General features: G+C 62.5%; 53 protein-coding genes (2 of these 53 running past the window's edge). 32 read left to right on the top strand and 21 right to left on the bottom strand.

The annotated features are described in order from the left end of the window. Positions 1-253 carry the end of an OmpA family protein gene (locus tag C2L66_RS16365; protein ID WP_224101631.1) on the top strand. Its footprint begins 317 nt before the window's first position, so only the last 253 of its 570 coding nucleotides appear in the window; its start codon lies beyond the left edge, outside the window; it ends in the stop codon at positions 251-253. Between the two features lie 52 nt (positions 254-305). Here the strand turns inward: C2L66_RS16365 and C2L66_RS16360 are convergent, their stop codons facing one another. Both C2L66_RS16360 and C2L66_RS16355 read right to left on the bottom strand, forming a co-directional pair. Beyond that, positions 306-1,916: a DHA2 family efflux MFS transporter permease subunit gene (locus C2L66_RS16360; protein ID WP_060599473.1), complete on the bottom strand. Its 1,611-nt coding sequence runs from the start codon at positions 1,914-1,916 to the stop codon at positions 306-308. 139 nt (positions 1,917-2,055) lie between these two features. After that, complete coding sequence (locus C2L66_RS16355; RefSeq protein ID WP_060599474.1) at positions 2,056-2,592, bottom strand: MarR family winged helix-turn-helix transcriptional regulator; 537 nt, start codon at positions 2,590-2,592, stop codon at positions 2,056-2,058. A 273-nt stretch (positions 2,593-2,865) separates the two neighbouring features. Between C2L66_RS16355 and C2L66_RS16350 the strand changes: the two genes are divergently transcribed. Together C2L66_RS16350 and C2L66_RS16345 are read left to right on the top strand one after the other, a co-directional pair. Then, positions 2,866-3,231, top strand: coding sequence for a hypothetical protein (locus C2L66_RS16350; RefSeq protein ID WP_054929361.1), 366 nt, complete (start codon positions 2,866-2,868; stop codon positions 3,229-3,231). Positions 3,232-3,520: 289 nt separating this feature from the next. Then, positions 3,521-5,113 carry an efflux transporter outer membrane subunit gene (locus C2L66_RS16345; protein WP_054929360.1) on the top strand — a complete coding sequence of 531 codons (1,593 nt, stop codon included), beginning with the start codon at positions 3,521-3,523 and terminating at the stop codon, positions 5,111-5,113. An 88-nt stretch (positions 5,114-5,201) separates the two neighbouring features. On the opposite strand, the gene C2L66_RS16340 is transcribed toward C2L66_RS16345, so the two are convergent. From C2L66_RS16340 to gspG, 8 genes are all read right to left on the bottom strand, one after another. Next, a complete protein-coding gene (locus C2L66_RS16340; protein ID WP_060599475.1) occupies positions 5,202-5,981 on the bottom strand; it encodes a type II secretion system protein N in 780 nt (259 codons plus the stop codon). A 22-nt stretch (positions 5,982-6,003) separates the two neighbouring features. Then, positions 6,004-6,507, bottom strand: a complete 504-nt coding sequence (gspM, locus tag C2L66_RS16335) for a type II secretion system protein GspM (protein WP_035987703.1) — start codon at positions 6,505-6,507, stop codon at positions 6,004-6,006. After that, a complete protein-coding gene (gene gspL / locus C2L66_RS16330) occupies positions 6,504-7,874 on the bottom strand; it encodes a type II secretion system protein GspL (RefSeq protein ID WP_060599476.1) in 1,371 nt (456 codons plus the stop codon). Before gspL ends, gspM begins: the two co-directional genes overlap by 4 nt. 28 nt (positions 7,875-7,902) lie before the next feature. After that, positions 7,903-9,000 (bottom strand): type II secretion system minor pseudopilin GspK, encoded by a 1,098-nt coding sequence (gene gspK / locus C2L66_RS16325; RefSeq protein ID WP_054929347.1) that lies wholly within the window; start codon positions 8,998-9,000, stop codon positions 7,903-7,905. 3 nt (positions 9,001-9,003) lie between these two features. Then, entirely contained in the window at positions 9,004-9,708 is a 705-nt protein-coding gene (locus C2L66_RS16320) for a PulJ/GspJ family protein (protein WP_060599477.1), read from the bottom strand. Beyond that, positions 9,686-10,117, bottom strand: a complete 432-nt coding sequence (gene gspI / locus C2L66_RS16315; RefSeq protein ID WP_176052141.1) for a type II secretion system minor pseudopilin GspI — start codon at positions 10,115-10,117, stop codon at positions 9,686-9,688. Before gspI ends, C2L66_RS16320 begins: the two co-directional genes overlap by 23 nt. Continuing rightward, positions 10,117-10,602, bottom strand: coding sequence for a GspH/FimT family pseudopilin (locus tag C2L66_RS16310; protein ID WP_082670361.1), 486 nt, complete (start codon positions 10,600-10,602; stop codon positions 10,117-10,119). The genes gspI and C2L66_RS16310 overlap by 1 nt, the downstream gene beginning before the upstream one ends. 106 nt (positions 10,603-10,708) lie before the next feature. Further along, positions 10,709-11,185 carry a type II secretion system major pseudopilin GspG gene (gene gspG, locus C2L66_RS16305; protein WP_054929345.1) on the bottom strand — a complete coding sequence of 159 codons (477 nt, stop codon included), beginning with the start codon at positions 11,183-11,185 and terminating at the stop codon, positions 10,709-10,711. 170 nt (positions 11,186-11,355) lie between these two features. Between gspG and C2L66_RS16300 the strand changes: the two genes are divergently transcribed. Continuing rightward, the gene (locus C2L66_RS16300) at positions 11,356-11,769 is read left to right on the top strand and encodes a type II secretion system protein N (RefSeq protein ID WP_035987328.1); all 414 of its coding nucleotides are present in this window, start codon (positions 11,356-11,358) and stop codon (positions 11,767-11,769) included. Between the two features lie 75 nt (positions 11,770-11,844). Here the strand turns inward: C2L66_RS16300 and gspF are convergent, their stop codons facing one another. From gspF to gspD, 3 genes are read right to left on the bottom strand one after another with little or no spacing between them, the layout of a single operon-like run. Beyond that, a complete protein-coding gene (gene gspF / locus C2L66_RS16295; RefSeq protein ID WP_054929344.1) occupies positions 11,845-13,062 on the bottom strand; it encodes a type II secretion system inner membrane protein GspF in 1,218 nt (405 codons plus the stop codon). Positions 13,063-13,067: 5 nt separating this feature from the next. After that, a complete protein-coding gene (gene gspE / locus C2L66_RS16290; RefSeq protein WP_054929343.1) occupies positions 13,068-14,585 on the bottom strand; it encodes a type II secretion system ATPase GspE in 1,518 nt (505 codons plus the stop codon). Next, positions 14,582-16,918: a type II secretion system secretin GspD gene (gspD, locus tag C2L66_RS16285; RefSeq protein ID WP_060599478.1), complete on the bottom strand. Its 2,337-nt coding sequence runs from the start codon at positions 16,916-16,918 to the stop codon at positions 14,582-14,584. The genes gspE and gspD overlap by 4 nt, the downstream gene beginning before the upstream one ends. Positions 16,919-17,432: 514 nt before the next feature. Between gspD and C2L66_RS16280 the strand changes: the two genes are divergently transcribed. Together C2L66_RS16280 and C2L66_RS16275 are read left to right on the top strand one after the other, a co-directional pair. Next, complete coding sequence (locus tag C2L66_RS16280) at positions 17,433-17,876, top strand: lytic transglycosylase domain-containing protein (RefSeq protein WP_054929341.1); 444 nt, start codon at positions 17,433-17,435, stop codon at positions 17,874-17,876. Between the two features lie 163 nt (positions 17,877-18,039). Continuing rightward, positions 18,040-19,320: a GTP-binding protein gene (locus tag C2L66_RS16275; RefSeq protein ID WP_060599479.1), complete on the top strand. Its 1,281-nt coding sequence runs from the start codon at positions 18,040-18,042 to the stop codon at positions 19,318-19,320. Positions 19,321-19,409: 89 nt separating this feature from the next. Here the strand turns inward: C2L66_RS16275 and C2L66_RS16270 are convergent, their stop codons facing one another. Then, a complete protein-coding gene (locus C2L66_RS16270; protein WP_007581741.1) occupies positions 19,410-19,688 on the bottom strand; it encodes an HU family DNA-binding protein in 279 nt (92 codons plus the stop codon). A 468-nt stretch (positions 19,689-20,156) separates the two neighbouring features. Here C2L66_RS16270 and mnmC point away from each other — a divergent pair, with 468 nt between their 5' ends. Continuing rightward, positions 20,157-22,121, top strand: coding sequence for a bifunctional tRNA (5-methylaminomethyl-2-thiouridine)(34)-methyltransferase MnmD/FAD-dependent 5-carboxymethylaminomethyl-2-thiouridine(34) oxidoreductase MnmC (gene mnmC / locus C2L66_RS16265; RefSeq protein ID WP_060599480.1), 1,965 nt, complete (start codon positions 20,157-20,159; stop codon positions 22,119-22,121). A 250-nt stretch (positions 22,122-22,371) separates the two neighbouring features. Here mnmC and C2L66_RS16260 read toward each other — a convergent pair whose 3' ends face one another. Further along, positions 22,372-22,557, bottom strand: a complete 186-nt coding sequence (locus C2L66_RS16260; RefSeq protein WP_148654547.1) for a hypothetical protein — start codon at positions 22,555-22,557, stop codon at positions 22,372-22,374. Between the two features lie 468 nt (positions 22,558-23,025). On the opposite strand from C2L66_RS16260, the gene C2L66_RS16255 reads away from it, so the two are divergent. From C2L66_RS16255 to C2L66_RS16225, 7 genes are all read left to right on the top strand, one after another. Continuing rightward, entirely contained in the window at positions 23,026-24,228 is a 1,203-nt protein-coding gene (locus C2L66_RS16255) for a cation:proton antiporter (RefSeq protein WP_060599482.1), read from the top strand. Positions 24,229-24,349: 121 nt separating this feature from the next. After that, positions 24,350-25,465, top strand: a complete 1,116-nt coding sequence (locus C2L66_RS16250) for a YbdK family carboxylate-amine ligase (RefSeq protein WP_060599483.1) — start codon at positions 24,350-24,352, stop codon at positions 25,463-25,465. Positions 25,466-26,135: 670 nt separating this feature from the next. Next, positions 26,136-26,780, top strand: coding sequence for a MarR family winged helix-turn-helix transcriptional regulator (locus tag C2L66_RS16245; protein ID WP_035987348.1), 645 nt, complete (start codon positions 26,136-26,138; stop codon positions 26,778-26,780). 145 nt (positions 26,781-26,925) lie between these two features. Further along, positions 26,926-27,639, top strand: coding sequence for a glutamine amidotransferase (locus C2L66_RS16240; RefSeq protein ID WP_060599484.1), 714 nt, complete (start codon positions 26,926-26,928; stop codon positions 27,637-27,639). Positions 27,640-27,648: 9 nt separating this feature from the next. Further along, positions 27,649-28,380, top strand: coding sequence for an MOSC domain-containing protein (locus C2L66_RS16235; protein WP_060599485.1), 732 nt, complete (start codon positions 27,649-27,651; stop codon positions 28,378-28,380). Positions 28,381-28,475: 95 nt separating this feature from the next. After that, on the top strand, positions 28,476-29,588 hold the full coding sequence (locus C2L66_RS16230) for an NADH:flavin oxidoreductase/NADH oxidase (protein WP_054929334.1): 1,113 nt from the start codon (positions 28,476-28,478) through the stop codon (positions 29,586-29,588). 265 nt (positions 29,589-29,853) lie between these two features. Next, on the top strand, positions 29,854-30,336 hold the full coding sequence (locus tag C2L66_RS16225; RefSeq protein ID WP_035987710.1) for an SET domain-containing protein: 483 nt from the start codon (positions 29,854-29,856) through the stop codon (positions 30,334-30,336). 52 nt (positions 30,337-30,388) lie between these two features. Here the strand turns inward: C2L66_RS16225 and C2L66_RS16220 are convergent, their stop codons facing one another. Together C2L66_RS16220 and C2L66_RS16215 are read right to left on the bottom strand one after the other, a co-directional pair. Next, positions 30,389-31,891: a sensor histidine kinase gene (locus C2L66_RS16220; RefSeq protein WP_054929333.1), complete on the bottom strand. Its 1,503-nt coding sequence runs from the start codon at positions 31,889-31,891 to the stop codon at positions 30,389-30,391. A gap of 209 nt (positions 31,892-32,100) precedes the next feature. Continuing rightward, entirely contained in the window at positions 32,101-32,787 is a 687-nt protein-coding gene (locus C2L66_RS16215; RefSeq protein ID WP_007581727.1) for a response regulator transcription factor, read from the bottom strand. Positions 32,788-32,902: 115 nt separating this feature from the next. Between C2L66_RS16215 and C2L66_RS16210 the strand changes: the two genes are divergently transcribed. Further along, positions 32,903-33,133, top strand: coding sequence for a DUF3717 domain-containing protein (locus C2L66_RS16210; RefSeq protein ID WP_035987359.1), 231 nt, complete (start codon positions 32,903-32,905; stop codon positions 33,131-33,133). 108 nt (positions 33,134-33,241) lie between these two features. Here the strand turns inward: C2L66_RS16210 and C2L66_RS16205 are convergent, their stop codons facing one another. Beyond that, entirely contained in the window at positions 33,242-33,538 is a 297-nt protein-coding gene (locus C2L66_RS16205) for a 4a-hydroxytetrahydrobiopterin dehydratase (protein ID WP_060599486.1), read from the bottom strand. 107 nt (positions 33,539-33,645) lie between these two features. Then, positions 33,646-34,536 carry a phenylalanine 4-monooxygenase gene (gene phhA / locus C2L66_RS16200; RefSeq protein WP_060599487.1) on the bottom strand — a complete coding sequence of 297 codons (891 nt, stop codon included), beginning with the start codon at positions 34,534-34,536 and terminating at the stop codon, positions 33,646-33,648. A gap of 151 nt (positions 34,537-34,687) precedes the next feature. Between phhA and C2L66_RS16195 the strand changes: the two genes are divergently transcribed. After that, positions 34,688-35,179 carry an Lrp/AsnC family transcriptional regulator gene (locus C2L66_RS16195; protein ID WP_035987364.1) on the top strand — a complete coding sequence of 164 codons (492 nt, stop codon included), beginning with the start codon at positions 34,688-34,690 and terminating at the stop codon, positions 35,177-35,179. 19 nt (positions 35,180-35,198) lie between these two features. Here the strand turns inward: C2L66_RS16195 and C2L66_RS16190 are convergent, their stop codons facing one another. Further along, complete coding sequence (locus C2L66_RS16190; RefSeq protein ID WP_007581718.1) at positions 35,199-35,729, bottom strand: class IV adenylate cyclase; 531 nt, start codon at positions 35,727-35,729, stop codon at positions 35,199-35,201. 272 nt (positions 35,730-36,001) lie between these two features. Continuing rightward, entirely contained in the window at positions 36,002-36,901 is a 900-nt protein-coding gene (locus C2L66_RS16185; RefSeq protein WP_054929331.1) for a LysR family transcriptional regulator, read from the bottom strand. A 149-nt stretch (positions 36,902-37,050) separates the two neighbouring features. On the opposite strand from C2L66_RS16185, the gene C2L66_RS16180 reads away from it, so the two are divergent. The 16 genes from C2L66_RS16180 to C2L66_RS16105 form a co-directional block, all read left to right on the top strand. After that, the gene (locus tag C2L66_RS16180; protein ID WP_054929330.1) at positions 37,051-38,568 is read left to right on the top strand and encodes a CoA-acylating methylmalonate-semialdehyde dehydrogenase; all 1,518 of its coding nucleotides are present in this window, start codon (positions 37,051-37,053) and stop codon (positions 38,566-38,568) included. A gap of 129 nt (positions 38,569-38,697) precedes the next feature. Beyond that, positions 38,698-40,422 carry a GMC family oxidoreductase gene (locus C2L66_RS16175; protein ID WP_060599488.1) on the top strand — a complete coding sequence of 575 codons (1,725 nt, stop codon included), beginning with the start codon at positions 38,698-38,700 and terminating at the stop codon, positions 40,420-40,422. Positions 40,423-40,666: 244 nt separating this feature from the next. Further along, complete coding sequence (locus C2L66_RS16170) at positions 40,667-41,446, top strand: ABC transporter ATP-binding protein (protein ID WP_035987717.1); 780 nt, start codon at positions 40,667-40,669, stop codon at positions 41,444-41,446. Beyond that, positions 41,443-42,198: an ABC transporter ATP-binding protein gene (locus C2L66_RS16165; RefSeq protein ID WP_035987372.1), complete on the top strand. Its 756-nt coding sequence runs from the start codon at positions 41,443-41,445 to the stop codon at positions 42,196-42,198. Before C2L66_RS16170 ends, C2L66_RS16165 begins: the two co-directional genes overlap by 4 nt. Before the next feature lie 107 nt (positions 42,199-42,305). Further along, the gene (locus C2L66_RS16160; RefSeq protein WP_035987374.1) at positions 42,306-43,523 is read left to right on the top strand and encodes an ABC transporter substrate-binding protein; all 1,218 of its coding nucleotides are present in this window, start codon (positions 42,306-42,308) and stop codon (positions 43,521-43,523) included. A gap of 93 nt (positions 43,524-43,616) precedes the next feature. Beyond that, positions 43,617-44,501, top strand: coding sequence for a branched-chain amino acid ABC transporter permease (locus C2L66_RS16155; RefSeq protein WP_060599489.1), 885 nt, complete (start codon positions 43,617-43,619; stop codon positions 44,499-44,501). Further along, entirely contained in the window at positions 44,501-45,472 is a 972-nt protein-coding gene (locus tag C2L66_RS16150) for a branched-chain amino acid ABC transporter permease (RefSeq protein WP_060602417.1), read from the top strand. The genes C2L66_RS16155 and C2L66_RS16150 overlap by 1 nt, the downstream gene beginning before the upstream one ends. Positions 45,473-45,965: 493 nt before the next feature. Further along, positions 45,966-47,132 carry an ABC transporter substrate-binding protein gene (locus C2L66_RS16145; RefSeq protein ID WP_035987378.1) on the top strand — a complete coding sequence of 389 codons (1,167 nt, stop codon included), beginning with the start codon at positions 45,966-45,968 and terminating at the stop codon, positions 47,130-47,132. Positions 47,133-47,396: 264 nt separating this feature from the next. Continuing rightward, on the top strand, positions 47,397-48,557 hold the full coding sequence (locus tag C2L66_RS16140; protein WP_060599490.1) for an ABC transporter substrate-binding protein: 1,161 nt from the start codon (positions 47,397-47,399) through the stop codon (positions 48,555-48,557). A gap of 221 nt (positions 48,558-48,778) precedes the next feature. Next, positions 48,779-49,834, top strand: coding sequence for a branched-chain amino acid ABC transporter permease (locus tag C2L66_RS16135; protein ID WP_054929326.1), 1,056 nt, complete (start codon positions 48,779-48,781; stop codon positions 49,832-49,834). A gap of 4 nt (positions 49,835-49,838) precedes the next feature. Continuing rightward, entirely contained in the window at positions 49,839-51,623 is a 1,785-nt protein-coding gene (locus C2L66_RS16130) for a branched-chain amino acid ABC transporter ATP-binding protein/permease (RefSeq protein WP_054929325.1), read from the top strand. Further along, positions 51,623-52,384, top strand: coding sequence for an ABC transporter ATP-binding protein (locus C2L66_RS16125; protein WP_060599491.1), 762 nt, complete (start codon positions 51,623-51,625; stop codon positions 52,382-52,384). Before C2L66_RS16130 ends, C2L66_RS16125 begins: the two co-directional genes overlap by 1 nt. Before the next feature lie 170 nt (positions 52,385-52,554). Then, positions 52,555-54,513, top strand: a complete 1,959-nt coding sequence (gene mnmG / locus C2L66_RS16120; RefSeq protein ID WP_060599492.1) for a tRNA uridine-5-carboxymethylaminomethyl(34) synthesis enzyme MnmG — start codon at positions 52,555-52,557, stop codon at positions 54,511-54,513. Beyond that, positions 54,510-55,187, top strand: coding sequence for a 16S rRNA (guanine(527)-N(7))-methyltransferase RsmG (rsmG, locus tag C2L66_RS16115; protein ID WP_060599493.1), 678 nt, complete (start codon positions 54,510-54,512; stop codon positions 55,185-55,187). Before mnmG ends, rsmG begins: the two co-directional genes overlap by 4 nt. A 49-nt stretch (positions 55,188-55,236) precedes the next feature. Continuing rightward, positions 55,237-56,007: a ParA family protein gene (locus C2L66_RS16110; RefSeq protein ID WP_035987394.1), complete on the top strand. Its 771-nt coding sequence runs from the start codon at positions 55,237-55,239 to the stop codon at positions 56,005-56,007. 38 nt (positions 56,008-56,045) lie between these two features. After that, positions 56,046-56,178: the 5' end (the start) of a ParB/RepB/Spo0J family partition protein gene (locus C2L66_RS16105; RefSeq protein WP_054929321.1), read on the top strand. It continues 758 nt past the right edge of the window; 133 of the gene's 891 nt are visible here — the first part of the coding sequence; it begins with the start codon at positions 56,046-56,048; its stop codon lies off the right edge, out of view.

Below are 56,178 nucleotides of genomic sequence, written 5' to 3'. Positions count from 1 at the left end.
GGCCAACCAGGGTGTCGATATCGAGGGTATGACGATTGCCGGCTATACCGATTCGACGGGTTCGGCCGAACTGAACAACCGTCTGTCGGCAGCACGCGCGCGTTCGGTGCAGAACTATCTGGCAACGGCCGGACTGCGTGCTTCGAAGTGGGACGTGCAAGGCTACGGCAGCGCATCGCCCGTCGCGCCCAACACGACGCCTATCGGCCGCGCGAAGAACCGCCGCGTCGAAATCCAGGTCGACGGCAAGTAATCTCTCTCCTCGTAGCATCGGGAGCCGCAGCGCTCCCCATCCCGCGGCGGCGTCAATGTCCCATTGACGCCGCCGCGCCCTTTTTGGGCTTCGTCACCCACACCAGACACGCCAGCACCACGAAGCCCGCACACGAGATGCGGAAGAAATCGTTGGTCGCCATCATGTAGCCCTGTTGCGTGACGATCTCGTTCAGTTGCGCCGTCACCGCCTGTCCTTTGAAGCCGAGCGTCGTCAGTAGATCGCTATAGGACGTCGTGTTCGCCGAGTAGGCGCTCACCGATTCCGACAACACGGCGTGGTGATAGATCGCGTCGTTTTCCCAATACGTCGTGCTGATCGCCGTGCCGATTGCGCCAGACAGCGTGCGCAGAAAGTTCGATAACCCCGATGCGCTAGCCAGCCGTTCATCCGAAATGCTGGACAGCGTGATCGTCGTCATCGGCACGAAGAAGCAGGCCACGCCGATGCCCTGTACGAGACGCGGCAGAATCACCTGATTGAACGGCGCATCGAGCGTGAAAGTCGAGTTCCACAACGACACGAATGCGAACACGACGAACGCGAAGCTCGCGACGATCCGCAAATTGAGCCGGTGCATGTTGCGCCCGATCATCGGCGACAGCACGAGTGCGAGCAGACCGACGGGCGCGGTCGCGAGTCCCGCTTTGCCTGCCGTGTAGCCCATCACCGTCTGCAGCCAGAGCGGAAAAATCACGACGGAGCCGAAGAACGCCATAAAGCCGAACGAGATGATCAACGCGCCCAGTGCGAAGTTGCGGTCCTTGAAGAGCGACAGGTCGACGACGGGCTCTTTCTCCGTCATCTCCCACACGATCATGAACGCCAGCGACGTCACGGCGATGATCGCCAGCGCGACGATGAAGGTCGAGCTGAACCAGTCGCGGTCCTTGCCGAGGTCGAGCATCATCTGCAGGCACGACACGCCGATCACCAGCAGTCCGAGGCCGATGCCGTCGATGCGCTGTTTCGTCGTCTGCGTTTCGCGTCCGCGCAGCAGGAAGTACGCGCACGCCGCCGAGAACAGGCCGATCGGCAGATTGATGTAGAAGATCCACGGCCAGGTATAGTTGTCGGTGATCCAGCCGCCCATCACGGGACCGAAGATCGGCGCGACGATCACCGTCATTGCCCATAGGCCGAGCGCGAGACCGCGTTTCTCGAGCGGGTAGGAGCGCATCAGAATGGTCTGCGACAGCGGCACCATCGGGCCGGACACGAGCCCCTGAAGCAGACGGAACGCGATCAGCGACTCGAAGTTGTGCGCGAAACCGCAAGCCGCGGACGCGATCGTAAATAACAGCACCGACAGCGTGAACAGCCGGACTTCGCCGACCCGCCGCGCGAGCCAGCCCGTCAAAGGCACCGCAATCGCCGATGCCACGGAATACGACGAGATCACCCACGTGCCTTCGCTGGTCGCCACGCCGAGGCTGCCCGAGATGGTCGGCACAGCCACATTCGCGATCGACGTATCGAGCACTTCCATGAACGTCCCGAGCGCGAGTCCGACCGTTAGCAGTGCGAGCCTTCCGCCCGTGAGCGGAGCAGGGGCGGCAGGCTGGGTGGAGGTCGCGCCGCCGTGCGGCGGCCCGTCATCCGTTGAGCCGGTAGAAGTGGAAGCCGCTGGCAATGCGCTCATTTGGCGTGTTCTCCTTGTTGCATGAGAAAACTTGCCGCGACATGAAAAAGCCCGTTGCTCGATGGCTGGCATTCATGTCCCGACACTCTCTGCCCAGACAGGTAAATCAGTAAAACAAACCGCGCCGAAGCGCGGCTGCCTAAACGTCGTCGGTTGGAACGGACGGCCCGATTTCTTCTTCAGCAGACTTGTCGGCCATCTGACATCCGACAGCGCCGTTTCCACCATCGATGCCGTTCGCAATGAAACGGCTCAACAGATCGATCAGTGTCGCGAGATCCGCGCCTGAAAAGCCCCGCAGCTGTTCATTGAGCACGTCCGCGCCAATCTCCGGCAATTGCGACGCCGCGTGCTGACCTTGCGGCGTCAGGCCGAGCTTCACGATGCGCCGGTCCTTGTCGCTACGCGAGCGCGCGATCAGCCCCTTCTTTTCAAGGCGATCGAGCATCCGCGTCATCGATCCGCTGTCGTAAGACATGGCCCGCGACAGTTCGAACGGTGTCGTTGCGCGGCCGCATGAAAGCAGCAGGATCACGCCGATCTGCTGAGTCGTCAGCCCGAGATGCGCGACCGCGCGATCGGTGCGTTCGACCAGCACGTTCCTCGCTTTGGTCAGGTAATAGCCAAGGCTCGATTCGAGATGAATCGACTCCGGCTGGTAAGGACCGTCGGTCATGAATGCTCTTCTGGAAGCCGCCCGCTGGCGAGACAAACGTGAATATTCCGGATTGTATCTGCCCAGGCAGTGACGTCAATCGTCTGGATTGATCGCGCAAGCACCGAGCCAAAAAACAACGAAAGACCTTGTTGCAATGCACAGTATCTTGAAAATTGATTGCATGGTCAATATTATTACAGGCAACGAGTTACGCAACCCGCGTCATCGGAGACCATGTTCTGACCGCACTTGCGTGCGCCTTCTTTTACCGGCGCACAGAGGATTCCCGCGATGCTGTACCTGAAAAACACCCTCGGCGGCTTGAGCCGCTCGCTGACCGATTCTGCGCTGCAAACATTTCAAGGAGCCAACCGTTGGTGGAAAGTGGCTCTGTATGCGGTGATCTTCGTCCTTCCGGGCGGGTCGATCGGGGTGCTGCTCTTCGCGTGGTTCGAACACCGGCGCACTCGAAGCGCCAAAGGGCAGGCCGTGCGGCCGACCGCATTGCTCGCTTCTCCGCTCAAGTCCCGCTCGACGGGCAACCATCAGCCGATCGCTCCCGCAGCCACGGTTTGTCAGGCGCGCCCCGATGCGCCGCCGTGCCGCGCCGCCGCCGGCAAGCAGGCGCGGCAGACCACCGCCGATCCGCGCCTCTAGGCGTCTGTCGCGCGTCGCTTCGGAATAAAGGCCGCCGCAAGGCGGCCTTTGCTTTTTCCGACCCGCAACATCCACTCGCACAAATAGCGCCGTAACAGCGCGTAACCGTCGCCTCACCGTCGGTAACACACACGGGGCGCGCGCGGCATTACTCTTTCGATTTCATTGCCGGGCAATGCGTGCGCTACCATTCGAGCCATCGCGAGTACGCGCCGCCAATCGCGCGAGCACCCGCTCCGCAATTCGCCCCGGTACATGGCGCTCTCCGCATCGACAGGAATTCACTTGCATGCAGTTTGATCGAACTTCGCGCGCACGCGCCTCGGTCGCGAACGTCGCGGGGCAACGCGTCCTGAACATCGCCGTTTGCGCCACGCTGGCCTTCGCGCTTGCCGGCTGCGCGGTCGGTCCCGATTACAAGCGGCCGTCCGTCGACATTCCGGCCTCGTACAAGGAAGCCGCCGACGGCTGGAAAGTCGCGCAACCCGCCGACCAGCAGGATCGCGGCGCGTGGTGGACCATCTACAACGATCCGCAGCTGAGCGCGCTCGAAGACAAGCTCAACGCGTCGAACCAGACCGTCGCGCAGTTCGCCGCCGCCTACCGGCAGGCGCGCGCGCTGGTCGGCGAGGCGCGCGCGGCGTACTTCCCGGTGATCAGCGCAGGGGCGAGCGCGTCGCGCTCGCGTACGCCGAGCCGCAGCTTCAGCGGCTCGGTGACGGGCGGAGGCGGCGGCACGACGTCGTCGCTCAGCAGCTCGGGCACGATCAGCAACAGCTACAGCCTGTCGCTCGACGCGACGTGGGAACCGGATCTCTGGGGCAAGGTGAGCCGCACCGTCGCAAGCCAGCAGGCGGGGCAGCAGGCGGCCGCCGCCGATCTGGCGAACGCGCGCCTGTCCGCGCAGGCAACGCTCGCGCAAACCTACTTCAACATCCGCTCGCTCGACGCGCAGCAAAAGCTGCTCGACGATACCGTCGCCGCCTACCAGCGTTCGCTCACGCTCACGCAGAACCGCTACGCGCAGGGCGTCGCCGCCCGCTCGGACGTGATTCAGGCGCAAACGCAGCTGCAATCGGCGCAAGCTGCCGCCATCGACAACGGCGTCGCGCGCGCTCAAAACGAGCACGCGATCGCCGTGCTGGTCGGCGAACCGGCGTCCGCGTTCTCGCTGCCCCCCGCGCCGCTCGATGCCGTGCCGCCCGCCACACCTGCGCAACTGCCGTCGGCACTGCTCGAACGGCGCCCGGATATCGCGTCGGCCGAACGCAAGGCCGCGGCGGCGAACGAGCAGATCGGCGTCGCGATTTCGGCTTTCTTCCCGACGCTGACGCTGTCGGCCAGCGGCGGCTTCGAAAGCTCAGTGTTCTCGCAGCTGCTGCAAATGCCGTCGCGCTTCTGGACGCTCGGGCCCTCGCTCGCCCAGACCATCTTCGACGCCGGCCTGCGCAAGGCGCAGACGGACGCCGCGCGCGCCGCCTACGACCAGGACGTCGCCACCTACCGGCAGACAGTGCTGACGGCGTTCCAGGACGTCGAAGACAACCTCGCGTCGCTGCGCATTCTCGAGCAGGAAGTCACCGTGCAGCAGCAGGCGGTGCAGTCGGCCCAGCAGGCGCTGGATATCGTCACGAACCAGTACAAATCGGGCACCGTCGACTATCTCAACGTGCTGACGGCGCAGACCACCGCGTTCACCGCCGAGCAGAAGCTGGCGAGCATCGCGGGACAGCGGATGGTGTCGTCGGTCGGTCTCGTCAAGGCGCTCGGCGGCGGCTGGGAAGCCGAGCAGATGAATCGCGAGACGGGTGAAGTTGCAGCGCCTGCGCCCGCATCGTCGCCTGCCGCGCCCGTTGCGAAAATTTCCACCTCAGCGGGCTAGGCAACAAAAGGCACACGCACCAACGCAAACGGCCGCCATGTGCAAACATGGCGGCCGTTGTGTTTTCCACCGGCAAGCTGCGAAACGATCAGTGGACGAAGGTCAGCGCGACCTGTCCAGGCCCAGTGGGGCGCCCGAGCAGATTCAGCAGCCCGGCGAGATTGTCGACGGAGTCGGGCGTGGTGCTCGCGGTACCCATGAATGACGTCGAGGACTCGCTGAGCGTGCCGTGACCGTTCAGCAGCAGCGGCCCCTTCGTCGTCGACAGATCGAGCGTGCCGGACCCGCCCTGGGCCTGAAACACCACGCGATACGACCCGAGCGGCTTCACGCGCGACACGCGCGAACTCATGTCGTTCAGCGTCACGATCAACTGACCGAATGCCTGGCGATTGAAGCTGCGCCAGTCGGTCCACGTCAGCCGCACGTCGCCTTGCAGATCGAGCGTGTTGAACGGCGCACCCAGGCCCGCGAGCAACGACGCTGGCACGGCGATGCTGCCGCCCGACAGCGTCGCGCTGCGCAGGGTGGCATCGACCGTGACGGGATCGGGCATCGCCTGGCTTTGCAACATCTGCATCCGCACACGGCCCGTGAACAACGGCCAGAACGACGTGCGCCATTCGATGCGCCCCGGCAACAGCGTCGCGCTTTCCGCGCCGGGCCCGGCGGCGAGCATCAGCGAAGCCGAGCCATGCCACAGCGAACCCGATGGCTCGACGAGATTGACATGCCCTTGCGTGGCCTTCGAGAACTGCGGCGTGACCCAGGCTGCGGGCGCCATCACCAGCAACACCACGACGTTCGCGATCAGCGCGACGGCGATCCAGGGCAGCGCGGCGCGTAGTCGCCGCATCCAGAAACTCATGCGTGATCCCGTGGCTGCGCCGTCATTTGATCGTTGCCGGTTGCAGCGATGCCGTCAGATCGACCTGGCCGTCCTGCTTCAACCCCGTGACGTGCGCCTCGGACACCTGCACCTTGAACTGCTTGCGCGCATCGTCGAGCCATTCGGTCCAAGCGGGAAACGATGCGTTCTTCAACTGGATCTGCACCGCGTTGCCGAGCACCTGCACCTGCGTCGGCGCGAGCCCGTGGTCGTTCAGCGACGCCGTCAGCGCGTCCTTCAGCGCGCCGCCCGTCGGCGCCACGCCCTGTGCCGCCGCCGACAGCGCGCGCGCCTCGTTCGCCTGCGCGGTCATTTGCGAAAGCTGGCGCTGCAGGCCCGGGATCGATTCGCGCAGCCGCGCGCGTCCTTCCTGCGCGGGCGCCCACAACACCGACCAGACGATGACGACAGCCAGCACCGCGCCGCCCCACGTCAAAAGCGCTTTCTCGCGCGGCGTGCGGGCATCCCAGAAGCCGGCCCACGTGTTCAACAGTTCTGCTTTCATTGTCCGTTCCTGATCGTCCACTTGCCGGTGTTGCTGTCGATCGCGCCCGTCAGGCCATTGCGCGTCAGGCGCTGCTGGAAATCGGGATCGACCTTGATCTCGGGTTTGAACGTCACATCGACACGACGGTCGTGATAGTCGAGCGCAGCAAGACCGTTGACGGGAATCGGCCCCAGCGAGCGCGCCAGCCCGTCCGCGAGAGAAAGGAAATCGTCCGGCGACAGCTCGCCCGCCGCGACGCGCAATTGCTGCAACTGACGCGCCATCTGATCGGGCGCGTCGAGCACGACCGTGGTCTTCGGAAAGGTGTTGAGCAGCAGCTCGGTCATCTGCGCGCTGATCGCATCGCGCTGACGCGACAACATCAGCCACTGCACATTCGCGCCGATGATTGCGACGAGCACCGTGCCCACCAGCAGCCACAACGGCAAGCGCAGGCGGCGCAGCGACGCGCGATCGAGGCGCCACGGCTGCACGGCAAACTCGAACTGCGCGAGATCGAAGCGGCACTGGATCGCGTTACGCGCGAGCGTTTCGAACGAGACGGGCAGCGAACCAGCGATAGAAGGGCGCCCGGTCTGCGCCACCGACGCCAGGCGCGGCTCGCTGCCCGGCAAATCGACGAGCGTGTAAAGCGTGACGGGCGCATCGCCCGCGAGCGCCGCCACCGTCGCGCCAACCGCCGATTCCGGCACGGCCAGCCCTTCACCGAGCGGACCGCGCGCGAGCGCAAGCTCGACGCGCGGCGGTGCGGCGTCGACGGCGCCTTCGCCGAGCACGGCGGCCGTCGACGGCACGACATGCCCCAGCACGGCCGCAACGACGGGCGTGAGGCCTGCAACGACGGGCTCGGCGCGCGGCGGTGGGGCATCGGCGCCAGCGGCAACGGCTTCCTCCACAGGCACGTCGGCCGCCATCGCGGCGACGGGCTGCGGCAGACAACGGGTGACGGGCACCACCTTCACATTGCGATGACCCGCCGCCGCAAACGTCTCGACGATATAGCGGAACCAGCCGCGATCGACGATCGCGAGCACATGGCGGTTGCCGTCGAGCGGCTGCGGATCGAGCGCGATGTGCGTGGTCTGCGGGTCCTGGATCAGTTGATCTTCGACGACGTTCGGCAGCGCCTGACGCAAGCGCGGGCCTTTCAGCGGCGGTACGGCCGTGGCCAGCATCAGACAGTCGCGCGCGGCGAGCATCAGCACGGTCGCGCTCGCACGCGGCAGCAGGCCGGGCGCCGAGCGGCCGGCGCGCTGGACGCGCCCCGATTTGTCGAGCAGCAGAAACGGCAACTCCGGCAGTTGCCATTCCTGCGACGGCACCGCCGGATCACGCGGCGGCAGAAGAACGATCAGCGTGCTCAAAGGCCACTCTCTCGGGAAATTGCGTTGTTCATAGTTGATCTCGTCCCCATACGATACGCGTGGTATGCGTCAGCGCGTCGCGATAGACGAGGGTGGTGCGATCGACTTCGGCGCGCTCATGCTCGACGCGTCCGTGGATCAGGAAGTAGCTGGTGTTCACGTCGAGCTGATTCGGATCGAACACCAGCTGCTGGACGCCCGCGCCGCGCAACGCGAGCTGCACATCGCCGACGTTGTGGAAGAACACCGTCTCCCGCCGTGCGACGAACGCCTGCGCATTCGACAGATTCATGCCCGGCACGACGGCCGCAACGACCTCGGCGGGCGCGGTGTTCATGTTGACGGGCGTCGTGGTGGGCAACACGGTCACGAACGGGCGCAGCCGCGCGATCATCTCTGGCGTGAAGCCGGGCACGTCGAGCAGCGAATCGACGCCCGTCATCTGAAGCGGTGCGACGGGCGCGTTCTCGTCGGCGTCTTCGAGACCGGGCTGATCGGTGTAATTGCCGCCGCCAGTCGCGCCGCCTTGCGGCTGCGTTGGATCGACGGTGGCGGGATTGGCCGCCGTCTGGAAGCGCGTCGCCGATTGCCGCAGTCCCGCGCGCAATTGCAGCGCGGTGTTCTTCGCCAGTTGCCCGTTGATGCCAAGAAGCTGCAACAAACGCTGGAACGACTGGATCTGCTGAACGTTCAGCGTCAGCGCGCCAGGCACCGCCGTTGAGACGAGGTTGCGCAGATTGAATTTGGCCTGCGCATCCTCGATGGAACCGGAGATATACGTGGCGCCGCCTTCCTGCGCGCGCACCTCGCCGATCTGCCCGAGGAAATCGGACAGGCGCGTGCGCGCGATCGGCACGCCCCAGACGCCGCCAAGATACGTGATGCCCGCCGACGTATCGCCTTCGGAACGAAGAATGAGCCGCGTCCAGTCGAGCGCGCCGCGCGACACCCACTGCGCCTGCGCCAGCAGCCGTTGATTCTCGATGCGCCGGATCTGCACCTGCTCCCGCCACAGCATGCCGGAGACGAGAATCGCGGACAGCGCGACGACCAGCAGCGCGCTGATGATGGCTGCGCCGCGTTGAGCGGCAGGTTTCGAACGGGCAGGGCGAAAGCGCGTGATCAAGACTCACTCCCCAACGAGAAAGACCCGCGTAACGGGCCGCGCGAGCGAACTCGCGCCGATGCTCACTTCGAGCCCCGTCACCGACCTCGGCAACGGCGCATTGCCGAGCTGAGGCACCTTCAGATTATTGTCGTTCTCGGTGATCGCCGACTGCACGTCTTTCATCTGCGTCGTCCAGCCGACTTTCGGCACATACAGCCGCGCCGTAATCGCACCAATACCGCCGATCAACGGCACGACGTTCCAGTTCTCGTTCTCCGAACCGCCCAGCGCGCGGCGCACCTCGCCGATGTTCGCCAGCGGCGGCGACGCATAGCGCAGAATCCGTCCCTCGGTGATCCGATACCGCACGACAACCAGCCGTGGCGCCGCGCCCGGCGCGCGCATGTAGCGCACGATCTGCAGCGCATTGCCGTTCACCGCGACGGCCGGTTCGCCCGCTTCGTCGTCGGATGCGGCGTTGCGCACGTCGATGCGCATCTGATCGAAAAACTGCGCGAATACGCGCTCGTCTTCCATCGCGTTCGTGATTGTCTGGCGTCCACGGATGATCTGGTCCAGTCCGCGCCACGACAGCACCGCGATCACGGCCAGAATCGCAATGGCAACGAGCAGTTCGATTAGCGTGAAACCGCCCGCTGTCTTTCTCAGCAGCGGCGAACGCCGAACGCGCGAGACGTCGTGCTCAGAGCGAGCGATTCGTTTCATTCGCGATTACCGTTACCATCTGCGCGAGGTTGCCCGGCCGGCCGGGCGACGTCACTGAAACCTCGACGCGTCGAAACACAGGGTTCGGCGTCGCGCTCACGTTTTCCGTGCAAATCAGTTGCAGGTTGCCCTGCGAGCAGTCGAAGCTCTGCGAGCCGACTTCCGGCCACGCGTGCGCCAGATGGAGCTGGGCGAGCGCGTTATCCGCGCTCCAGCCCGCCAGCAGCCGCCGATGCAGATCGGCCTCGCCCGTCGCGAGACTGCCGACCGCGCGCAGCGAAGCGGCCAGCGCGACCGCGATGATCGCCAGCGCGACCAGCACTTCGATCATCGTGAAGCCTCCCGCCCGCTTGCGATTTGGGTTATCCAGCGTGCCGCGCGCGCGGCGAACACGAAGCGCACACTGCATCAGCGCACCTCGTACCGGCCGTTGCCCGTGCCGATGATCGTCACGCGCCCCGCGGCGGAAAAGAGCGTCACCTGCACGGGCGTATCGATGCTCTCCGTGCCGAACACGATGCGGTCCGAATGTGTGTCGGAACCGGGATACTCGATCGTCACGCCCGTCACGCCGCCTTCCCAGCGGCGCGGCCCGAGCAGATCGTCGCGCAGCGGACGCCAGCCGTCGCTGGTGTGGATATCGAAACGAAAGCCGCCGTCCAGCGGCAGCCACGAAACAGGGCGCGCGCGCACTTGCGCTTCGTCACCCGCCGATTCGAACAGCAGCGCGAGACGCTGCGCTTCCTCGTTCAGATCCGTGCGCGGATTGCGCGTCAGCGACAGCGATGCAAGCGACACCAGCAGGCCGGCGATCACCAGCACCACCAGCATTTCGAGCAGCGTGAAACCGCGCTGGCGTTGGCGTGCGGCCGTGCGCAGTGCATCCTGCTTCATGCAGCCGCGCGCGTTGTCGACGCGGGCGGCTTCACGAACGGCGCGCGGCATGCAGTCGTGCAATCGCATGGTGACGATCGATGTCGATTCAATCAGCGTGAAGCGCTTATTGCCACGAGCCGACGTCGGCATCGTTGCCTTCGCCGCCCGCCTTGCCGTCCGCGCCGTAGCTGAACACGTCGATCTCGCCGTGCACACCCGGGTTCAGATACTGATAGGAATTGCCCCACGGGTCATTGGGCAGACGCTCGAGATAGCCGCCGTCCTTCCAGTTGTTCGGCACCGGGTCCGTCGACGGCTTTTCGATCAGCGCACGCAGGCCTTGCTCCTGCGTCGGATAACGGCCGTTGTCGAGACGATAGAGCTTGAGCGACTGCATGATCGTGCCGATGTCCTGCTTGGCCGCGACGCGGCGGGCTTCGTCCGGACGGCTCATGATCTTCGGCACGATCAGCGCGGCCAGAATGCCCAGGATCGCGATCACGACCATGATTTCGATCAGCGTGAACCCGCGTTGAAGGCGGGCGCGCTGGCCCGCGCGCATGGCCGCGATCTCGTTGCGGCGACTGGTCCACATTTGCATAGCTTGCTACCTCGTTTGAATGAAGGGTCGATCGATCAGACGTCACGCAATGCGTTGAGAATTCAGCACTCTGCACGTCCGGTCGATCATTTTAATGTCACGCAGTTGTAGGCTTCCGATCTGCCGATCCGTATGCCGCAAAATTCACAATAGTCCGTACAATCACACGCATGAACGCTCTCCAGATCCGCCTGATTTCGCTCGCCGTCTTCGCCGTGTTCTGCGCGACACTCACTTACTGGGTCGTCACACTCACGTCGCATTCCGGCGCGCCCGTGCCCGCCGCCGCCGTGCGCGCGCCCGTCTCGACGGATCAGGCTGCGGCCCTGTTCGGCGGCCAGCTCACGCGCACCGCCAATCAGGACATTCATCTGTTCGGCATCCTCGCGTTGAGCCACGGCGCTGCCGCGATCATCAGCACGGGCGGCGAACCGCCGCACGCCGTATCGCTGGGCAGCACCATCATGCAAGGCGTCAAACTCGGCGAAGTGCGCGCCCGCTCGATCATCATCGACCGCAACGGCTCCCGCTCCGAAGTGTTCCTTCCCGCGAACCCGCCCGGCCCGACCATCTACGTGCGCTGATTTCCTTCTCCGCCGGGCCGGCGCAAACTGAAAGCATCGGTCCGGCTTGCAAGTCTTTCAGACGCTGACGCGCCGTCACTGCACCAGGTTGTTCAACTCGATGATCGGCAGCATCACGGCCAGCACGATCACCAGCACCACGCCGCCCATCGCGAGAATCAGCAGCGGTTCCAGCAGGCTTGTCAGGAACATCGTGCGCCGTTCGAGTTCGCGCGCTTCGCCTTCGGCCGCACGGTCGAGCATCGTCGTCACGTCGCCTGTCGCTTCGCCGGAACGGATCAGGTGCACGAGCACGGGCGGAAACGTCTTCGTGTTGCCGAGCGCGCGCGACAGCGACGTGCCTTCGCGCACACGCACGATGGCATCGTCGATGTTGTTGCGCATCGCCTTGTTGCTGAGGGTTTCGCTCGCGGCCTGCAACGCGCGCAGAATCGGCACGCCCGCCGCCGTCAGAATGCCGAGCGTGCTCGCGAAGCGCACCGTGTTGTAGCCGCGCACGAGCTTGCCGAAGAGGGGCGCCGTCAGCGTCCAGCGATCGAACGCGAGACGCGGGCCCGGCTGCGCGAGTATGGCGCGCACCACATACACGACGATCACCAGCGCGATCAGCATTGCCCACCACCAGTTCCGCACGAAGCTGGAGAGCGCCATCATCATCACGGTGAGGATCGGCAACTGCTGCTTCGTGCTGGCGAACACATTGACGACCTGCGGCACGACATAGCTCAGCAGGAACGTGACGATGCCGAATGCAATGATCGTCACGATGGTCGGATACGTGAACGCGAGCACGATCTTCTGCTTGAGCGCGTTGCGCTGCTCGATGTAATCGGCGAGCCGCGACAGCACGAGTCCGAGCTTGCCCGTATGTTCGCCCGCTGCGACGAGCGCGCGGTAGATCTCGGGAAAATCTTTCGGATGCTGCGACAGCGCGTTCGCCAGCGAATGGCCGCCCAGCACTTCCGCACGGATCGCGGCCATCAGTTCGCGGATGTAATCGCGCTCCGATTGTTCGGTGAGTACCGAGAGTGCTTCGTCGAGCGGCAGACCGGCGATCAGCAGACTTGCGAGTTGTCGCGTGAGAATCGCCTGCTCGCGCTGCGACAGCTTGCGCCCCAACGACAGCCGCTGGGTGCGCTCGCCGCGCGTGCGCGTCGCCGCCGGTTCGACGACCAGCGGCGTGAGACCTTGCGTGCGCAATTGCGTGCGCGCGCCGCGCGCGCTGTCGGCATCGAGCACGCCTTTTTGCGCCTTGCCGGCGGCATCGATCGCTTCGAAACGGAATGCGGGCATGCGCTTTAGACCCCGCCCGTCACGCGTATCACTTCTTCGAGCGACGTCAAGCCCGATGCGAGCCAGCGTTCCCCGTCCTCGCGCAACGTGCGCATGCCGTGCTTGCGGCCGGTTTCGAGAATCTCGGCGTCGGAGGCATTACGGTGAATCAGCGAGCGGATCGATTCGTCGACGTTCAGCAGTTCGTACACGCCGCGCCGTCCCGCATAGCCAGAATGTCCGCACCTTTCGCAGCCGACGGGATGCCAGAACTTGCGGCCGCCTTCTTCCTCGCGCTCTTCTTTGCACACGGGACACAGACGCCGCACGAGCCGCTGCGCGAGCACGCCGAGCAGCGACGACGCGAGCAGATACGGCTCGACACCCATGTCCGTCAGACGCGTGACGGCGGAGGCGGCGTCGTTGGTGTGCAAGGTGGCGAGCACGAGGTGGCCCGTCAGCGACGCCTGCACGGCGATCTGCGCCGTTTCGAGATCGCGGATTTCACCGATCATGATGACGTCCGGGTCCTGACGCAGAATGGAACGCAGCGCGCGAGCGAAGGTCATGCCGATCCGCTCGTTGACCTGTGTCTGACCAATGCCGGACAGATCGTATTCGATCGGGTCTTCGACGGTCATGATGTTCGTCGTCGCCGTCTCGAGCCGCGACATCGATGCGTACAGCGTCGTCGTCTTGCCTGAGCCCGTCGGGCCCGTCACGAGCACGATGCCGTGCGGACGCGAAATCAGCTTGTCGAACTGGCCGAGCGTATCGGACGCCATGCCGAGCGCTTCGAGATTCAGGCGCTGCGCGTCTTTTTCCAGCAAACGCAGCACGGCGCGCTCGCCGTGGCCCGTCGGTAAAGTCGATACGCGCACGTCGACGGGCCTTCCGCCGACACGCAACGTGATGCGGCCATCCTGCGGCAAACGCTTCTCGGCAATATCGAGTTGCGCCATGATCTTGATCCGCGAAATCAGCGCGCCGTGCAGCGCTTTTTTCGGACGCACCACGTCGCGCAACGTGCCGTCGACGCGAAAGCGCACCACTGACGCATTCTCGAACGGTTCGATATGAATATCCGACGCCTGTTCGCGCGCGGCCTGCGTGAGCAATGCGTTGATCATGCGGATGATCGGCGCGTCGTCTTCGGATTCCAGCAGGTCTTCCACTTCGGGAATGTCCTGCATCAGACGCGACAGATCGACTTCGCCTTCCACTTCGCCGACCACCTGCGCGGCACTGCCGTCCTGACGCGAATAGGCCTGATTGATCGCCTGCGCGAGTTCATCCGCATCGAGCCGCACCACCGACACCGCGCCGAAATTGCGCGCGACTTCCGCGAGCGCGGCCTGCGTCGTGCGCTCGCTGATCCACACTTCCATGGAATCGGCGTGTTGATGCGCGACGAGAATCTGGCCGCTCTTCGCGAAGCCATACGGCACGAGCCGCGCGGCAAGCGCAGAGGGCGGCTCGCGATGCGCTCCGCCCGTCGCCGCTGACTCGAGCGGCGCGCTGCCGGGCGCGTGCGGCGTGCTCACGGCTGCACCTTCTGCGTACCGGTGGCCGGTTGAACCGGGACCGTTTGTGCGGGCGGCTGCATCTGTGGCTGAGGTTGCTGCTGCGGAACGTACGCCGGAGCCGGGACGGGCACGCCAAGCGCCTGTTGACGACGCATCGCGTCGAGATCGAACAGGTTCAGCGTCGATCCCCCCTGGCTCGGGCCAACCGGCATCGGCGGCACCACGGGATCGTCCTTGTCCTTGATCAGGTTGTTATCGGACTTGTACGCGCCCGTCACGCCCTGGATGTAGTCATAGCGGTTCGCCGTCACCGCTTGCGCCGTGTCGCGGTCGTTGATGATCACCGGACGCAGGAATACCAGCAGGTTGGTCTTCGCGCGAATCTTGTTTTCCGAGCGGAACAACTGGCCGATCCACGGGATGTCGCCGAGCAGCGGCACCTTGCTGTTGCTGACCTGGTAATTGTCCTGCATCAGGCCGCCCAGCACGATGATCTCGCCGTTGTCGGCAAGCACCGTCGACTGGATCGAGCGCTTCGTGAACTCGGGGCCAGCCGGATTGGTCGCCACATTGGTCGTGCCCGCCACGATCGCTGAATCTTCCGTGTACAACTGCAGTTTGAGGATGCCGCCTTCGGTGATCTGCGGCTTGATATGCAGCGTCAGGCCCACGTCGATGCGATCGAAGGTGTTGAAAGCCGTGCTCGCCGTGCTGCTCGTCAGGTTCGAGTATGAGCCTGTCTGGATCGGCACGTTCGTACCGACGACGATCTTCGCTTCCTGATTGTCGAGCGTGATGAGGTTAGGCGTGGACAGCACGTTGGCATCGGCCGTCTGCGACAACGCCTGCAGCAACGCGCCGAGCCCCTGCACACCGAACAGGTTGTGCAGCCAGCCCACATTCAGGCCCTGCTGGAGATTCTGCGTCGCCAGCGCGGTGGCGAGGCCGCCCGTCGTGGCGTTGGCCGCCGCTGCCGCAGTCAGGTTGACGATACTGTTGCCGCCGCCCGTGGCAAGGTTGGTGCCGGCAAGCAGGTTGCCGCTGCCGATCTGCCACTGGATACCAAGGTTGGCGTTCGTGTTCGAGTTCAGCTCGACGATCAGCGCTTCGATGTAGACCTGCGGGCGGCGCACGTCGAGCTGGTCGATGACGGTGCGCAGATTGCGGTAGACGGGATCGGACGCGGTGATGATCAGCGAGTTCGTCGACGCGTCGGCCTGGATCATGCCGCCTGGCTGATTGTCGTCACCGCCGCTGCCTTCCTTTTCGCCGAGAAAATCCGAGTTGCTGTTGCCCTGACCGCCATAGCCGCCACCGCCGGCGCCGCCGCCCAGCGGATTGGTGCCCAGCGACGACCCTGACGAACCGCCCATCGATCCCGACGGCAGCGGCGGCGTGCCCGCGCCACCCGTCGACGAGGGCGAGTTGTTCTGGTTGAACGAGTTCGCGTTATTGCCGCCGCCCGACGACGACTCGTTGCCGCCGCCGCCACCCTTGCCGAGCATGCCGCGCAAGGTCTTCGCAAGACGCACGGCGTCCGCATTGCGCAACGATACGACGTGCATGTTGCCGGGCTGGCCGGTTGCGGCGTCGAGCTGCCTGGCGAGCGACTTTGCCGCCGCGAGACGTCCCGCGTTCGACGCGCGCAGCAGCAGCGAATTGGTGCGCGGATCGGCCTGCACGGACACCTTGAGCGTCGCATCGGTATTGCCGATCGTGCCCGGGTCGAGCATCTTCGCCATCTGTTGCGCGACGTCGATCGCATTCGCGTTCTTCAGCGGCACGACCTGCACCTGCTGGCCCGCCGCCGTGTCGACGCCCTGGATGATCTGGGCGATACGGCGCACGTTATCCGCGTAGTCCGTCACGACGATCGTGTTGTTGCCCGGATAGGCCGCGACCGTGTTGTTCGGCGAGATCAGCGGACGCAATACGGGCAACAGGTTATTCGCCGATTCATTCCTCAGCTGGAACACCTGGGTGACCACCTGATCGCCGCGTGCGGCAGGCGTATTGCCGACATAGGTCGGCACGCCTTGCAGCTTCGCATCGGCTTCGGGTACGACCTTCAGGACGCCATGGTCCTGCACCAGCGAAAAGCCCTGCATTCTCAACGCGGATTGCAAGGTCTTCAGCGCCTGGTCCTCCGGAACGGGATTCTCGGAAACCAGGTTCAGTTGCCCCTTCACACGCGGGTCGACGATGATGGTTTTACCCGTCGCCGCGCCAATCGCCCTCGCCACCTGATCGATGTCGGCGTTGACGAAGTTGAGCGTCACCTGAGCGTGGGCGATCTGCGCGGTGATCATGCCAGCGACCAGCAACGCTGTCGCGACGCGACGCAATGCCATACGATTTCTTCTCATGGATATGGTTTCGAAGCCGACGTTGTGATCCGCCGACAGTCATGCACAGTGGACGACCGGCCGACACCTGGTCGTCCCCGGTCCGGCAAAACGCTTCCGTGGCAGCCAGTGCCAAGGATGCCTTGCCTCCCTGTAATCAAAAACAACGAACAGTAACAGCTTTTCATGTCGGAAATGTCACAGAACGCGGGAGTTCCGTGCGATTCCTCTAACGTTTCCGATCCGGCGCTTCTCGGATTGCGTAATCTGTTAAGTTCTTGAAAGTTTTATCTTGCGGACGGGTGCGCGTTTGCGGCCGCCTTTGGCCGCAAGTTACTCGCTTATGTCGGCTGGCCAACTTTAACGCGTCATGTCCAGCCGGTATGATACGGGCGGAATGACGGTTCGAGTATCCCGACGGTAACGGGTTTTCCCGAGTGCAAGGCCGCCAGATATAGGTTTCGAGTCGTCTTTACCGTCGCATTGCTTAGGAATCGAACATAGTTTGCCATCTTGACCGATGAAGCCAATCGCCCTGACTGCCGCCGTTGCTTTCGCCGCGCTAATTAGCGCCGGGTCCGCACGCGCCGACTGTTTCGACGAGGCCGCCGGTTATCAGAAGGTCAACCCGTTGATTCTTCGGGCCATTGCGTGGCAGGAATCGCATAACCGTCCCACGGCGGTGCACAAGAACGCCAACGGTTCGACCGACTATGGCGTCATGCAGATCAACTCCGTGCATCTGCCCGTGCTCGCGCAATACGGCATCTCGCAGGGCACGCTGATGGAGCCGTGCAAGAATGTGTACATCGCCGCCTGGCATCTGCGCCAGAAGATGAACAAGTACGGCAACACATGGGCGGCCGTCGGCGCCTACCACTCGGAGACGCCCTCGCTGCGCGACGAATATGCGCGGCAAATCGTGGCCATTCTTCGTAAGTGGAATCTGATGCCTGCCAAATAGTCGGGCCGCGCCGTTCGGCCAGTTTCATATTCGCCGCACTTCAGTGAAGGCGTCGCCTCGCTCCAGTTGATGCACAATGCGGCTTCGTGCTGCTGCCTGTCCAGGTCCGTTTGAACGTCCGGACGGCGCATGCGTCATTCACCTTCAAGTTTTCCGTACCGCGATGAACAAGCCGCTTTTGCCCGTCACCGTGATCTCCGGTTTCGTGGGCGCGGGCAAGACCGCGCTCGTCGAGCAGATTCTGTCGAACCGCGCTGGTCCACGTGTGGCCGCGATCGTCACCGACCTCGCCGCCGTGCGCCTCGATATCGACAACGCGGCGCCCGCATCGTCGCCCGCTTCGCAGGTTGAATTGCCGAACGGATGTCTGTGCGCGCAGGCCGGGGAAGATTTGCTCGAACAGATCGGCGAACTGGCGTCGGCGGATCGCTTCGATGCGATCGTCATCGAGGCGGCTGCTACCGACGAGCCAATGAACCTCGTCGAGTCGATCATCGAAGACGAAGCGCTCGCCGCGCGCGTGCGTGTCGATACTGCCGTGACCGTGATCGATGCAGCGGGCTTTCTACGCGATTACGCGTCGGCCGATGCGCTGTCCGAACGAGGCATCGCCGCTTATGAAGAGGACGATCGGACGATCGTCGAAGTGCTGATCGAGCAGGTCGAGTTCTGCGATGTGTTCGTCATCAACAAGGCGGACCTCGTTTCCGCCGACGATCTCGCGCATCTGCAGGCCGTACTCGCCGCGCTCAACCCGCGCGCCGCGCAGATCGTGAGCAGTTATGGCAATGCGCCTGTCGAGGAAGTGATCGGCACGGGGCGCTTCGATTACGACGCGACGTCGAACGCGGCCGGCTGGCTCGCGTTGTTGCACGATCCTTCGAGCCATGAAAACGAAAACGGCGGCCACGGCGTCGGGCATGTCGTCTATCGCGCGCGGCGGCCGTTTCATCCCGAACGGTTGTGGGCGCTGCTGCATGAAGAGTGGAAGGGCGTGTTGCGCGGCAAGGGCTTCTTCTGGCTCGCGACGCGCAACGAGATTGGCGGTTCGCTGTCGCAAGCGGGCGGCGCTTGCCGACCTGCGCCGGCAGGAACATGGTGGGCCGCGCAAGATCGCAGCGAATGGCCCGAAGGCGATGACGAGCTGCTGGAAGAAATCGCCGCGGACTGGTACGGCGATGCCGATGACTTCACCATCGGCGACCGTCGCCAGGAACTGGTGCTGATCGGCATCGACATCGATCCGGCGCAATGGCGCGCGAAGTTCGATGCGTGTCTGCTGACCGACAAGGAGTACGCGTCAGGCGCTGAAGGCTGGCGCGAACTGACCGATCCATTCCCCGCGTGGGATCTCGAAGACGACGATCACGACCACGATCATGGCCACGACCATCATCATCACCACGATCACGATGACGACGGCCATCATCATCACCGTCATTGAACGTGATGGACCGACGTAACGCCGTCATCGAAAATGCAGACGAAAAAAAACCCGCCAATGGCGGGTGTCAACAACTCAGGCGCTGATGCTTAGCGCTTGTTGACTGCGTCCTTGAACGCCTTGCCAGCCGTGAACTTAACGGTCTTCGCGGCCGGAATCTTGATGGTTTCGCCCGTCTTCGGGTTGCGGCCCGTACGTGCTGCGCGCTTGCCCGAACCGAAGCTGCCGAAGCCGATCAACTGGACTGCATCACCCTTCGCCACTGCCTTCTTGATGACTTCAAGCAGCGTGTCCAGCGTCTCGCCGGTTTGAGCCTTGCTGGCGCCCGTCTGACCTGCGACGGCGTCGATCAGTTCCTGTTTGTTCATTAAGGTTCCTTTCTGGTTTAGGTTGACACGAACAGCGCGAACGCGCCGATTATACGTGCGCGCGCCGCGCCGTCGAGCAGCGACGGCTCGGGAATACCCCCGACTCCCGCAGCGCGCCTGGCGCCGCACGGAGCACCGTGCTGCCGCTTCCCTCGCGGCGCTTGCTATGATAGCGCAGCGCAAACCCAATCTGGATAAGGGTTTCGAAGAATTACACCCTGCAACGCCTGATACAGCATGGAAAGCAGCATTTTTGGCCTGCAGAGCATCGAATAGGCGCTATCCGAGTCGTCCAAAGCCCCGTCAGCGTTGGTTTTTGCCAACGTTCGACACCTCTGCGACAGGCTGCGGACGCCGTCTGGACGGGCTGTGACGGGTGTCGGCATGGCGTGACGGCTGCCAATTCGTGCTTCCAGTCAGTGCTTTGCCGTTCCCCGTTTCTCTTCCTTGCACCGCATTTCATTGCGCATGACCGACCCGCTCGTTCCCGCCATCCTCGCGTTTCGCGACAACGGCACCCCCTATTCGCCACGCCATGACGACATCTATCACAGCGCCGTCGGTGCACTTGCGCAGGCCGAATACGTCTTCCTGAGAGGCAATGAGTTGCCGTCGCGCTGGCAAAAACGGCGCGTATTCACGGTGCTGGAAACGGGCTTCGGCATGGGCATCAACTTTCTCGTGACGTGGGCCGCATGGCGCGCGGACCCGGATCGTTGCGAGCGCCTGCACTTCGTATCGACGGAAAAGCATCCGTTCTCGCGCGGCGATCTGATTGCCGCGAGCGCGGCGGCCGTTGCGGACGCATCGATCGCGCCGCTTGCGCAACAGCTCGCCGACGCATGGCCGACGCTCGTGCCGGGCACGCATCGGCTCGAGTTCGACGAAGGGCGCGTCACGCTCACGCTCGTGTTCGGCGACGCGGCGCAAACGCTGCCTTCGCTCTGGCTGCGCGCCGACGCCTTCTATCTGGATGGCTTCTCGCCCGCGAAGAACCCGGAACTATGGACGCCCGCGATCTTCAAGGCGTTCGCGCGCCTCGCCGGCGACGGCGCGACTTTCGCCACTTATACGAGCGCTGGCGACGTGAAACGGGGATTGCAGCAAGCGGGCTTCGAATACCGGAAAGTCGATGGCTTCGGATGGAAACGCGCAATGCTGGTCGGGCGCTTTGCGCCGCGCTATCGCGTGAGGCGCCATGAGCCCCCGTTGCCGCTCGCCGTCGACGAACGACATGCCATCGTGATCGGAACCGGGCTCGCAGGGTGCGCGGCGATCGAGCGTCTCACGGCGCGCGGCTGGCGCGTCACGTCGCTCGAACGGCATGCGGGCGTCGCGCGCGATGCGTCGGGCAATCCCGCCGGCGTGTTTCATCCGATGATGTCGCGCGACGACAGCGTTGGATCGCGAATCACGCGCGCGGGCTTCCTTTATGCGTTGCGGCAATGGGCCGCGCTCGAACAGCGCGGATATCGTCCGTTGCGCGGCCCGGAAGGTCTGCTGCAAATCGCCGCGGATGAAGACGAAGCCCGGGCGATGACGCAGGCGTTCGCTTCCTTCGCTTATCCACGGGATTACGTGACCGCCGTTTCCCACGAAGAAGCGCAAGGTATCGCCGGCATGCGCGTCGCGCGGGGCGGCTGGTTCTTTCCGCACGGCGGCTGGATCGATCCAGCGTCGCTCTGCGCAGCGCAATGCGAGGCGGCGGGCGGGTTGCTGGAGCGCCGCTTCAACGTGCTGGCATCGCGCGTCGAACGCGTTGCGAACCAATGGATGGTGTTCGATGCGAACGACGCGGCGATTGCCAGCGCACCCGTCGTCATCTTTGCGAATGCGCATGAGGCCGCGCGCATCGCCGGCCTGCATCACGCGCCAACGCGCAGCGTGCGCGGTCAATTGACGCTGCTGCCCATCGATACGGCGCAGGCGTTGCGTGTTCCCGTGATCGGCGAAGGATACGCGGTGTCGCTAAGCGATGGCTCGACGCTGACGGGCGCAACCTACGACATCGACGATCCCGACACGCAAATACGCGATGACGCTCACGTCGAGAACATCGAGCGTGTCGCCCAGATGCTGCCCGACATGCGCGATGCGATCACGCGTGAGCCTGCTTCGCTGGCGGGGCGCGTCGCGTTCCGCTGCGTGACGAGCGACCGTCTACCGTTGATCGGCGCATTCGCCGACGAAGCAGCCGCGACGCACGACGCCAGCAAGCTGCGCGGCGCATGGCCGCTGGATCTACCGCGCGCGCAAGGGCTGTATGGCGCATTCGCGTTCGGCTCGCGCGGACTCGTATGGGCGTCGCTGGGCGCGGAACTGATCGCTTCGCAGATAGAAGGCGAGCCGTGGCCAATCGAGCGGGAGCTCGCCGAAGCCCTCGATCCCGCGCGTTTTCTCTTGCGCGCGCTACGGCTCGGCACCACGAACTGACATTCTTCCTGTGGAAAAGTTATCCACGGCGCGTTGTGGATAACCGGGAAAATTGCGGGCGAAACTCGTGTGGAATCGATGTGGACGTAAACGGGGTAACTCGACAGACGTAAACATCGGCCAAAAGTTATTCATTGAACCCAGTCGGGCGCGCACATCAAGTGCATCCGGTTATGCGTTCTGCAAGACGCTGATTCGCTTCGGTAAACCCCAGTTATCCACAGAAATGCAGCGGGCTTGTTAACTTCTACTACGTATACATACGGTAAACATATTGATGAAAAGCCCACGGTGGATCGATGCCCGACGGCATCAGCTTTCCCGTTAAGAATTTCGCAAGGCTCGCTTCGTTTCGGCGCTCGTCTTCCTTGCCGTTGTCGCTCGGAAACTGGAACGCCTGAGCGCAAGAACACTCAAACGCAAGCACGCCGAACATGCCCTTGCTCGAGACCCTCTGGACCTGCAAAAGCATCGTTGACAAGGCCATTCTTCCCCGAAGCAGGCGAGTTTTTCGGTCGCTTTTTCCTGTTGTCACGAAGTTAGCGTACGTTTTACCGCTTTGAGCGCTTGTTCGACGCTTTTCCGTCAAGTGTAAAAAAGCTATGGCACAATCGCCGTTCTTCCGCGTCGCGTTTTGCCCCCGCAACCGACGCGCCAAATGGAACGGTTGCCGGACCCACAGAATCTGATTCAAAAGTCGACGGCGCTCTTTTCACTCACGTCGGGCTGCCCGTAGTCACGCGGCATCGGCGTGGTCGTTTCAGTTTTTCACCCGATCGTTGACAACCCGCAACGCCGGCAGACGCGAACCGATCGCGGCAACGGACGCGGCGCGCGCTTTGCGTGCCGACGTCGTCCGCCCGTTCGCGTTGCCAGGCGTTGCCGCAAAGGAGAAGCCACCACGATGAAGTCGGCGTTTTCATTTTTTCCAGGCTGGCCGCTCACGCCCGATGCGATTTTCTGGGCAGGCCTCGCCTTGCTCGCCGCTGGTCTCGTCGGCGAGCTCTGCTATCGCGCGTGGCATCTGCCGCGCATTTCCGGCTATGCCGTGATCGGGCTGATCGCGGGATCGGCGGGTTTCGGCGTGATCGACGCGGACTCGGCGAGCACCGCGCGTCCGTTGCTCGATGTCGCGCTCGGCCTGCTGCTGTTCGAACTCGGCAGCCGCCTGGATCTGCGCTGGATTCGCCGCAATACGTGGCTCATCGTGTCGAGCATCGCCGAATCGACGCTCACCTTCGTGCTCGTGCTGCTGGTGCTGCTGTTCCTGAACGTGTCGTCGGTGACGGCGCTGGTGCTCGCGTCGATCGCGATGGCGACGTCGCCCGCGATGGTGATCCAGCTGAAAACCGAAGTGCGCGCCGAAGGCCAGGTCACGCAGCGGCTCTTGACGCTGACGGCGCTCAACAGCGTGTATGCGGTGGTCATCGAAAAGCTCGCGTCCGGCTGGCTGCATCAGGAAGCCTATGGCAACGTGCTCGCGACGATCCTCCAGCCGCTCTATCTGCTGATCGGCTCGCTGATCCTCGCCTATCTGCTCGCGCGCACCATCACGTTCTTTTACAAGCGTGTGAATCTGCAGGACGAGCACTCGTTCGTCGCGCTGTTCGGCCTCGTGCTGCTTGCGATTGCCGTCGCGCATATCTTCAAGCTGTCGACGATTCTCAGCCTGCTTGCCGCGGGCATCATCGTGAAGAATCTGGAAGCACGCCCGCAACTCTGGCCGGAGCACTTCGGCACCGCGGGCTGGCTGCTGACGGTGATTCTGTTCGTGCTGACGCTCACCACGTTCGAATGGCATGACGTCGCGACGGGCGGGCTCGCCGCCGTCGGACTGATCGTCGCCCGACTGGTGGCCAAGCTGGTCGGCGTGCTCGCGTTCGCCAAGCCGAGCGGACTCGACATGAAGCAGGGCATGGCGCTGGGACTGTCGCTGTCGCCGATGTCGGCGCTCGCGTATCTGCTCGTCGACGATACCTACCAGCTCTATCCGAATTTCGATCCGACGCTGCGCGCGGTCACGATGTGCTCGATCGTCGTGTTGCAGCTAGTCGGGCCGTGGCTCGTCTATCGCTCGCTCGCGCTCGTGGGCGAACGCCGCGAGTGAGGCGGCGAGCCGCACACCTTATTTTTCTTGCAGCTCGAGCGTTCGGCTGCAGCATTCGACAGTCAATCCGGCCGGCGCCGCCCGTATCGGGCGCCGATGCCGATATGAATCAGGAAACGCCATGTCACTCGAAGCCTTCATCGATTCGAAACCGTTCACCTTCGGTGTCGAACTCGAGATGCAGATCGTCAATACCCATGACTATGATCTGACCAAAGCAGGAACCGACCTGCTCCGGCTCATCAAGGACGAAAAGATCCCGGGCAACATTACGCCGGAAATCACCGAAAGCATGATCGAGCTGTCGACGGGCATCTGCACGACGCACGAGCAGGCGGTCGCCGATCTACGCACCATTCGCGACACGCTGGTCGCCGCGGCGGACCGGCTGAACGTCGGCCTGTGCGGCGGCGGCACGCACGCTTTCCAGCAATGGAGCGAGCGCAAAATTGTCGACACGCCGCGCTTTCAGTACCTTTCGGAGCTCTACGGCTACCTGGCGAAGCAGTTCACCGTGTTCGGCCAGCACGTGCACATCGGGTGCCCGGATGCCGACAGCGCGCTGTTCCTGCTGCATTCGATGTCGCGCTACATCCCGCACTTCATCGCGCTGTCGGCGTCGTCGCCGTTCGTGCAGGGCGTCGATACGGGCTTTCACTCGGCACGCCTGAACTCTGTGTTCGCGTTTCCGCTGTCGGGCCGCGCGCCGTTCGTCCTCACATGGGACAGCTTCGAAGAGTACTTTTCGAAGATGGTGCACACGGGCGTCGTGAACAGCATGAAGGACTTCTACTGGGATATCCGGCCCAAGCCCGGCTTCGGCACCATCGAAGTGCGCGTGATGGACACGCCGCTTTCCGTCGACCGCGCGGCCGCGATTGCCTGCTACATCCAGACGCTCGCGCGCCATCTGCTGCTCGACAAGCCCTTGATGCCCAAGGAAGACGACTATCTCGTCTACACGTTCAACCGTTTCGAGGCGTGCCGCTTCGGGCTGGCGGGCACGTGTATCGATCCGCAGACGGGTGAGCGCCGTACGATTTCCGAAGACATCATTCACACGCTCGAGCGCATCGCGCCGCATGCGGATGCACTGGGCTCGGGCAAGGCGCTGGAGGAAATTGGCACGATCGCGCGCGGGCAGGTGAACGACGCGACCTGGCTGCGCAATGTGGCCGACCAGGAGCAATCACTGCATGAAGTGGTTCGGCAACAGTGCCTGCAGTGGCGCGCATAAGCGGCGCGTAAAAGCCGTAGCGTCGAATGCTGCTGCCTCGCCATCAGGCAGACCTCAACAAAACCCGCGCTTTGCGGGTTTTTTTATTTTTGTCGAATGCCGATAAGGCATCCTCCAGTTTTCTCAAAGTTTACGTATACATACGTAGTAGTAGTTAACAAGCATTGCGTTTGCCTGTGGACAACCGAATAATTCCCTGCAAACTCAAGCAGCTGCGTAAACCATAACCGCGCGGATCGGGCGTGCATCCCGAACGTAAACCTGGGAGAACGATTCTCATGCGCGCTGGGGTCGGGCGGGTTATCAAGAATCGATGCACATGTCGTCCCCCGTCTTATCCCGTGGTTATCCACAGATTGCATTGGATAACTTAGCTGTACGATTTGCCGCTCTCGCATAGAATGTCGTTTTTCGTCGTTGCGGCCTGCGGGGTCCCGAATGCGTGGGCCAACGCGCGGCGATCGCAACACGGCATGAAGCGCATTAAGCATGTGCAAAGCCTGAGAAAGCGGCCGGGACAAGGCCCGCATCGCAGGAAGTTTTTGAGATAGTAGGAATCGGCGAGCCGGCTTGACCGGCGAAGCTTCCCCCCACAGACTGTCGGCGCGCCGGCATCGGAAGAATGGATGTCGACGGGCAACGGCACGCTGTCAACAACGAACGAAAGACTATGAGCGAAGGCGTATACGGAGAGCAGGCAACCGGGCGGGTGACCCACAGCCTGTTGCGACTCAGCACGGCCATGCGGAGCCAGGCATGGGAATGGGCGGAAGGCGCTGGTCTGACGCCTACCCAGGGCGAAATCCTCGTGCTGCTGATGCAGCGCAAGGGACCGATGCGGCTCGGCGAAATCGCACGCGAAACGGCGCTGACGGCCGCGACCACGAGCGATGCCGTGAGCACGCTGGAAAGCAAGGGTCTCGTCGAAAAGCGTCGCGCGCTCGACGACGGACGCGCGCTTGCCGTGCGTCTGACGGCTCGCGGCCGCACCGCGGCCAAGCGCGCCGCGCAATGGCCTGACTTCCTCGCGAAGGCGGTCGGCACGCTGCGCGACGAAGAACAATCGCTCTTTTATCGCACGTTGCTGAAGACCGTGCGCCAGCTCGAAGTGCAAGGCCACATTCCGCCGCACCGGATGTGCGTGACCTGCACGCATTTCGAGCCGAGCAAGAACCCGAAGAAGACGCCGCATCGCTGCATGCTGCTCGATCTGTCGATGTCGGACACCGATCTGCGTCTGGACTGCTCGGTGCACGAAACGGCCGACGCGGCCACGCAGAAAAAGACCTGGAAGATTTTCGCGCAGCAAGCCTGAGTCGGCTAAACTGCGGAGCCGGCCGCCGCTCGCGGGTTTGCGCGAGCGGGGCGGGCGAGCTTGCGCCGTTTTGCGCATCGGCAGACGGTGTGTCTTCCGGCACGCCTTTGCGCGCGTCCAGTCAACCTGACGGTGGGATTTGCCGATGCATCACGAAGTTCTCGCCATCCGCCATGTGCACTTCGAGGATCTGGGCAGTCTCGAACGGGTGCTCGGCGAGCGGGGGCGTCCTGTGCGCTATCTGGATGTCGGGTTTGCGCGCATCGAGGCGCCCGACCCCATGAGGCCGTCGCTGATGGTGATTCTCGGCGGGCCGATCAGCGCGTACGACGACGAGCGCTATCCGACGATCGCGCCGCTCGTCTCCATGATCGAAAAGCGCATTGCAGCGGGCTTGCCGACACTCGGCATTTGCCTCGGCGCGCAACTGATCGCTCGGGTGCTTGGCGCGCGGGTCTATCCGTCCGGGCAGTCGGAAATCGGCTGGACGCCGTTGACGCTCACCGATGCCGGCAAGCAGTCGCCGCTGCGGCATCTCGACGGGGCGCATACGTCGATGCTTCATTGGCACGGCGATACATTCGATCTTCCGCAAGGCGCGGTGCATCTCGCATCCACGCCCGCCTGTACGAATCAGGCGTTCTCGTGGGGCAAGCATGTGCTTGGCCTGCAATGTCACCCCGAAATCCGCACCGACCGCTTCGAGCCCTGGCTGATCGGTAACGCCGGCGAAATCGCGGGCCACGGTATCGACGTACGCGCGCTGCGCGCCGATACCGCGAAGCATGGCCCGAAGCTGGAAGCCGCGGCGACCAGCATGTTCGGCGAATGGCTCGACCAACTGGCCGCGCGACCCTGAACGACTCCAATGACCGCTGTGGATCACCGCGTTGTTACCGTCGATGCCGTCCTCACCGGCAAGATTGCGCCGTTGGGCGGTGATCTGTCGGGCAAGAAGAGCGCGATCGGCAAGACGCCTGTCGTTGGCCGTGTTTGGCTCGGCGAAACAGGACTCGAAGGTGATCAGCAGGCCGAACTCAAACACCACGGCGGCCCGGAAAAAGCGCTGCATCACTATCCGTTCGACCACTACGCCACCTGGCGCAGCGAATGGCGGGCGGACGAATCCAACCTGTCAACGCTCGACCGACGCGGCGCATTCGGCGAAAACCTGAGTACGCGCGGCCTGACGGAAGCGGATGTTTGCGTCGGCGATGTGTACCGGATCGGCGGGGCGATCGTCCAGGTATCGCAGCCTCGCCAGCCATGCTGGAAACTGAACCTGAGGTTCGCGCGCGCCGACATGTCGCGCGCCGTGCAGAACACGCGCCGCACGGGCTGGTACTACCGCGTGCTCGAAGCTGGCGAGATCGGTGCAGGCGACGCAATCGAGCGGCTCGCCCGTCCCCATGCACAGTGGAGCGTCGAGCGCCTGTTGCGCGTGTTCTACGTCGATCGCGACGACCGGCAGGCACTCGAAGCGATGGCGCAACTGGACACGCTATCGCCGTCATGGCGCAAGACCGCGACGAAGCGCCTCGAGAGCGGCGAAGTCGAATCGTGGTCGAATCGTCTCGATGTACCGCCCAGCCAAAGCTGATTCTTCCCGCTGAAAGCGACACGCCTGGCCGTCTGCAGCAAATCGGACCCGGTGCTATCCTCGATCGCTCTTGAGTTTCGATGGGTAACCCCACCATGAGCGCACTTTTCACTCCGCTCACGCTGCGTAGCGTGACGCTGCCGAATCGCATCGTCGTGTCACCGATGTGTCAATACTCCGCCGAACGCGGCGAAGCGACGGCGTGGCACATGATTCATCTCGGGCATCTCGCGCTGTCGGGCGCGGGCATGTTGTGCATCGAGGCGACGGCCGTCGAACCCGATGGCCGCATCACGCCCGCCGACCTCGGCTTGTGGGACGACGTGACGGAAGAAGCACTGAAGCCTGTGCTGGCCGCGATCCGCAAGCACTCGAAAGTGCACGTCGCAATGCAGCTATCGCATGCGGGGCGCAAGGCATCGAGCAACGTGCCGTGGGAAGGCGGGCAACTGATTCCCGTTGCCGACGGCGGTTGGCTCCCGCACGCGCCGTCCGCGCTGCCGCACAAAGCCGGTGAAGAGCCACCGCTCGCGCTGGACAACGCGGGCCTCAACCGCATCCGCGAAGCGTTCGCGGCGTCGGCGCGCCGTGCCGCGCGTCTGGGCATCGACGCACTCGAAGTGCACGCCGCGCACGGTTATCTGCTGCATCAGTTCCTGTCGCCGCTCGCGAATCAGCGCAGCGACGAATACGGCGGCTCGCGCGAGAACCGCATGCGTTTCCCGCTCGAAATATTCGATATCGTGCGCGCTGCATTTCCCGCTGACAAACCCGTGGGCGTGCGCGTCTCGGCAATCGACTGGGTGGACGGCGGCATCACGATCGAAGACACGATCGCGTTCGCGCAAGAGTTGAAGAAGCGCGGCTGCGACTGGGTCGATGTGTCATCGGGTGGCGTGTCGCCGTTGCAGAAGATCCCGCTCGAACCCGGCTATCAGGTGCCGTTCGCGAAGGCGGTGAAGGAGGCGACGGGCATGACGACGATGGCGGTCGGCTTGATCACGGACCCGGAGCACGCGAACCGGCTGATCGAAGAGGGCGACGCGGATCTCATCGCGATGGCCCGCGCGATGCTCTACGATCCGCGCTGGCCGTGGCACGCGGCCGCGCAACTCGGCGCGACGGTCGACGCTCCGCCGCAATACTGGCGCTCGCAACCGCGCGAGCAGAAGGCGCTGTTCGGCGATATTTCGTTCGGTCAGCGCTGAGCGTTGCGTTCGACCGTCTCCCCGGAATACGCATCGCGCGCACATGCGATGTGGATCTGTACCTAAGACGGTTGAACGAAGTCACATCATCCGTGTACGATTTCGGTTGTGGCGCTGTATGCGTCGCATGTCGACGCGGCGCCAGCAAGGCGCCGCGTTTGCTATCCGCGTCAGAAAAGCCGCGCATCTGCAAAGGCGCGTTGAACGCGGAGGCATCGGCGAACAGGCGAGTTTGTTCATCCACCGTTCTACAAGGATTGATTCAATGAGTTCACGCAGGATCGCTGTGCGTCAATCGGGCGTGCACGGCAAAGGCGTGTTTGCACTCGAACCGATCGCAGCCGGCGAGCGGTTGATCGAATACAAGGGCCAACGGATTTCCTGGAAGGAAGCGCTGCGGCGGCATCCTCACAATCCGGACGAACCGAATCACACGTTCTACTTTGCGCTCGATAGCGGCGATGTCATCGACGGCAAGGTGAAGGGCAACAGCGCGCGCTGGATCAATCACTCGTGTGCGCCGAATTGCGAAGCGGAAGAGATCGACGGGCACGTGTTTATCGACGCGCTGCGCGATATCGACGCGGGCGAAGAGTTGTTCTACGACTACGGGCTCGTGATCGACGCGCGTCAGACGAAGAAGCTGAAGAAGGAATACGAGTGCCGTTGCGGCGCGCGCAAGTGCCGCGGCACGATGCTTGCGGCGCCGGACAAGAAGGAAGAGAAGAAAGCGAAGAAGAAAAAGTGACCAGTGTGCGCTGCCGTTCGTACCGAACGGAGCGCACGCTTTGGGACACGCTTCAGGGATCGACCGGCGCATGATGCGCCGGTTTTTTTGTTTCGCGGGGCGGCTCCGGTGCGCGAAGCACGGCGCCCGTCGCGACGGGAAGCCGCACGATAAAACGCGCGCCACCATCGGCGGCATCTTCGTAATGCACGCTGCCGCGATGCAGCGCCATGATGTCGTGCACGATCGCCAGGCCGAGACCTGCGCCGCCGTCGACCGTGCCGTCGCTCAAGCCCTGGCCGTCGCCGCGGAAGAAGCGCTTGAACAGATCGGGCTGCTGCTTTTGGGGCACGCCAGGTCCGTTGTCTTCCACCGTGACTTCCGCGGTCGGGACGCCATCCACCACGGTTTGCGCGACCGTCATCGTGATCCGCGCGCCGTTCATGCGCGACGGCGGCACGTATTTCAGCGCGTTGTCGAGCAGATTCGCAATCACCTCACGCAGCAGTACTGGATTGCCGCGCGCGATCAGAGGGTGATCGTTCGACGGATCGTCGAGCCGTTGAAAACCGAGGTCCACGTGCACGGCAAGCGCGCGCGGCACCCATTCGGCGCCCGTATCGAAAGCGAGCGACGCGACGTCGAGATTCACGAAACGCGCGGCCTGTTCGCCCGGTTCGGCGCGCGCCAGCGACAGCAACTGGTTCGACAGACGCACGGCACGATCGGCGGCGGCACGCAGTTCCTTGACGGCGGCGAGCGTCTGCTGCGGGTCGCGCCCAATGGCCGCCTGTTCCGCGTGCAGCTTGATCGCGGTGAGCGGCGTGCGCAACTGATGCGCGGCGTCGGCGATGAATTTGCGTTGGGCGTCGAGGGCGGATTTCAGACGGTCTAGCAGGCCGTTCAGCGCGCCCGTCAGCGGACGGATTTCGACGGGGACGAACGTTTCGTCGACGGGTTCCAGCGACGTGTGGGTCTGGCGGTTCAGTGAATCGGCGAGATCTGTCAGCGGATTCAGCTGCTGATTCACGACGCGCCACACGATCACCCAGCCCGCCAGCAGCAACAGCAGCAGCGGCATCATGATCGCGACCAGAAATTCTGCGGCAATGCGAAAGCGGTGATGCACAGGCTGGCCGACTTCGATGACGACGGGATTGCCCGTCGGCTGGTCGACGCGTACCTGTGCGACGCGCACGGCCGTCCCTTCGTGCTGCGTCTCGAACACGTACGCGTAGTGCATGCGCCGCACGTTGGTGCCTTGCAGCGGCAGTTTCGGGTCGCCGGCGATTTCGGTTTCGCCATTGCTGATCCGGTACACGAGTTGTTCGACTGGGTCGGAGAACATCGCCTGCGCGAGCGGCGGTACTGTGATCGGCGCATCGGGGCCGGCAATCTGGATCTGCTTCGAAATGGCCGTGGCGAGATCGGCGAGTGAACGGTCGACTACATGCTGCGTGTATTGCCACGCGAGCCAGTACGCGATGAGGCCGCTCATCAGCGCGAGCAGGGAAAGGGGAGCGGCGAGCCGGCGCAGCAACTGGCGGCGCAGGCTATTCGCGGCGGGATAGGGCATGGTCGAACCCGCGATAAAAGACCGACGCCGAGGGATGGTCGACTGCGTCAGTCATGCGTTCCAAAAAATGCAGTTGAAACGGCAGTTCAAACGGCGATTCACATCCGGGCTGAATGACACAGGCGGCCGCCGCGCAACCGTGAAGATGCGCTTGCGGCCGCCCGTCGGACAACCCGGACGCCGTCAGACCACAACGGTCTTGACGACCATTATGACGCCTGGCGGATTTCCTGGAGCAGATAGCCGAAACCGCGCACCGTGACGATTTCGACGCGGCAGTTTTCGAGCTTTTTGCGCACGCGGTGCACATAGACTTCGATCGCGGTGTCGCCGAGATCGCCGCCGAAGTGAGTCAGGTGATCCTGCAGTTGCGCCTTGCTGACCACGCGGCCGTGGCGCAGCAACAGCATTTCGAGCACGGCGAATTCGCGCGGCGACAGTTCGAGCGGCTTGTCGTCGTTGAAGATGCGGCGATCCACACCCGACAGACGCACGCCACCGAGCGACACTTCCGGACGCGGCATGTCGCCGTGCGGTCCGCTGCGGCGCATCACGGCGCGAATGCGCGCTTCCAGTTCGGCGGGCTCGAACGGCTTCAGCATGTAGTCGTCGGCGCCGGAATTGAGGCCTTGCACGCGATCATTCAATTCGTCGCGCGCGGTCAGGACGATCACGGGCGTATGACGGTTGCTTTGACGGAAACGCGACAGCAGCGTCATGCCGTCGATGCCGGGCAATCCCAGATCGAGGATCACGAGTTCGTGGCGGTTTTGGGTGAGGGCCTGTTCGGCGAAGATGCCGTCGTGGACCATGTCGACCGTGAAGCCGGCTTGTTCGAGACTGCTTTGGATGCCGCGCGCGATAGGGCGGTCGTCTTCGATCAGAAGGAGTCGCATGGGTTTCGCTCAAGTACAATGGGTTGGGCAAGGGGCACGCGGTTCGCCGGGGCGCCTGCTGCACAGAATGCCGTGCGGCGTGCCGTCGATGCGGCCTTCAACAGATCTGCCAGCCATGTCCGATATTACGATCCACGAACTGGAAGCCGCGATCAATTTCTGGCGTTCCCGCTCGCCTTCGAGCGGTGACGAACTCGTTCTGTGCAAGGAGGCAAGCGCGCTCTCCAAGCCGTATGCGCTGATGATTGTACAGCGACAGACCGTGCTGCCGCAGGAAGGAATGGACGAGATTGCCCGCGCCGCGTGGGATTCTTACGTGTCCCTTAAGAATGGCCTAAAGAAGTGAAGGTTTGGTGGCCTGATTACCTGCAAAACGCTTTCATTGCGGGCTTTCTTCAGGGTTTTGGAGCGTGGCCGGCTTTCGTCCGATCAACTGCATGGGTCGCCGCTTGCGTCACTTTCCCGCCGCAATTTCATCAATGAAACGCGCAAGGCGAATGTCGCGCTCGGTGATTCCGTTTGCTTCGTGCGTCGATAGCGTGATCTCGACGTTGCTATAGACGTTGAACCATTCCGGATGATGGTCCATCTCCTGGGCCTTGATCGCGACGCGTGTCATGAAGCCGAACGCTTCGTTGAAGTCGGCGAACCTGAGCTGCCGTTTGATCGCATCGCGGCCTTCGACGCTTTGCCAGCCATCGAGTTGAGCGATCTGCGTTGCGCGTTGTTCAGAAGAGAGTTTCTGGATCATCGTGTCACCTTTTGAAGCTGTGCGGGGCTGTGCCGATGCCGTGTACATCGACGCATACGCACTCGTCCTATTTTTTCACGGTTGAAGGGTTGCTGCAGAGCGCTACGTCAGATGTCGCCGTCCGTTGCCCAGCCTTCGCCCGTGCCGCGTGTGATGACGGCGTCGGCGGCACGCACTTCGCCTGCGGGGAACGGGGCGGCATGCGCGAGCTTTGCCAGCAGCGGCGCGAAGTCGGTACGCGCGACGTCGAACAGTTGCGAGAAATCGTCGATCACGAAGTAGGTCTTTTGAAACGTGTCGATCCGGTACTGCGTCTGCATCACGCGTTCGAGATCGAATGCGATGCGATTGGGTGCGTCGCTTTGCTGGCTGTAGAGCGTCTCGCCTTTGCTCGACACGATTCCTGCACCGTAGATTTTTACGCCGTTTGGACTCGCGTCGTCGCGGATCAGGCCGAACTCGACTGTGTACCAATACAGGCGCGCGAGCAGCGGCAGCGCGTTCGCGTCGTTCGCGGCAAGGGCCGCGCGGCCGTACGCGTGCATGTAGTCGGCGAACACCGGGTTGATCAGCAGCGGCACATGCCCGTACAGATCGTGGAAGCAGTCGGGCTCCTGCAGGTAGTCGAGCTGATCCGGACGGCGCATCCACCATGTCACGGGAAAGCGGCGGTTCGCCAGATGCTCGAAAAATACCTGATCCGGCACGAGACCCGGCACGGCGACGATCCGCCAGCCCGTCGCAGGGATCAGTTGTTCGTTGATCGCGTCAAACGAAGGCACGCTTTCCGGCGACAGATTCAGCCGCTCGACGCCTTCCAGAAACTCGTCGCACACGCGCCCCTTGAGCAGCGCCGTCTGCCGCGTATAGAGCTGTTTCCACACCGCGTGATCGACCGCGCCGTAGCGATGCATCGGCTGGTCGATGGTGAAGTCTGCGCGGGTTTCGAGGCCGGCGTCGAATTGCTCCTTGAGCTTCGCGGTGTTCGGGACGGACATGACGGATGACTGGCTGGGCGCGCTCGCCCGATAAGTGGACACCGTGCAAGTCTAGAGCGGGCAACGCGCGGAAAGGGCGCATGTTTGCCGAATTGCACGGATGGAATGCGATAATCGTGCGTTGAATCGCCAATTGATGCGGAGGATTTACATGCTAGAACTCGATCACTTCGATCTGGCGCTGCTCGACGTCCTGCAGCGCTTCGGGCGCGCGACGCACCAGCAACTGGGCGAGCAGGTGCCGCTGTCGCCGTCGCAGATCGGGCGGCGCCTGCAGCGGCTGGAGTCGATTGGCGTGGTCGACGGCTATCGCGTCGTGCTGCGGCCCGAAAAGCTCGGGCTCGGCGTGACGGCCTTCACGAGCCTGAAACTGAAGCACCACGGCGATTCGATCATCGAGCAGTTCCAGCAGCAGATCGACGTGCTGCCCGAAGTGCTGGAGTGCCACGCGGTGGTCGGCGACGCAGATTACCTGCTGCGTATCGTGGCGCCGGATCTGAACGCGCTGTCGTCGTTCGTGATGAAGAAGCTGATGCGGGTGCCGGGCGTCGACAGCGTGCGCTCGTACATCGTGCTGACGACGTTCAAGCGCAACGGCCCATTGCCGCTCGGTCATCTGACGCCGGGCGCAGCCGCCGTCTGACCGCGCGGCACGTCTGAAATCAGGCGGCTTTCAACGGCTCCTGATTCAGCATGTCCACATAGGCGACGGCAACCAGGTCCGATTCCGGCACGCCCAGCTTCGAGAACACGGCGTGCGCTTCTTTTTCGCCGCCTTCTTCGTCGTCATCCTGCGCGAGCACGACTTCGAGCTCGACGAAATCGCCCAGACCGTCGACGCGGTCCAGGTGAATCCGCGTGCGCCCGACGATATACACATGGCGCTCCTTCGTGACGATGCCGCGCGTGGTGAGCGCGGTGGCGAGCAGGGAGTGCATCGCTTCGGGGTTCGTCACCGGGCTGCGCGTGTAGTACGACGCCTTCGGGCCGTCGCGGTCGTCGCGCTGATAGAAGATCAGTTCGGCGGGTGTGCCGTCGTCGAACTGGCGCAACTTCAGGCGGCCACGCGGCACGTCGTAGAAAAAGTCCTGCTGGCGAAAAATCAACGGAGCATCAGGCGAAAGCGCAGCGGCGCGCTCGCGAAGCTGCTCGAAGTGCTGCGCGCGGGCTTTGATTTCGATGTTGCGGGCCATGTGAAGCTCCTGTCGAAAGATGAACGTGGACGGCTTCTGACGACGACGGGTTCGCCCCGATTGCCTGAGTGCGCAAACCGGCCGGCAGAGACCAAAGCGATACGGAAAACAGCGGGGAAAAGCGGGCAAAGCGTCAATCTAGCAAAAAGCCCATGACGATGTGGTTAAAGGCCACGGCGCGGGAAGGTGCAAAGCCTCCGCTGTGTCATGAGGTCGGCTCATATCGCGCAACGCATCTTCTCGCGTTATGGCGCGCGCTCCGCGTGCGTCGCTTACGCCGACCACTGCTGTTCAATCAGCTTCAGCGCCACAGCGATCGCCGGCTCGTCCTTGTGCGCGGCGAGCGTGATGAATGTCAGCTCGGTCGGCACCGTGATGCCTTCGACGATCGTCAGCGCGTGCGCGTGCGCTTCAGCGAGCGCGGTCGAATCTCGCGCGAGCGTGAGGCCGACGCCCGATTTGACGAGATCGAGCATCGACGGTTCCTGATCCACTTCTGCGACCTTGACGGGCTTGACCCCGGCATCTGCGAAGCGGCGCGTCAGCAGCCGGTTGTGCGCGGACGCGGGCGGCGTCCAGATCCACGGAAACGAAGCGAGCGCGCGCCAGTCGCGTGCGCCTTTCATGCGGTCTTTCCAGCCGGGCGGCGCCAGCACGCGGTATTGAAAGTGCGTCAGGGTGACAGCGTGAAAGATCGCGCTGTCGCGCGGTTCGTCGTCGTCCGGCTGGCCGATGTAGTAACCGACGTCGAGTTCGCCCGCACGCACCTGGTCGCGCACCCAGCCGGACATGCCGTGCCGCAATTGCGTTTCGATGTGCGGCCACGTCTCGACGAGCTGCTTCAGAAACCCGCCAAGCCGCAGAAACGCCGGATCGAGAATCGTGCCGATGCGCAGACGCCCGCGCACTTCCTGGCGCAGCGTGGCGGCCGCCCGTTCGACATCGCTGGCGGCCGCGAGGGCGCGCTCGGCGTGCGGCAACAGCGCCTGGCCGTCGCGCGTGAGCGCGAGGCCGTGCGACGTGCGGGTGAACAGCGTCACGCCGAGCGCGGTTTGCAGGTTCTTGATCTGCAGACTGACGGCGGGCTGGGTCAGATGCAATTGCGCGGCAGCGCGCGTCAGATTGCCTTCGCGCGCGACCGTCGCGAAGGCGCGGAGCAGGGTGAGGTCCATCTGCTGATATTAACGCGCCTTATATCGCATTTGAGCATTACTCATTGGATTTGCCGCGCGTTTGCCGATTACGCTTCAAATCATCATGCAAAGGCGTGCCGCATTGCGCTGCAGCATCGACCGTCAAAAAGCCCTACACAGGAGACACCATGAGCGAGACAGATCAAGGCAAGGTGCGCGCGCTGACGCACGTGATCAACGGCCGTCCTATCGATGGCACGAGCCAGCGCTTTGGCGACGTGTTCAATCCGGCAACAGGCGAGGTGTCGTCGCGCGTGCCGCTCGCGAGCGTGACCGAAGTCGACGCAGCCGTCGCTGCCGCAAAGGCCGCCTTTCCCGCGTGGAGCGAAACGGCGCCGATCAAGCGCGCACGCGTGCTGTTCAAGTTCAAGGAACTGCTGGACCGTCACCACGACGAACTCGCCGAACTGATCACGCGCGAACACGGCAAGGTGTTCTCGGATGCGAAGGGCGAAGTGATGCGCGGCATCGAGATCGTCGAATTCGCGTGCGGCATTCCGAATCTGTTGAAGACCGATTTCACCGATCAGATCGGCGGTGGCATCGATAACTGGAACCTGCGTCAGTCGTTGGGTGTGGTCGCGGGCATCACGCCGTTCAACTTCCCGATGATGGTCCCGTGCTGGATGTTCCCCGTTGCGATCGCATGCGGCAATACGTTCGTGTTGAAGCCGTCGGAACGCGATCCTTCGGCGTCGATCCGGCTTGCCGAATTGCTGAAGGAAGCGGGCTTGCCGGATGGTGTGTTCAATGTCGTGCACGGCGACAAGGTGGCTGTCGATGCATTGCTCGCGCATCCCGATGTCAGCGCGCTGTCGTTCGTCGGCTCGACGCCCATCGCCGAATACATCTACACGGAAGGCACGAAGCACGGCAAGCGGGTGCAGGCGCTGGGCGGCGCAAAGAATCACCTCGTCGTGATGCCGGATGCGGACCTCGATCAGGCCGTCGATGCCTTGATCGGCGCGGCGTATGGATCGGCGGGCGAGCGTTGCATGGCGATTTCCGTTGCGGTCGCAGTCGGTCATATCGCCGACGAATTGATCGACAGGCTCACGCCGCGCGTGAAGACGCTGAAGATCATGAACGGCATGGAAGGCGAAGCGGAAATGGGTCCGCTCGTGACGGCGGCGCATCGCGAGAAAGTGTCGGGGTATATCGACGCAGGTGTCGAGGCGGGTGCGAAGCTCGTGGTCGATGGACGCGGGCATAAGGTGCCGGGTCACGAGAAAGGCTTCTTCCTCGGCGGCACATTGTTCGACGATGTGAAGACCGACATGAAGATCTATCGCGAAGAGATTTTCGGCCCCGTGTTGTGCGTGGTGCGCGTGCCCGATTTTGCTTCGGCTGTCGAACTCATCAACAAGAACGAGTTTGCCAACGGCGTGTCGCTGTTCACGTCGGATGGCGGTGTTGCGCGCGCGTTCTCGCGTCAAATTCAGATCGGCATGGTCGGCATCAATGTGCCGATTCCTGTACCGATGGCATGGCACTCGTTCGGCGGCTGGAAGCGGTCGCTGTTTGGCGATCACCACGCGTATGGGGAAGAAGGCGTGCGTTTCTATACGCGCTACAAGAGCATCATGCAGCGCTGGCCGGACAGCATTGCGAAGGGCGCCGAGTTCACGATGCCCGTTGCGAAGTAACACGAATCAGCAGCTTGGAATGGCCGCGGCATTGTGCTTTCAATAGCGCAGTGCCGTGCGCATCGCGCGTGTGGTGTTGATAAACAAAAAACAGTAGCGGCACGAACGCTCAAAGCGCAAACAGATGCCATGCAAGGTGGCCATGCGAAGGAGACAAGGGTGAGCACGACAGCAAGAAAACTCGAAGGCGAATTCGACTACATCGTGGTCGGTGCGGGCACGGCGGGCTGTGTGCTTGCGAATCGCCTGACCGAAGATCCCGACGTCACCGTGTTGCTGCTCGAAGCAGGCGGCAAGGATGATTACCACTGGATTCACGTGCCCGTCGGCTACCTCTATTGCATCGGCAATCCGCGCACCGATTGGCTCTATAAAACGCAGGCGGAACCCGGCCTCAACGGACGTGCGTTGTCGTATCCGCGAGGCCGCGTATTGGGCGGCTGCTCGTCGATCAACGGCATGATCTATATGCGCGGGCAGCGCGAAGACTACGACGAATGGGCGCGTGTGACGGGCGATTCGTCGTGGTCGTGGGATGCCGTGCTGCCTGTCTTCAAACGCAGCGAAGATCATCATGGCGGCGCAAACGAATTCCACGGCGCGGGCGGTCAATGGCGTGTGGAAAAGCAGCGCCTCAAATGGAAGATTCTTGAGAAGTTCTCCGAAGCCGCGCAAGAAACCGGTATTCCCGCCACAGACGATTTCAATCGCGGCGACAACACGGGCGTCGGCTATTTCGACGTGAACCAGAAGCGCGGCATTCGCTGGAATGCATCGAAGGCTTTTTTGCGGCCAGCGATGCAGCGGCCGAATCTCACCGTCATCACGGGCGCGCACACACAGCGCGTCGTATTCGAAGGCAAGCGCTGCGCCGGTGTCGAATATCGTGGCGGCGATGTCGAGTACATCGCGAAGGCGCGCATCGAAGTCATCATGAGTTCAGGCGCAGTGAACTCGCCGCAACTGCTCGAACTGTCGGGCATCGGCAATGGCGCGCGTCTGCAGAATCTCGGCATCGAGGTCGTGAACGATCTGCGTGGCGTAGGCGAAAATCTTCAGGACCATTTGCAATTGCGCATGGCGTATAAGGTGCATGGCGTGCGCACATTGAATACGGCCTCCGCGCACTGGTGGGGCAAGATGATGATCGGGCTGCAGTACCTGCTGATGCAAAGCGGGCCGATGTCGATGTCGCCGTCGCAACTAGGCGCATTTGCGAAGTCCGATGTGAACGACATATCTTTGACGCGTTCCGATCTCGAGTATCACGTGCAGCCGCTTTCACTCGACAAGTTCGGTGATCCCTTGCATCGCTTCAACGCGTTCACGGCGTCGGTGTGTCATTTGCGTCCGACTTCGCGTGGCAGCGTGCACATCGAATCGCGCGACCCGCACGTGGCGCCCCTGATTGCGCCGAACTATCTGTCCACCGATTACGACCGTCACGTCGCTGCGAATGCGCTGCGTCTCACGCGCCGCATTGCAGCCGCGCCTGCCTTGAAACCCTATCGGCCCGAAGAAATCTTGCCCGGCATCCAGTTTCAGACCGAGGAAGAATTGCAGATCGCGGCGGGGCAAGTCGGTACAACTATTTTCCATCCCGTCGGCACATGCCGGATGGGCACATCGAATGATCCCGGCGCTGTCGTCGATAGCCGCTTGCGCGTGATCGGTGTCGAAGGGTTGCGCGTGGTCGACGCGTCCGTGATGCCCACCATCACCTCAGGCAACACGAACTCGCCGACACTGATGATCGCGGAACGTGCGAGCGACATGATTCGCGCCGACCGCCGTGCGCGAAGAGACAGTCAAACCATCGAAACCCACACCGCGTCGCCGATGTCCGTTGCATGACACGCAACGTTTAACGTTTTGCGTGGTGAAGGTCGCATTAAACACTAAGTGCAAATCCCAATGATTGCGCTGCATCATTGGCGCGACAATGGCATCCATGCTGCGTGGTGCGGCATGGATTACCGTCCGCATTGGTGCACCACGCCACGATTGGCACGGGGGTGTCATCGCCAATAACAGTCGCGCCGTTTCAGCGCGGAATAAAACGCGGTAATGCTTCGCCTTACTTCGCATGGAAGGGAACATGATTCTCGGCGATACGATACTCGAAACGCGCGGGCTCACTCGTGAGTTCAAGGGTTTTACCGCAGTCAACGGTGTGAACCTGCGCGTGAAGCGCGGTTCGATCCATGCGCTCATCGGCCCGAACGGCGCAGGCAAGACCACCTGCTTCAATCTGCTCACCAAGTTTCTCGTGCCCACTGCGGGTCAGATCGTCTTTGACGGCATCGACATCACGGGCGAACGTCCTGCGCAGGTCGCGCGTCGCGGCATCATCCGCTCGTTTCAGATTTCCGCTGTATTTCCGCATCTGACGGCATTGCAGAACGTTCGCGTGGGTCTTCAACGTCAGCTCGGCTCGGCGTTTCATTTCTGGAGAAGCGAGCGCACATTGCGTCAACTCGACGACCGGGCGATCGATCTGCTCACGCAAGTGGGCTTGACCGATTTCGCCGACGTACCCGCCGTTGAACTCTCATATGGCCGCAAGCGCGCGCTCGAAATCGCCACGACGCTCGGCATGGAACCCGAACTGATGCTGCTCGACGAACCGACGCAAGGCATGGGACATGAAGACGTTGACCGCGTGACGGCGCTGATCAAAAAAGTATCGGCGGGTCGCACGATCCTGATGGTCGAACACAACATGAATGTGATAGCCGGCATCTCCGACACGATTACCGTCCTGCAACGCGGCGAGGTGCTCGCCGAAGGCACGTACGCGGAAGTCTCGAAGAACCCGCTGGTCATGCAGGCCTATATGGGCAGTGCGGACGCGGCGCTTGCCGGAGCGCATGCATGAGCACAGTGAGCGAACAGGAAGACGCATCGGTCAGTGTGGTGAGCGGCGAGCCCGCGCTGGAAATAGCGGGGCTGCAGGCATGGTACGGCGAATCGCACATCCTGCATGGCGTCGATCTGACCGTCAGCCGCGGTGAGGTCGTCACGCTGCTCGGCCGCAATGGCGCGGGCCGCACCACGACGCTGCGCGCGATCATGGGCCTGACGGGACGACGCACGGGTTCGATCCGCGTCGGTGGACGCGAGACCATTTCGATGGCGACGCATCGGATCGCGCATTGCGGCGTCGGTTATTGCCCCGAAGAGCGCGGCATCTTTTCGAGCCTGTCGTGCGAAGAAAATCTGATGCTGCCGCCGCCCGTCGGCGACAAGTCGTTGATGATGTCCATCGACGAGATCTACCAGATGTTTCCCAATCTCCAGGAACGGCGCATGAGCCAGGGGACGCGTCTATCGGGCGGCGAGCAACAGATGCTGGCCGTCGCGCGCATCCTGCGCACGGGCGCGAACCTCTTACTGCTCGATGAAATTTCCGAAGGCCTTGCCCCCGTGATCGTGCAGGCGCTCGCGCGCATGATCGTGACGCTGAAGGCGCGCGGCTACACCATCGTGATGGTCGAACAGAACTTCCGCTTCGCCGCGCCGCTCGCCGATCGTTTCTATGTGATGGAGCATGGACGCATCGTCGAGCATTTCGGTGCAAAGGAACTCGAAAGCAAAATGCCGGTGCTGCACGATTTGCTCGGCGTCTAAGTGGGGTGGACGCATCCCGACCAGAAATCGGGGTCGTCATGGGAACTGCGACGCACGACACACCCAGATGCCTCTGATAACCACAAGCATGGAAACAGGAGACACGCATGAAACTGAAGAACTTCGCCAGATTGTCAGCAGTCTGCTTTGCGGCCGCTGCGGGCACGATGTTCGCTGCGGGCAGCGCACAGGCTGCCGATGGCGCGACCGTCAAGATTGGCTACATCACTGATCTGTCCGGTCTGTATGCGGATATCGATGGCCAGGGTGGCCTCGAAGCGATCCGCATGGCGATTGCCGATTTCGGCGGCAAGGTCAATGGCAAGCCGGTCGAACTGGTCTACGCCGATCACCAGAACAAGGCGGACATTGCTGCTTCGCGGGCGCGTGAATGGATCGACCGCGACGGCGTCAACGTGATCATCGGCGGCACGAACTCGGCCACTGCGTTGTCGACCAATCAGGTTGCGGGCGAAAAGAAGGTGCCGTACATCAACATCGGCGCGGGCGCGGACAACCTCACCAACGAGCAATGCACGCCGTACACGGTGCACTACGCGTACGACACGATGGCGCTCGCAAAAGGCACGGGCTCGGCCGTCACGAAGCAGGGCGGCAAGACCTGGTACTTTCTGACGGCGGATTACGCGTTCGGCAAGGCGCTCGAAAAGAACACGTCGGACGTGGTCAAGGCGAATGGCGGACAGGTGCTCGGCACGGTGCGTCATCCGTTGTCGGCATCGGACTTCTCGTCGTTCCTGTTGCAGGCTCAAGGATCGAAGGCGCAGGTGCTGGGTCTCGCGAATGCGGGCGGCGACACCATCAACGCGATCAAGGCCGCCAAGGAATTCGGCGTGACGAAGTCGATGAAGATCGCCGCGCTGCTGATCTTCCTGACCGACATCCACAGCCTCGGACTTGAAACGACGCAGGGCCTCGTCGCCACCGATAGCTGGTATTGGAACAAGGACGCCAATACCCGCAAGTGGGCGCAGCGCTACTTCGACAAGATGAAGAAGATGCCGACCAGTTTGCAGGCAGCGGACTATTCGGCCGTCACCACGTATCTGAAGGCCGTGCAGGCAGCTGGCACGACCGACAGTGACAAGGTGATGGATCAGCTGCACAAGGCGAAGATCGACGATTTCTACGCGAAGGGCTACATCCGTCAGGACGGCAGCATGATCCACGACATGTACCTGATGGAAGTGAAGAAGCCGTCGGAATCGAAAGAGCCGTGGGATTACTACAAGATCACCGCGACGATTCCTGGCGATCAGGCATTCGGAACGAAAGCGGAGACGCGCTGCGCGCTCTGGAAGTAAGCGGTTCGCAGCGGGGAATGTAACGGGCGGCGCAGCGCCGCCCGTTGTGTCTCGTGAGTGAACTGCGTCGATATTATTCTGACGGCGGATTCAATGGATATCTTTGGCATTCCGCTACCGGCGATGCTCAGCCAGTTGCTGCTCGGTCTCGTGAACGGTTCGTTCTACGCGATCCTGAGTCTGGGGCTGGCGGTGATCTTCGGTCTGCTCAACGTGATCAACTTCGCGCACGGCGCGTTGTTCATGCTGGGCGCGATGCTCACATGGATGGGCCTGTCGTATTTCAGTCTGCCGTACTGGGTGATGCTGGTGCTCGCGCCCGTGCTCGTCGGGCTGTTCGGCATCGTGATCGAACGCTCGATGCTGCGCTGGCTGTACAAGCTCGATCACCTCTATGGCCTGTTGCTCACGTTCGGGCTCACGCTCGTCGTCGAAGGCGTGTTCCATTCGATCTACGGTTCGTCAGGGCAGCCGTACGACGTGCCGTCGGCGCTTGCAGGCGCAACCAATCTTGGCTTCATGTTCCTGCCGAACTATCGCGCGTGGGTGGTCGTCGCGTCGCTGATGGTGTGCTTCGCGACGTGGTTCGTGATCGAGAAGACGCGTCTTGGCGCGTATTTGCGCGCGGGCACGGAGAACCCGAAGCTCGTCGAGGCATTCGGCGTGAACGTACCGATGATGGTCACGCTCACGTACGGCTTCGGCGTCGCGCTGGCCGCGTTTGCCGGCGTGCTCGCGGCACCCGTGATCCAGGTCTCGCCGCTGATGGGCCAGCCGATGATCATCACGGTGTTCGCGGTCGTGGTGATCGGCGGCATGGGCTCGATCATGGGTTCGATTCTCACGGGCCTTTTGCTGGGCGTGATCGAAGGGTTCACACGTGTGTTCTATCCGGAAGCGTCGGCGACCGTGGTCTTCGTGATCATGGCGCTCGTATTGCTGGTGCGTCCGGCAGGTCTCTTCGGCAAGGAAAAATGATGCAGAGAAAAGCGCTCTACGTTCTGCTGCTGATCGGGCTCATCGTTGCACCGTTTGTCGGCGCGTATCCCGTGTTCGTGATGAAGGTGTTGTGCTTTGCGCTGTTCGCGGCCGCATTCAATCTGCTGATTGGCTATACGGGCCTGCTGTCGTTCGGACACGCGATGTTTCTCGCATCGGCGGGCTACGTCACCGGTTACGCGATCCAGACGCTCGGCATGTCGCCTGAACTCGGCGTCATAGCGGGCGTGGCGGCGGCGACGCTGCTGGGCTTTGTCGTCGGTCTGTTCGCCATCCGCCGGCAGGGCATCTACTTCGCCATGGTGACGCTCGCGCTCGCGCAGATGGTCTACTTCGTGTTCCTGCAGGCGCCGTTCACGCACGGCGAAGATGGCCTGCAAGGCGTGCCGCGCGGCAAACTGTTCGGCGCGTTGAGCCTGTCTTCCGATCTGACGCTGTACTTCGTCGTGCTGGCCGTGATGGTGCTCGCGTTCCTGCTGATTGTGCGGATCGTCCATTCGCCGTTCGGGCAGGTGCTGATCGCGATCAAGGAGAACGAGCCCCGCGCGATCTCGCTCGGCTATGATACGAACCGCTTCAAGCTGCTGGCGTTCATTCTGTCGGCGGGGCTGGCAGGTCTTGCCGGCTCGCTCAAGGTGCTGGTGCTGGGCTTTGAAACGCTCGGCGACGCCTACTGGACGATGTCGGGCCTCGTCGTACTGATGACGCTGGTGGGCGGCATGGGCACGCTGTTCGGGCCGTTGCTCGGCGCCGCGTTGATCGTCGCGCTCGAGGACCGGCTTGGCGATATCGGCAGTGGGCTGGCGTCGGTGACGGGTGTTGAGTGGTTCCGATCACTCGGCGAGTCGGCGACGATCGTCACGGGCCTTATTTTCATCGCGTGCGTGCTGGCGTTCCGGCGCGGCATCGTCGGCGAGATCGTGCAACGGGTCAAACCGTTGCGTGCCTGAACCGGGTAGAAATCAGTTTGCGATCCGAAATAACCGGTAGCCGCCGCGAAATGACGCGAACATGGAGCGAAACTACAAGAATGCGCCCCATTTCTGTGCGGCGCTGCACCACTAGGGTAAATGCTAGTTGCTCGTGAAGCGTCCCCCGTTTAATCTTCACACAGTTCTGATGCACCGAATTTTGCAGGTGGAGAACGAGGAGACATGAGGCGCATAAGTGCCCATACAAAAGCGCTGTTGGACGAAATCCAACAGCGCTTTTTACTTTTTCCGTTCAAAACTCATCTTCTTCAGCGCGCCTTCCTGGGCCGCACGGCATTGTAAATCTGGCGTTTTCTCTCACACTACGCCCGCCGCTTTTCCCCAAAGATTCAAAGCCTTCAAAGCGCTTGCCGCCTGCGGTATGGGTCCGCTACACTCGCCATTCGCCGACCATCGGGTCGGCCTTTGGGACATTCGAATCCATTCGAACATCGGGGCGTAGAGGAGCGGAATGAAGTCGGCATTGCGGTGGATCAGCGCGGCACTCGTCGCGGCAGGCGTGTGCGCAACCTATAGCGGCGCGGCATTCGCGGACGTGAAAATCGGCATGACGGTGTCGGCGACGGGGCCCGCAGCCTCGCTCGGCATTCCGGAGAAGAACACCAGCGCGCTTCTGCCGAAGGAAATCGCGGGCCAGAAGATCGACTACATCGTTCTCGACGATGCGACCGATTCGACGCAAGCCGTCAAGAACGCACGCAAGCTCACCAGTGAAGATCACGTCGACGCGCTGATCGGCTCGACCGTCGTGCCGAACTCGCTGGCCATGATCGACATCGCCAACGAAACGCAAACGCCGATGATCTCGATGGCCGCGGCGGCATCGATCGTCGAGCCGATGGACCCGAAGCGCTCGTGGGTCTTCAAGACGCCGCAGAACGACATCCTGATGGCGACAGCCATCGCGCAGCACATGTCGAACCACGGCGTGAAGTCGGTGGCATTCATCGGCTTCTCGGACGCCTACGGCGAGAGCTGGTTCAAGGAGTTCAGCAAGGCTGCCGATCTCAAGAAAATCAAGGTCGTCGCGAATGAACGTTTCGCGCGCAACGATGCGTCCGTGACGGGCCAGGTGCTCAAGATGATGTCGCAGAACCCGGATGCCGTGCTGATCGCCGGCGCGGGCACGCCTGCCGCATTGCCCGAAAAGACGCTGCGCGAACGCGGCTTCAAGGGCAAGTACTATCAGACGCACGGCGTCGCGAATAACGACTTCCTGCGCGTGTGCGGCAAGGATTGCGAAGGCACGTATCTGCCCGCTGGTCCGCTGCTCGTCGCCGATCAACTGCCCGATTCGAATCCTGTGAAGAAGGCTTCCCTCGCGTACAAGCGCGCGTATGAAGGCGCCAACGGCGCGGGCTCGATCTCGACGTTCGGCGGTCACGCGTGGGACGCGGGCCTGCTTCTGCAGCACGCCATTCCCATCGCGTTGAAGAAGGGCCAGCCCGGTACGCCGCAATTCCGCGAAGCACTGCGCGCCGCGCTCGAAGACACGAAAGATCTGCCTGGCTCGCACGGCATCTTCAACATGAGCGCGAACGATCACGCGGGTCTCGATCAGCGTGCACGTGTGATGGTGCAAATCGTCGACGGCAAATGGAAGCTTGCTTCCGATTAAACGAGGCGAATTAACGAATTCCAATTCACAAAAAAGACGCGAGCAGTTGACGCGTCTTTTTTATTGCACGCGAGATGTCTGAATAAAAAGCCGTGCAATGTGCAGGGGAGACGACTAAAGCGGTAGAGCCTGTGTTTGAGGTTTGACGCAATTGCAACGAGCAGGGAAAACCATGCTTGGCAGGCTTATACCCGATAACTAGATTCAGTTACCCGGTTCTCGAACCGGATTACAACACGCATTTAAAGCGTTTGGAGACAAGCAATGAAAACGACAAAACAATGGGTCCGTACCGCAATCGCGATGGCGATGGTGTGCGGCGCAAGTGCTGCGATGGCGCAGGTGAAGATTGGGGTCACGTTGTCTACGACGGGACCGGCGGCCTCGCTCGGCATTCCCGAGAAGAACACGATTGCGCTGCTGCCTAAGGAAATCGCCGGCAAGAGCGTGCAATACATCGTGCTCGACGATGCGTCGGATACGAGTCGCGCCGTGCAGAACACGCGCAAGCTGATCGACGAGGATCACGTCGATGCGATCATTGGTTCGACGGTCACGCCGAATTCGCTGGCGATGCTCGATCCCGTTTCGGAAGGGAAGACGCCGGTGATCTCACTCGCGGCATCAGCGGCCATCATTTCGCCGATGGACGCGAAGCGCGCGTGGGCATTCAAGACGCCGCAGAACGACGGTCTGATGGCCGATGCGATCGCCGAGTACATGGAGAAGCACGGCGTGAAGACGGTTGCGTTCATCGGCTTCGCGGACGCCTATGGCGAGAACTGGTACAACGTGTTCAGCAAGGCGGCGGAAGCGCATCATCTGAAGCTCGTCGCGAACGAGCGCTATAACCGCACCGATGCATCGGTGACGGGTCAGGTGCTGAAGCTCGCTGCATCGAATGCGGATGCGGTGCTGATCGCCGGCGCGGGCACGCCGTCCGCGTTACCGGCGAAGGCGCTCAAGGAGCGTGGCTACAAAGGCAAGATCTATCAGACGCACGGCGTTGCGAACAACGACTTCCTGCGGGTGTGCGGCAAGGACTGCGACGGCGAATTGCTGCCCGCAGGCCCGATTCTCGTCGCCGATCAGTTGCCCGATACGAACCCGGTGAAGAAGTCGTCGCTCGCGTACAAGAACGCGTACGAGAAGGCCTATGGCGTGGGCACGGTGGCGACCTTCGGCGGTCACGCGTGGGATGCAGGCCAGATGCTCCAGCGCGCGATTCCCGAAGCGCTGAAGAAAGGCCAGCCGGGCACGGAAGCTTTCCGCGTCGCGTTGCGTGAAGCGCTCGAGAACGTCAAGGACTTGCCACTCTCGCACGGCATCATGAACACGACACCCACTGACCACAACGGTCTCGACAAGCGCGCACGCGTGATCGTCGAAATCTCAGACGGCAAGTGGAAACTCCAAAACGACTAAGACGGTACGCGCCTCTCGCGCAAGGGCGTGGTGGCGAGCGCATGCGAATGCGCTTAAGCCACGCAGCACTTTCTGATCGATAACAATGGCAAGCTCTGCCGCGCTGTATCTCAGGCGCGGCAGTTGTTTTATGTGTTTGGGCTTCGCTTCGCGGCGGGTGGTCGTTGAGCCTGCTCTCATTGTTTCTTAGTTTCGATATCGACGTTCCAAGACGAGGAAGTATGGATCTATCAATTGCGGCGATCCTCGCGCAGGACGGCATCACGACCGGCGCGATCTACGCATTGCTCGCGCTCGCGTTGGTGCTGGTGTTCTCCGTGACGCGCGCCATTTTCATCCCGCAAGGGGAGTTCGTGTCGTACGGCGCGCTGACGCTCGCCGCACTGCAGACGCAGAAGTTTCCGGCGACGTGCTGGCTGCTGATGGCCATGGGGCTCGCGTGCTTCGTTGTCGAGGTAACCGGCATGGCGCGGCATGCGGAGCGGCGGCGTCATGCTGCGCGCACGCTGGTGATGCTGGTCGGCAAGTATCTGCTGTTTCCCGTTGCCGTCTACGCTGTCACGCGTGGCGTATTCATGCAGCCGCTGCCGATGCTCGCGCAGATCGCGCTGACGCTGCTGATCGTGGTGCCGATGGGGCCGTTCGTTTATCGCCTCGCCTATGAGCCGGTTGCCGAAGGGACGACGTTGTTGCTGCTGATCGTATCCGTCGCCGTGCACTTCGCGATGGTCGGCCTCGGGCTCGTGATGTTCGGCGCCGAAGGCTCGCGGACCAACGCCTTTACCGATTCGGCCTTCAACGTCGGCAGCCTGTCGATCTCGGGGCAGAGCGTGTGGGTGATCGGCGTGGCCGTGGTGCTGATCGGCGTGTTGTACGTGTATTTCGATCGCTCGATTTCCGGCAAGGCATTGCGCGCGACGTCGGTGAACCGGCTCGGCGCGCAGCTCGTCGGCATCGGCACGACGCAGGCGGGACGGCTCGCGTTCACGCTCGCGGCCGGTCTCGGCGTGCTGTGCGGGATTCTCGTCGCGCCGCTCACGACCATCTACTACGACTCGGGCTTTCTGATCGGTCTGAAGGGCTTTGTCGGTGCGATTATCGGCGGGCTGGTCAGTTATCCGCTGGCTTTCGCGGGTTCGATACTCGTCGGCTTGCTGGAGTCGTATTCGTCGTTCTGGGCCAGCTCCTATAAGGAAGTGATCGTGTTCACGCTGATCATTCCCGTGCTGCTCTGGCGGAGTCTCGCCAGCCCGCATGCGGAAGAAGAGGAGGAGTGACGCGATGAAACGCATCATGAAAAACAGGTTCTTCTGGTTGTTCCTCGTCGTGATGTTCGCGCTGCCCGTGCTGCCGCAGCCGATCCGCGTACCCGAGTACTGGGTGACGCTGCTCAACTACATCGGGCTGTATTCGATCGTGGCGATCGGGCTGGTGCTGCTGACGGGTATCGGCGGCATGACGAGCTTTGGGCAGGCGGCGTTCGTCGGCGTGGGCGCCTATGCGACGGCCTATCTGACGACGCACTTCGGCGTCTCACCCTGGCTCGCGCTGATCGTCGGTGTCGTGCTGACGGCGCTGATCGCGCTGCTGCTCGGTGCCGTCACGATGCGGCTGTCGGGCCACTTCCTGCCGCTCGGAACGATCGCATGGGGTCTCGCGTTGTTCTTCCTGTTCGGCAATATGGAGATGCTCGGCAAGTACGACGGGATCAACGGAATTCCGGTGCTGAACGTGCTCGGCATCAACCTGGAATCGGGCCGCCACATCTACTACCTGATCTGGATCGTCGTGCTCGGCGCCGTGGTTTCTGTTCAGAATCTGCTTAATAGCCGGCCTGGGCGTGCGATTCGCGCGCTGCGCGGCGGTGGTCTGATGGCGGAAGCAATGGGCGTGAATACGGCGTGGATGCGCGTAGTCATTTTCGTCTACGCGGCGGTGCTGGCGGCAATTTCGGGCTTTCTGTACGCGCATTTGCAGCGCGCGGTGAATCCGACGCCTTTCGGCCTGAATCACGGGATCGAGTTTCTTTTCATGGCCGTGGTCGGCGGCGTCGCGCATGTGTGGGGCGCGGTGCTGGGCGCGGCAATCCTGACGATTCTCCAGGACTATCTGCAGACGCTGCTGCCGAAACTCCTCGGTGAAAACGGCAACTTCGAGATCATCGTTTTTGGCGTCCTGATGGTGCTGCTTTTGCAGTATGCACGCCAAGGTGTGTGGCCGTTCGTCGCGCGGATGTTCCCGCGCGGTCCGCGCGCGCACGTGCCGGATCATGCGGATGCTTTGCCGCAGCGCAGCAAGCCGGCTGCGGGAGAATCCCTGCTGGTGGTGGACAAGGCGCGTAAGCAGTTCGGCGGTCTGGTGGCCGTCAACGATGTCAGCTTCGAAGTAAAGGCGGGGCAGATCATTGGGTTGATCGGGCCTAACGGCGCCGGCAAATCGACGACCTTCAATCTGGTCACGGGCGTCCTGCAGCCTACGAGCGGTGCGATTTCGTTCCAGGGCGAACGTATCGATGCGCTCAATTCACGTGAAATCGTCAGACGCGGCATCGGGCGCACGTTCCAGCACGTCAAGCTGCTGCCGGGTATGACCGTGCTGGAGAATGTCGCCATCGGCGCGCATCTGCGCGGGCATGCGGGCGTGTGGCGCAGCGTGGCACGCCTGAATTCCGCCGAGGAGGCGCGTCTGATGGCGGAAGCGGCTCGCCAGATCCGGCGCGTGGGTCTCGAAGAGCATATGTACGACGAAGCGGGCAGCCTCGCGCTGGGCAAGCAGCGGATTCTGGAGATTGCACGTGCGCTGTGCTGCGATCCGACGCTTCTGCTGCTCGATGAGCCGGCGGCCGGCCTGCGCTATCAGGAAAAGCAGCAACTCGCGACGCTTCTGCGCAAGCTTCGAGAAGAAGGGATGAGCGTGCTATTGGTCGAACACGACATGGATTTCGTGATGAACCTGACGGACCGACTGGTGGTCATGGAATTTGGGACGCGTATCGCGGAAGGCTTGCCGCAAGACGTGCAGAACGATCCGGCCGTGCTGGAAGCTTATCTGGGCGGGGTGGAGTGATGGTGAATCAGACAACGGCTGCGCCGATTCTTGAAGTCAGCAGTCTTTCCGTGCGTTACGGGAAGGTCGAAGCGCTGCATGGCGCGAAAATCGCCGTCGGCCCCGGGCAGATCGTCTCGGTGATCGGGCCGAATGGCGCGGGTAAGTCTACGCTGCTGAATGCGGTCATGGGCGCGTTACCCGTAACGGGGCATGCAAAGGGCGCGATCATGTACCGGGACGAGGACGTGAGCCACGTTCCCGTCGAGAAGCGCGTCGCGCGCGGTATGTGTCTTGTGCCGGAAAAGCGCGAGTTGTTTGCTGCGATGACGGTCGAGGACAATCTAATTCTGGGTGCGTATCGCCGCAAGCGTGCTGGCGAACGGAATTATCTCGACCAGCTTGATCCGGTGTTCCAGCTTTTTCCGCGATTGAAAGAGCGTCGCAAACAGGCGGCCGGAACGCTGTCGGGCGGCGAGCGGCAAATGTTGGCAGTTGGACGCGCGCTGATGGGCAAACCGGACCTGCTGATGCTCGATGAGCCGAGCTTGGGCTTGGCGCCGTTGATCGTGAAGGAGATTTTTCACATCATCAGCGCGCTGCGTCAGACGGGTGTTGCCACGCTGCTGATTGAACAGAATGCACGCGCTGCGCTGCAGATCTCCGACTATGGCTACGTTCTCGAAACAGGAGAACTCGCCCTGGAAGGAGCGGCGAACGAATTGGCGCAAAACCCGCGTGTTATCGAAACCTATTTAGGTCTGACGAAGAAAGTCGCCTAGCAACGGGACTTTTTGGCGCATTGGCTGTCAAATGAGCGGCGTGTTTCACGTGAAACACGCCGTTTTTTCGTCCTATACCGTCTGGATGGAATTCGGGCCAAAAGCGAACCCGCTATAATTTCGCCCATACTTTCTTTTAGGCTCACGCTGGATCCCGCGTGAGATCCGCGATGCTTTATCCCACAGAGTTTGACGTAATCGTCGTTGGCGGCGGTCATGCCGGCACGGAAGCCGCTTTGGCGTCCGCGCGCATGGGCAACAAGACGCTTTTGCTGACGCACAACATCGAAACCCTCGGTCAGATGAGCTGCAATCCGTCGATCGGCGGCATCGGCAAAGGCCATCTGGTCAAGGAAGTCGACGCGCTCGGCGGCGCAATGGCGGCTGCTACTGACGAAGGCGGGATTCAATTCCGCATTCTCAACTCGTCGAAGGGGCCCGCCGTGCGGGCCACGCGCGCGCAGGCTGACCGCATTCTGTACAAGGCGGCGATCCGCCATCGTCTCGAAAATCAGCCTAATCTTTGGCTTTTTCAGCAGTCCGTCGACGATTTGATGGTCGAAGGTGACCGCGTTGTCGGCGCCGTGACGCAGGTCGGGGTTCGTTTTCGCTCACGTGCGGTGGTGTTGACGGCGGGCACCTTCCTCGATGGGAAGATCCACGTCGGCCTCAATAACTACACGGGCGGGCGGGCAGGGGACCCAGCTGCGGTGTCGCTGTCGGCGCGCCTCAAGGAGTTGAAGCTGCCGCAAGGCCGGCTGAAGACGGGCACACCGCCGCGTATCGACGGCCGTACGATCGATTTCTCGAAGCTGGAAGAGCAGCCGGGCGACCTCGATCCGATCCCCGTGTTCTCGTTCCTCGGGCGCGTCGAGCAGCATCCGCGTCAGGTGCCTTGCTGGGTGACGCATACCAATTCCCAAACTCACGACATCATCCGTAGCGGTCTTGACCGTTCGCCGATGTACACGGGCGTAATCGAAGGGGTTGGGCCGCGTTATTGCCCGTCGATTGAGGACAAGATTCACCGTTTCGCTTCGAAAGAATCGCATCAGATCTTTCTCGAGCCGGAAGGCTTGACCACGAACGAGTTTTATCCGAACGGAATCTCCACGAGTCTGCCGTTTGACGTTCAGCTCGAGCTGGTCCGCTCGATGGTCGGTCTGGAGCACGCGCATATCCTACGACCCGGCTATGCGATCGAGTACGACTACTTCGATCCGCGTGGACTGAAGGCATCGCTGGAAACGAAGGTGATCAGCGGCCTGTTCTTTGCCGGTCAGATCAACGGCACTACCGGCTACGAAGAGGCGGCGGCCCAAGGCCTGCTGGCCGGGATTAATGCCGGTTTATACGTCCAGGATAAGGAAGCGTGGTGTCCGCGCCGGGATCAGGCTTATCTGGGCGTGCTGGTGGACGATCTGGTCACGCGTGGCGTCTCTGAGCCTTACCGGATGTTCACCAGCCGCGCGGAATATCGCTTGAGCCTGCGCGAAGACAACGCTGACATGCGTCTGACCGAGATCGGCCGCGAACTCGGCGTAGTTGACGACGAGCGTTGGGATGCTTTCAGCCGAAAGCGCGACGCTGTTTCACGTGAAACAGAGCGGCTGCGCACCACGTGGGTCAATCCGAAGATGCTTTCGTCTGAGGAAGCGACGGCATTGCTCGGCAAGCCTATTGACCATGAGTACAGTCTGGCCGATCTGTTGCGGCGCCCCGCAGTTTCGTACGACGGCGTCTGCGCTCTGCGCGAAGGCGCCTGCGGTCCGGCTGAAGCGTTGGCCCATGACGAAGTGCTGCTCGCGCAGATCAAGGAGCAAATCGAGATCGGCGTCAAATATCAGGGCTATATCGAGCGGCAAGCAGGTGAGATCGAACGAAACGAGGCGCACGAGAACACGAGGTTGCCAGAAAATCTCGATTATTCGGAGGTCCGTGGGTTGTCGTTCGAGGCACGTCAGAAGCTGACGCAGTTCCGCCCGGAAACGATCGGCCAGGCGTCGCGCATCTCGGGCATCACCCCGGCTGCAATCTCACTGCTGATGGTTCACCTGAAGCGCGGCCTTGGTCGGCGTGCGCAGAAACCCGCCAGCGCAGGCACCGACAACTCGCCGGTGGCTCAATGACGGCGCGTATCGATACGACAGCGGGGCGCGAGACGCTCGCCGCTCTGCTTGAAGATGGTCTGCGCGAACTCGACATCGACCTGACAGCGGAACAAAAGGGCAAACTCCTCGACTACGTTGCGTTGCTGGCCAAATGGAACGCCGTCTACAACCTGACGGCGATCCGCGATCCGAGGCAAATGCTGATACAGCACATCCTGGATTCTCTTTCGATCGTTCCGCACCTGGCCACCCTCGGTCCTGCAACGCTGTTGGACGTCGGCTCGGGCGGCGGGCTGCCAGGTATCGTCCTGGCAATCGTGTTTCCCGAGTGGTCCATCACCGTCAACGACATCGTTCAGAAAAAGTCCGCGTTCCAGTCGCAAGCTAAGGCGGAACTGGGCTTGGGAAATCTGTCTGTTGTGACGGGGCGCGTCGAAAATCTGCGGCCAGGAATCGAGGTTCCAGGAAAGTTTGATGCGATCGTCTCGCGCGCATTCGCAGAGCTTGCGGATTTCGTTACACTGGCCCGTCACCTCGTCGCGGACGATGGCGCAATCTGGGCAATGAAGGGCGTTCGACCGGATGGGGAAATCGAGCGGCTGCCTGAAGGCGCCCACGTGAAGCAAGTGATTCGTCTCAAAGTGCCTGCGTTGGATGCCGAGCGGCATCTGATCGAGGTCACGGTAGGCTGAATTTCAAATCGAAATTTCGTTAAACAGGCTGCAAAGGGACACCTAACAGATGGCAAAAATCTTCTGCGTTGCGAACCAGAAGGGTGGAGTCGGCAAAACGACGACCGCGGTCAATCTCGCCGCGAGCCTCGCATCGCAGGGACAACGGGTCCTGCTCATCGATCTCGATCCGCAAGGCAACGCCACCATGGGCAGCGGCGTCGACAAAGCCGCGTGCGAAAACACGGTTTATGAAGTGCTGGTCGACGGCGTCTCCGTAGCCGATGCGCGAGTGAAGTCGGAAGCCGTTTCGTATGATGTATTGCCTGCGAATCGCGAACTGGCCGGGGCGGAAGTCGAACTCGTCGGCATGGAGAATCGCGAGCGCCAGCTCAAGGAGGCGATTGCGCAGGTCGTGCCGGACTACGACTTCGTGCTGATCGACTGTCCTCCCGCGCTGTCGCTGTTGACGCTGAACGGACTCTGCGCCGCGCATGGCGTCGTTATTCCGATGCAATGCGAATACTTCGCGCTCGAGGGCCTGTCGGACCTCATCAATACCATCAAGCAGGTACATGCGAACCTGAATCGAGATCTGAAAGTGATCGGCTTGTTGCGCGTCATGTTCGACCCACGCATCACGCTGCAACAGCAGGTGTCGGAGCAACTGAAAGAGCACTTTGGAGACAAGGTGTTCGACGTCGTCATTCCGCGGAACGTGCGACTCGCCGAGGCGCCGAGTTACGGTCTGCCGGGTGTCGTGTTCGATCGCGCATCGCGCGGCGCGCAGGCGTATGTGCAGTTCGGCGCGGAAATGATCGAGCGGGTGCGCATGCTATGACGCAGCGTCAATCATCCAAAGCGGATCGAGGAACCACGATGAACGCAGTAGCACGGAAGAAGGGGCTGGGCAGGGGGCTGGAGGCACTGCTCGGCGGAAGCGCGGATATCACGGAAGCGGTGAAGATCAACGGCGCACCTCACACGTTGCCGCTCGACAAGATGCAGGCGG

This window comes from Paraburkholderia caribensis, assembly GCF_002902945.1.
Classification (GTDB): domain Bacteria; phylum Pseudomonadota; class Gammaproteobacteria; order Burkholderiales; family Burkholderiaceae; genus Paraburkholderia; species Paraburkholderia caribensis.
The sequence above is the reverse complement of the archived record's forward strand: the minus strand, read 5'-3'. Positions and strand labels throughout refer to the sequence as shown.

Excerpts from the sequence above, each read along its gene's own strand:
- C2L66_RS16250 (WP_060599483.1), top strand. The coding sequence starts at position 24,350 with ATGTCACTCGAAGCCTTCATCGATTCGAAACCGTTCACCTTCGGTGTC.
- C2L66_RS16145 (WP_035987378.1), top strand. The coding sequence starts at position 45,966 with ATGAAGTCGGCATTGCGGTGGATCAGCGCGGCACTCGTCGCGGCAGGC.
- C2L66_RS16275 (WP_060599479.1), top strand. The coding sequence starts at position 18,040 with ATGAACAAGCCGCTTTTGCCCGTCACCGTGATCTCCGGTTTCGTGGGC.
- C2L66_RS16280 (WP_054929341.1), top strand. The coding sequence starts at position 17,433 with ATGAAGCCAATCGCCCTGACTGCCGCCGTTGCTTTCGCCGCGCTAATT.
- C2L66_RS16245 (WP_035987348.1), top strand. The coding sequence starts at position 26,136 with ATGAGCGAAGGCGTATACGGAGAGCAGGCAACCGGGCGGGTGACCCAC.
- C2L66_RS16310 (WP_082670361.1), bottom strand. The coding sequence starts at position 10,602 with ATGAAGCAGGATGCACTGCGCACGGCCGCACGCCAACGCCAGCGCGGT.
- C2L66_RS16160 (WP_035987374.1), top strand. The coding sequence starts at position 42,306 with ATGAAACTGAAGAACTTCGCCAGATTGTCAGCAGTCTGCTTTGCGGCC.
- C2L66_RS16360 (WP_060599473.1), bottom strand. The coding sequence starts at position 1,916 with ATGAGCGCATTGCCAGCGGCTTCCACTTCTACCGGCTCAACGGATGAC.
- C2L66_RS16255 (WP_060599482.1), top strand. The coding sequence starts at position 23,026 with ATGAAGTCGGCGTTTTCATTTTTTCCAGGCTGGCCGCTCACGCCCGAT.
- C2L66_RS16190 (WP_007581718.1), bottom strand. The coding sequence starts at position 35,729 with ATGGCCCGCAACATCGAAATCAAAGCCCGCGCGCAGCACTTCGAGCAG.
- C2L66_RS16235 (WP_060599485.1), top strand. The coding sequence starts at position 27,649 with ATGACCGCTGTGGATCACCGCGTTGTTACCGTCGATGCCGTCCTCACC.
- C2L66_RS16170 (WP_035987717.1), top strand. The coding sequence starts at position 40,667 with ATGATTCTCGGCGATACGATACTCGAAACGCGCGGGCTCACTCGTGAG.
- gspF (WP_054929344.1), bottom strand. The coding sequence starts at position 13,062 with ATGCCCGCATTCCGTTTCGAAGCGATCGATGCCGCCGGCAAGGCGCAA.
- C2L66_RS16195 (WP_035987364.1), top strand. The coding sequence starts at position 34,688 with ATGCTAGAACTCGATCACTTCGATCTGGCGCTGCTCGACGTCCTGCAG.
- C2L66_RS16270 (WP_007581741.1), bottom strand. The coding sequence starts at position 19,688 with ATGAACAAACAGGAACTGATCGACGCCGTCGCAGGTCAGACGGGCGCC.
- C2L66_RS16240 (WP_060599484.1), top strand. The coding sequence starts at position 26,926 with ATGCATCACGAAGTTCTCGCCATCCGCCATGTGCACTTCGAGGATCTG.
- C2L66_RS16155 (WP_060599489.1), top strand. The coding sequence starts at position 43,617 with ATGGATATCTTTGGCATTCCGCTACCGGCGATGCTCAGCCAGTTGCTG.
- C2L66_RS16180 (WP_054929330.1), top strand. The coding sequence starts at position 37,051 with ATGAGCGAGACAGATCAAGGCAAGGTGCGCGCGCTGACGCACGTGATC.
- C2L66_RS16260 (WP_148654547.1), bottom strand. The coding sequence starts at position 22,557 with ATGTTCGGCGTGCTTGCGTTTGAGTGTTCTTGCGCTCAGGCGTTCCAG.
- mnmC (WP_060599480.1), top strand. The coding sequence starts at position 20,157 with ATGACCGACCCGCTCGTTCCCGCCATCCTCGCGTTTCGCGACAACGGC.
- C2L66_RS16215 (WP_007581727.1), bottom strand. The coding sequence starts at position 32,787 with ATGCGACTCCTTCTGATCGAAGACGACCGCCCTATCGCGCGCGGCATC.
- mnmG (WP_060599492.1), top strand. The coding sequence starts at position 52,555 with ATGCTTTATCCCACAGAGTTTGACGTAATCGTCGTTGGCGGCGGTCAT.
- C2L66_RS16320 (WP_060599477.1), bottom strand. The coding sequence starts at position 9,708 with ATGAAACGAATCGCTCGCTCTGAGCACGACGTCTCGCGCGTTCGGCGT.
- C2L66_RS16230 (WP_054929334.1), top strand. The coding sequence starts at position 28,476 with ATGAGCGCACTTTTCACTCCGCTCACGCTGCGTAGCGTGACGCTGCCG.
- C2L66_RS16135 (WP_054929326.1), top strand. The coding sequence starts at position 48,779 with ATGGATCTATCAATTGCGGCGATCCTCGCGCAGGACGGCATCACGACC.
- C2L66_RS16150 (WP_060602417.1), top strand. The coding sequence starts at position 44,501 with ATGCAGAGAAAAGCGCTCTACGTTCTGCTGCTGATCGGGCTCATCGTT.
- C2L66_RS16355 (WP_060599474.1), bottom strand. The coding sequence starts at position 2,592 with ATGACCGACGGTCCTTACCAGCCGGAGTCGATTCATCTCGAATCGAGC.
- gspD (WP_060599478.1), bottom strand. The coding sequence starts at position 16,918 with ATGGCATTGCGTCGCGTCGCGACAGCGTTGCTGGTCGCTGGCATGATC.
- C2L66_RS16125 (WP_060599491.1), top strand. The coding sequence starts at position 51,623 with ATGGTGAATCAGACAACGGCTGCGCCGATTCTTGAAGTCAGCAGTCTT.
- phhA (WP_060599487.1), bottom strand. The coding sequence starts at position 34,536 with ATGTCCGTCCCGAACACCGCGAAGCTCAAGGAGCAATTCGACGCCGGC.
- C2L66_RS16350 (WP_054929361.1), top strand. The coding sequence starts at position 2,866 with ATGCTGTACCTGAAAAACACCCTCGGCGGCTTGAGCCGCTCGCTGACC.
- C2L66_RS16165 (WP_035987372.1), top strand. The coding sequence starts at position 41,443 with ATGAGCACAGTGAGCGAACAGGAAGACGCATCGGTCAGTGTGGTGAGC.
- C2L66_RS16110 (WP_035987394.1), top strand. The coding sequence starts at position 55,237 with ATGGCAAAAATCTTCTGCGTTGCGAACCAGAAGGGTGGAGTCGGCAAA.
- rsmG (WP_060599493.1), top strand. The coding sequence starts at position 54,510 with ATGACGGCGCGTATCGATACGACAGCGGGGCGCGAGACGCTCGCCGCT.
- gspG (WP_054929345.1), bottom strand. The coding sequence starts at position 11,185 with ATGCAAATGTGGACCAGTCGCCGCAACGAGATCGCGGCCATGCGCGCG.
- C2L66_RS16340 (WP_060599475.1), bottom strand. The coding sequence starts at position 5,981 with ATGAGTTTCTGGATGCGGCGACTACGCGCCGCGCTGCCCTGGATCGCC.
- C2L66_RS16140 (WP_060599490.1), top strand. The coding sequence starts at position 47,397 with ATGAAAACGACAAAACAATGGGTCCGTACCGCAATCGCGATGGCGATG.
- C2L66_RS16175 (WP_060599488.1), top strand. The coding sequence starts at position 38,698 with ATGCAAGGTGGCCATGCGAAGGAGACAAGGGTGAGCACGACAGCAAGA.
- gspM (WP_035987703.1), bottom strand. The coding sequence starts at position 6,507 with ATGAAAGCAGAACTGTTGAACACGTGGGCCGGCTTCTGGGATGCCCGC.
- C2L66_RS16220 (WP_054929333.1), bottom strand. The coding sequence starts at position 31,891 with ATGCCCTATCCCGCCGCGAATAGCCTGCGCCGCCAGTTGCTGCGCCGG.
- C2L66_RS16185 (WP_054929331.1), bottom strand. The coding sequence starts at position 36,901 with ATGGACCTCACCCTGCTCCGCGCCTTCGCGACGGTCGCGCGCGAAGGC.
- C2L66_RS16300 (WP_035987328.1), top strand. The coding sequence starts at position 11,356 with ATGAACGCTCTCCAGATCCGCCTGATTTCGCTCGCCGTCTTCGCCGTG.
- C2L66_RS16225 (WP_035987710.1), top strand. The coding sequence starts at position 29,854 with ATGAGTTCACGCAGGATCGCTGTGCGTCAATCGGGCGTGCACGGCAAA.
- C2L66_RS16130 (WP_054929325.1), top strand. The coding sequence starts at position 49,839 with ATGAAACGCATCATGAAAAACAGGTTCTTCTGGTTGTTCCTCGTCGTG.
- C2L66_RS16205 (WP_060599486.1), bottom strand. The coding sequence starts at position 33,538 with ATGATCCAGAAACTCTCTTCTGAACAACGCGCAACGCAGATCGCTCAA.
- gspI (WP_176052141.1), bottom strand. The coding sequence starts at position 10,117 with ATGCAGTGTGCGCTTCGTGTTCGCCGCGCGCGCGGCACGCTGGATAAC.
- C2L66_RS16345 (WP_054929360.1), top strand. The coding sequence starts at position 3,521 with ATGCAGTTTGATCGAACTTCGCGCGCACGCGCCTCGGTCGCGAACGTC.
- C2L66_RS16210 (WP_035987359.1), top strand. The coding sequence starts at position 32,903 with ATGTCCGATATTACGATCCACGAACTGGAAGCCGCGATCAATTTCTGG.